This is a genomic window from Nostoc sp. CmiVER01 (assembly GCF_034531135.2).
Lineage (GTDB): Bacteria > Cyanobacteriota > Cyanobacteriia > Cyanobacteriales > Nostocaceae > Nostoc.
This window is the reverse complement of record NZ_JAVRBU020000022.1, coordinates 1-57,671: the sequence shown is the minus strand read 5'-3', so window position 1 is coordinate 57,671 and position 57,671 is coordinate 1. Positions and strand designations below refer to the sequence as shown.

Sequence of the window (57,671 nt, the reverse complement as noted above, 5' to 3'; positions counted from 1 at the left end):
AGGTTGTAAACCAGGTAGGAAGCGTTACACCAGAGCATTTTGCCCATGCTCAAGCGTTGTTATCGCAGTTACCAGAATGTCTGCGTTTGGGTGCGCGGGAACAAGAAAGTGCAATGGCGATCGCTTTTGCGCTAGCGTTAGATACTGAAAATATCGAGATCCAACAACGTCAAATTACTTGGTTACGCGAGGTGCAGCCTGCTGAGTTAGTAGATAAAACCCTGGAATTGACTAGCGAAATTAGCCAGTTAGATCCCAGAATTCGCTTGCCACTTGTAGATTTAGCAGTACCCGTATTGCGTCAAAATTCTGCTAAAGAATGCCAGAGGTTGTGCAAATGTCTTCACGGTTTAGTTGTAGCTACCGGAAGTTTATCACTGTGGCATTTTGTGTTGCAGTTAATTTTGTGGCATCGCCTCCAGCCTAGTATAAATCCTACATCTGCGACAACAGTCGAATTTACCTCTATAGAAGAGATTTGGCCAGATAGTTTATTAGTATTGTCTGTAATTGCCCGCATCGGATACTCCCAACCCGATACCTCCACCGAAGACATCGCCTATGCTTTTCGTTCTGGAGTTTTTCGACTTCCCAAAGCTGGAGAACAACAAAAACCAGACATGCCACTAAATTGTAATTTCACTGAGCTTAAGAAGAGTATTGATCGCCTCCGTCTTGCTAGTCCCAAACTGAAGCAGGCTATTGTTGATGCCTGTGCCCACACGGTACTTTTGGATAATAAAGTAACACAGTCAGAAGCAGATTTATTAAGAGCGATCGCAATGACGCTAGATTGTCCCATTCCCCCATTTTTAAACCCTCAGCGTGGTGTTTCCAAACAGAAACAATCTTCTCCACAGCGAAGTTAATATAACCTTACCCCACCCTAACCCTCCCCTTATAAAGGGGAGGGAACTAGATTCGTGTTTCCCCCCTTTATAAGGGGGATTAAGGGGGGTAATTCGATTTGTGTGTACACGGTAGTCGCCTGCGGGGAGGAGTTCTTTTATTGTCTAATGCCCCACTTATCTAGTTCGCAACAACTGCACAAAAGTATTACTCACCGTATTGTCTTTAGTATCCGCCGCGTATTGAATCAAATCTTCCCGCAGTTCTTTGGCTGCATCTAAAGGAAGCAAGGTTGCTAGCAAGAAATAAACACCACGAAAACGCGGATCGCCCATTCTATCAACTAATAGTCCTTCGGCGGCATCAGTTTCGCCGAGAAAGTTTTGCACTAAAAAGAAATCCATGATTTTATCGTGGCGGAAGTACCATTGTTTCTTGGCTTCGCCTTTTTCATCTTGCCACTGGCGGCTGACTACCATCTTGTATTTATCGTCTGACAAAGACATGGCTACTTGGTAAAATTCATCTGCGGGTATAGCTTGTTTGTCTTCGAGTCGCATTTCGTAGACGGCGGCTGAGAATTTTTTTAACGGAAATTCTTGATTCCATTCTTTCAGGTATTCTGCCGCCATTAAATTGTATTGCTGTTCTTGCAGGCGAAATAAGTTTGGCTGTTTACCTTGTGATAGCATCAGCGCTACTACTGTTAGATCCATTGGGTTGGAAAGAATTCGGCGGACAGCATCTAACTCTTCTTGGGCTTGTTGCTGTTTGAGGACTTCTGTTAAATAAATGGTGCAGGCTTTTTCGTAATCAGCACCTTGAATTTTGGCATCTTTGGGGAGTCGCGGCTGACGGGAGATCAAAAACTCTTGAATTTGTTGTTGTTCAAGGGGCTGCAAGTAGTATATTTTTGCTGTAGAGGGCGGTGTCCACTCTAGGGGCTGGGTAGTCATTATAATATTGCCCCGGAAATAGCTTTCGACAAACTGGCAGATTTTGGCGCGGGTTTCGGCGGTGACTTCGTTGAGTCCGTCGATGCAGATATCTATCGCGCCACTGTAAATCAGGTTTTTCAAGAAGCTGGCATCTTGGGCTTGGCCGTGTAGCTTGTCTTGGATAGCTTCAATTACGCCTTTATGACACTTTTGGGCGGGGAGATAAACGACTATGCGCTCTTGATTTTTCAACAGATGACGGAGAAACATCGACTTGCCTAAGCCGGAATCTCCTTCTAAGATAATTTGTCCTTGAATGCTGGGTAGGGCTGCGGTAATTGGCTGGATGTCTCCTGATGTGGGGACTTTGACTTTTGATTCTGGGAAGTATGATTGATCATAAAAATTATCTAAGCCGGCATCAGCTAATAGGGAAGGTTTGAAGGGTTCAAATAATTTGCGGCGGAAGGGGGGAAACCAGGTGAGGAGAAAGCCGACATAGCCCACGCCGAGAATCCGGCGTATCCAAGGGTTCCAGAAGAAGATGGCTTGGATTTGGGGAAATTTCGGGTAGGCAAAGATGAGGAGAAGCCAAAACGCAGCGTGAATCAAAATAGTAGTTTTGGCGTTAAAAAACCACTGCCAACCCTTGAGGTTAATTATGACTGATTGCAGTGAATCAGCTTCGTTGAGTCCTTTGAGGTTGTTGTAGTGCTTTTCTAAAATGACAATATCTCCTGGATGCCAAGAAACTTTTCTAGCGACTACAGCGATTTCCTTCGCTAAGTCTTCGTGTAATCGTGCTAAATCTCGGCTGAGTTCCCAGGCTTTAAGGAAGAGTTCTAGTGTTTTTACACCTTCATCGTGTGTCAGTTTATCAGGAATTGCTTGAGGTCTGCCTAGCCATGTCAGCAAGGTTTTGACATCCTCGTTACTGCCACCTAAGAAATAAGTCCAAAATCGCCAAAATTCAAAGTTATTATTCTCAAGAGAAAAAATAAAGAATTGTTGATTTGGTTCGTAGGCATAATTCAAAATTACGACAACCTCTTCTAACTTCAGTTGTCTGATTTTCCCTAATGCCTCTCCCGCACTGCCACGAACATACTTGTCAACCTTTTCATCCTTGAGGATATTGAGGATGTCAGGGATGTATTGAGCCGCCGCCTGCTTGAAGTTGCCCAATGCCTCTGCCGCTCTGCTACGAACATCTGAGTCAACCTTTTTATCCTTGAGGATATTGGCGATGTCAGGGATGTATTGAGCCGCCGCCTGCCCGAAGTTGCCCAATGCCACTGCTGCACTGCTACGAACATACGAGTCAACCTTTTCATCCTTGAGGATATTGGCGATGTCAGGGATGTATTGAGCCGCCGCCTGTCCGAACTTGCCCAATGCCTCTGCCGCTCTGCCACGAACATACTTGTCAACCTTTTCATCCTTGAGGATATTGAGGATGTCAGGGATGTATTGAGCTGCCGCCTGCTTGAAGTTGCCCAATGCCACTGCTGCACTGCTACGAAGATACAAGTCAACCTTTTCATCCTTGAGGATATTGGCGATGTCAGGGATGTATTGAGCCGCCGCCTGCCCCAAGTTGTCCAATGCCTCTGCGGCTCTGCTACGAACATACAAGTCAACCTTTTCATCCTTGAGGATATTGAGGATGTCAGGGATGTATTGAGCTGCCGCCTGCCCCAAGTTGCCCAATGCCTCTGCGGCTCTGCCACGAACATACGAGTCAACCTTTTCATCCTTGAGGATATTGAGGATGTCAGGGATGTATTGAGCCGCCGCCTGCCCCAAGTTGCCCAATGCCTCTGCGGCTCTGCCACGAACATACGAGTCAACCTTTTTATCCTTGAGGATATTGAGGATGTCAGGGATGTATTGAGCCGCCGCCTGCCCGAACTTGCCCAATGCCACTGCCGCACTGCCACGAACATTTGAGTCAACCTTTTCATCCTTGAGGATATTGGCGATGTCAGGGATGTATTGAGCCGCCGCCTGCCCGAACTTGCCCAATGCCACTGCTGCACTGCTACGAACATTTGAGTCAACCTTTTCATCCTTGAGGATATTGGCGATGTCAGGGATGTATTGAGCCGCCGCCTGCCCGAAGTTGCCCAATGCCACTGCCGCACTGCTACGAACAGATGAGTCAACCTTTTCATCCTTGAGGATATTAGTGGCTTTCCGGGCAATTTCCTCTGGTTTCTTAAACACGGTTTTGAAGTCTTTTAGCTCATATTCAGATAATTTGTCCAGAGCATATCCCTTAACTTTGTCGTATCTATCATCAAGAGCTGCTGATATACCGTTAATCTGCCAATCTTGGGGTTTGGGTTTGGGGGTTTCTTTGGCGTTTACCCAAGGTAGAGAGAGGAAGAAAGTCAGAAGTAGGGTGAAACAGAAAAGGAAAAAGAGGGAAAGCTTGCTGTTCTGGCAGGGTGTGATGAGCATAATTTGGGGCAAGGTGGCAGATTACACGCGGCTAAAAGTATAATAACAACCTTGCAATTCCTAGTTCCTGATTGAGAAAGTCAGATTTATTTGGGTTTTTAGGTTTGTATTTGTGGGAGCATTCCAAATTTGGAAGTTTACTATTATGCTGCGTTCAGCCAGGAATCAGAGAATGAAGAAACGAACCGCAAATGACGCGAAGAGCGCAAAGTAAAAGAGTTGTAAAGGGTTTTTGCTTGAGTCAGGCTGATAGTGAATTATTTATAAGTAATTAAAGCTATATGCTGCACCAGTACACATCCCGCCAATAAATAAATTTCACAGGCTTTTAGCACAAGTTCACTCAAGTAGACTATAAACCTTATTCAGTCTTCTTTAGAAGACTTTAGCTATTAGCCTCAGAATTCATTCTGAGGCGGTTGTTGGGACTGATGCAAGTTCTGAGTATACGGAATTAATGTTAATTTTTGCTCACGAGTATCAAAGACTCTCCCGCGAGTATCAAGGACTCGTCCACGAGTATTAAAGACTCGCTCACGAGTATCAAAGACTCGTCCACGAGTATCAAAGACTCTCCCGCGAGTATTAAAGACTCGCCGACGAGTATCAAAGACTCGCTCACGAGTATCAAAGACTCGTCCACGAGTATTAAACACTCTCCCGCGAGTATCAAAGACTCGCCCGCGAGTATCAAAGACTCATTCACCAGTTAAGAAAACAAAAAGGGGAAAAGAAAAGGATGTGCATCAACCTTTAACTTTTCCCCTTTTACTCTTCCTTTCTCTCTGGCAATGTTTACAGCCTATGAACCAGAAGCAGCTTTAGCAGGTTTACTTTTAATAGCTTTAAACCGTTCCCCTAACTGTTCAGCAAGAGTTTTTAACCCTGGAGTCTTCTTAGCAGCAGTCTTGACGTAATCATAAACAGTCAAACTGCTACCCATTGCTTCGCTACCGACTGCCATTAGGGTATCATCTACCTGTTCTGTCAGTTGTTGCAGTTTGATCAACAGTTCGGTAAGCGTTGCGGCTAATTGATAATCGCGCACAAACTCATCTACATCAAAGCTAGCTGGTAAAATGTCTCGGTTAGACTGGGCAGCAGTTAGGCTAGTGTTGACAAAAGCTAGGCTTTTATCGCCCATCTTAAATAACTTGCGTCGTTCTTCCACACTCAGAGTTACCAGAAAAGGCATCTTTGCTTGGATAGTCGCAAAGGCTGCTTTAATTTCTTGGATATCTGCTGGGGAAAGGGAGGCAGTAATGTTTTGGTAAGCCATTAAATATTTACTCAGGTGAATCTGTTTGTTATGATTCCCATTGGTAAATGCGATCGCACATCCCACATCCCATAGCATAAAGTGCGATCGCCGCATTTGGGAGCAATCGAAAAATCAGCCCAATCTGAGTACAATTTGATTAGATACAGGTAAGTCTGACTTTGTATGACTCCAGCAACCGATATTCGTAGAAGAGCAATCGAACTGATTGAGCAGTTGTCTCCAGAAAAGTTATCTGCCGTGGTACAGTTATTAGAGTTTCTGTCTGAACCCTCCCAGCCAGGTACATCCAATGATCAGGAAGTAGTTCTGCTGGAAGTAATCCAACGTCACCTTGCGTCTGACGAGCAGAAAAGATTACAGGATTTACGTGATCGCTGTGAATGGGGTGAACTCACTGCGATCGAACACGAAGAATTGATCCAGTATGAAGATCGGCTAGAACAGTGGAGAGTCGAACGTCTGCAAGCTCTCATTGAGTTAGCAAAGCTCAAGAAGATCGACTTGCTTACCTTGAATCGCCAATTTTTATCAGACTCTCAGTTATTCCATGCCGTCTGAGTTTGTTCGCAAAGCGTCGCCAGAAGAGAAACGAGTACCTGCTGCACTGAGACGAACGATAGCTAGCAGAGCTAAAAGTCTTTGTGAATATTGCCGATGCCCAGAAGAATTTTCTCCTGACAGCTTCACTGTAGAACACATCAAACCCCGTCAGGCAGGTGGAGAAACGATCTCAGAAAATTTAGCTTGGTCGTGTTTTGGCTGCAATGCTCGAAAGCATACCAAAATCAGCCATTCTGATCCAGAAACCAAACAAGAGATTGCGCTGTTTCATCCTCGTCAGCAGCTTTGGTCAGAGAATTTTACCTGGAACGATGATTTTACCAAGATTATCGGGAAAAATCCCTGTGGTCGAGCCACGGTGGAAGCTCTGCAATTAAATCGGGTTGGAGTTGTTAACTTGCGTCGTCTTCTGACTTCAGCCGAACTGCATCCACCGCAGTAAAAATGGTAAAAGTTCGTAGTTATGAACGCGATGGTTTCTTACCAAAGCCATAGCGCAATCTATCCATAATCAAACTCTGGAAATTGTCAATGTAGCTAAATATCACTGGCACTACCACCAATGTCAACAGAGTAGAAGTTGTAAAACCGCCCATAATGGCAATTCCCATTGGTTGGCGAACTTCAGAACCCGCGCCAATTCCTAATGCTAAAGGCAGAGTCCCGGCGATCGTTGCCAAAGAAGTCATTAAAATCGGACGCAGACGTGACACACCCGATTCAACAAGCGCCTGACGTTGGGTTTTCCCTTCCTGCATGTTGATGATTGTATAGTCAACTAACAGAATCGAGTTTTTGGTGACAATTCCTAACAGCAGGATGATCCCAATCAAAGCATATATTCCCAAAGGTTTCTGAGCAACCATTAACGCTACCAATGCGCCGCCTAAACAAAAGGGCAAAGCCGCCATAATCGATAATGGATGCAGAAAGTTGTTATACAACAGCACCAGAATTGCATAGATACACATTAATGCCAATCCTAATGCACCGCCAAAACGGCCGAAAATGTCTCGCATAATTTTGGCGCTACCGGATGGTTGCTGTACTACCCCTGACGGTAAGTTTTGCATCACAGGTAGTTTGTTGATTGTTTCTACTGCCTCTCCCAAAGAAATCCTTTGTAGATTGGCTTCTACGGCAACTTGACGGGCGCGATCATAGCGGTTGATGGTTGCAGGGCCACTGCCAAAGCGGATGTCTGCAACTGCGACAAGGGGAATTAATCTCCCATTTTGACTAGGGACTTGTAGATTTGTGATTGTGTTGATGTCAGCCCGCGCTGTCGGATCGATTTGCACCCGAATGGGGATTTGCCGATCGCTTAAATTAAATTTCGCCAAGTTGGCCTCATTATCGCCGATGGTAGCAAGAGAAGCAGTCCGAGCGATCGCTTGCACTGTCACCCCTAAATCTGCTGCCCGTTGTGGGTTGGGAATTACCAAAATCTCTGGTTTAACCAAACTCGCAGTAGAAGACACTTCCACCAATCCGGCTAGCGATCGCATCTGCTTTTCTAGGGCATCAGCAGCTTGATTCAACGCTTCAGGATTTTCACTTCTGAGGACAATTGATAAACCTTTCCGACTGTCGCCTGGTGACTGACTTTGGAAACTAATTCTAGCTCCTGGTATTTGTTCAAAGTCAGGACGTACTTGTTCTTCAAACTGTTTTTGGGAAATATTTCGTTCTTCTCTAGGTTTGAGATTAATGGCAAGGGTTGCAGAATTAATCTCTTCTGTCGCTAATACACGTTCAACTACTGGGTTTTGCCGAATGATGTTAGTAGCTTGTGTGACTACCTTATTAACGTCTTCTAATGTCGAACCAGGAGGTAATTCTATAGATACGTTGGAAATTCCAAAATCGCCATCATCCACAAAACCCTTGGGAATCAACGGAACCAGCGTTAGACTCGCAATAAAGAAAGCTAAAGCGATCGCCATTGTTGTCAATCTATGGCGTAACGCCCACTCAAGGAGCGATCTATAAGGTTGAAACCCCCGACGCTTTTTAGTTCTATGTTTTTTGCTGCCATACCCGCTACCTGGAAGTGCAAATTTAAAATTCAAAAATTTTATTACTCTCCCTGCCCCCTGCTCCCTACTCCCTACTCCCCACTCCCCACTCCCCTCTTCCTTCAAAAGATACGCCCCCATCATTGGCGTAACCATCCGCGCTACCAGAGTTGAGAAAATTGTGGAAACGGCAACGGTAACACCAAATGGTTGGAAAAACTGCCCCGGAATCCCACCCATAAAGGCAACGGGCATAAACACCGCAACAATCGTTGCTGAACTTGCTACTACCGCTAACCCTACTTCATCAGAAGAATCAAAAGCAGCTTCCCAAGCTGACTTGCCCATAGCCATGTGCCGTTCCATGTTTTCAATTTCCACAACGGCATCATCTACTAAGTTGCCCACCGCTAACGCTAATGCCAACAAAGTCATGTTGTTGAGGGTGTAACCAAGGGCTTGCTGCACCGCAAAGGTAGGAATTATTGATAGGGGTAAGGCAACAGCCGTAATTAATGTTGCTCGCCAGTCCCGCAAAAATACTAAAATAACGATGACTGCCAGCACTGAAGCTTGAATCAATTCATCAATGGTGCTTTGGTAAGATTGGCGAACAACATCAGCTCTAGTAAAAATTAAATCCAGCTTCACATCTGCGGGAAGGGTTTTTTCCAGCTCTTTAACTGCTGCTTTGACTCCTTGTTCCACAGTCACCAAAACGCTGCCAGTACTACGCAACACCTGAAAAGCTACCACAGGTTGATTATTTAAGCGCGCGGCTTGACGCACATCGCCAAATTTATCTTCTACAGTTCCCAAGGTGGATAAGGGTACAGAACCGCCTTGTGGTAAGAGGATTTCGTAGGTTTTCAACATATCCACACTGGCGGCGCTTCCTAAAGTGCGGATACTTTGTTCACTACCACCGACTTCGGCGCGTCCCCCAGGTAAGTTAATGTTCAAAGCGCGGATTTGGTCGTTTACCTGGGTGGCGGTGATACCTAAAGATTGTAAGCGGTTTGGATTCAGATTAATCCGAATTTCTCGGTCAACTCCACCGACGCGCTGAATTTGGGCTACACCACGGACTCCCAATAAGGCGCGGCTAATGGTTTGATCGACAAGGTTGCTTAATTCTTCTACGGAACGCCGATCTGATTTAACCGCGTAAGTAATCACCGGGCCGCCAGAAAATTCCAGACGTTCCACAATTGGATCGTTGATATCTTGGGGTAAATCTTGACGAATTTGAGCGATCGCATTGCGAACATCATTGGTGGCGCGATCGCTATCTGTACCCAAAACAAAATTGATTGTCGTCTTAGAATTCCCATCGCTGACAGTGGAAATCATATAATCAATATTGCCCAACCCTGCAACGGCATCTTCAATTTTCTTCGTCACTTGGGATTCTAGTTCGGCCGGGCCTGCACCCGGTTGCGTAACTTTTATCGAAACTGTTGGCACATCAATATTTGGGTTAGTATCAATCCCCAAGGATATGAAGGAGAACCAACCCACAACTGTCAAAATTAAAAATAAAACTATTGTAGGAACGGGTTTTTTAATCGACCAAGCTGAGATATTAAAAGACATTGGAAAATTTTAGATTTTAGATTTTGGATTAGTTATTTGTCATTAGTCATTGGTTATTTCCCATTCCCCATTCCCCATTCCTTTCAACTTGCAACTCGAACTTTCTCACCATCTTTGAGATATCCTGCACCATCAACTACAACGCGATCGCCTAATTGCAATCCACTTTTGATTTCCACTTTATCGTCATTGGCAGGATCTCCTAACTCTACTTTTTGGCTGCGGACTATATCTTCACTCGATAAGGTGAATACAATTACACTTGAGTCTGCTTGAGATTGCACTGCTTTTTGCGGCACTACTATTTTTATCCCTGAGTTAGTAGTAATTGCAGCATTAGCAAACATCCCTGGTTTAAGTAAAGTTGTTGGCGGTAAGTCAATTTTGACTGTAGCCTCCCGCCTTTGATCGTTTACCTGTGGCTGTATCTCCCTGACTCGTCCTTGCGATCGCACGCGCTGATCGACATCTGAAGTAATTTGCACAGATGCACCAATTTTCACCTGATTTAGTTGAATTTCTGGTACTTTTGCCTGAAGTTCTAACTTTTCATCTCGGATAATCGAAAATAGCTTTTGTGTGCCACCAATCACAGTTCCCACCTGGGTTTGTGGTGGTACACCAGTCACATCACCGACTCTGGCCAATTTCTCGGCTATTACTCCAGCGACAGGCGATCGCACCACAGTTTGTCCCAACTGAGTTTGTAGTTGTTGCACCTTAGCAGCACTACTGCGGACATCGGCTTTGGCTTTGTTGATGATAGCTTGGGCGCTACCGATATTGGCCTGGGCACTACGCACATTTTCTTGGGAAAGATTCACAACTTCTACGGCAGTTTTCACAGCGTAGGAACGAGTATCGAGTTCTTGCTTACTAATCGTCCCAGAATCAGCGAGTTGTTGATAGCGCTGATAATTCTTAGCTGCTTCTTCTAGCCTCGCCTTAGCTTGAGCTAAATCTGCTTGTTTTTGCTGGACTATGGCTTTATTTGATGCCAAATCTGCCTGTTTGGCTGCTAAATCTGCTTGTTTTGATTCTACGTCTGCTTTTGCTTGGCTAATTTGGCTTTGCAATATGGAACCATCCAACACTGCCAACACTTGACCTTTTTTGACAAAAGCCCCTTCTTTTACATCTTCGGAGATGCTTTTGATTTGTAAGCCGTTCGTCTGCGGTAAAACTGGAATTAAATCGTGTGCTGCTACAGTTCCAGTAGTTTTGAGGGTACGGAAAACACGGGCGGTTTCTACTGTGGCGATGGTAACTGTCATTGCTGGGTTAACTTTTTTATCAGCTACCACGCTTGGTTGACGAAGTGAAAGACGACTTAATACACCCATCCCACCAAAGGCGATCGCAATTCCTAAACCAGCACCTAAAAATAATGGTTTCAACCATGCCCTAGTTGATTTTTGATCCGATTTGCTCAAAAAGCTCCTATCTTTATAGGTTATAGCTTCTTCCACCTCGATTTCTGAAACACTGTCATCGCTCACAGTCCTACCTCCACTTTCTGTCTACGTATACCAATCTTGGTATTTTCTTAAGAAAACTTGAAGTTTATTTACTTCATATCAACTATGACGCATTTCATAGTAAATGTCTTTTATATACCGACGTATATAATTAAACAAGTTAATTAAGAGTAATTACTAGCAAAAAAATCTTAAAAAAACTTATGTAGATTATGATACAAAAATTATTTCATATCATCTAGTTACTCAAGGTCACACAATATATGTATTTAGATCACCGTCAACCAATGGTTAGATATGAAAAACTAGTGAGGCGAATCTAGATTTATCTAATTTAAAATCTGCCTTTTATGTATAAAGTTATATCAAGTAAATATTTTTGTCCGGCATCGATAATCCCTCTGAAGCCTTTGTGTCGCCAGGAAACCATTCCATACCATGCAATTTAAGCATAGGACAAGCTAGCGTCCACAGCTACACATGAGTTACAAATGAGCAAAATATATTGTCCTAAATTCATGTGAGTTCCACGAACCTCTCCAACCCAGCCTCTCTCTCAACGGGGGAGCAATGAAATAATCAGGTTTTTAACCCTCTGGCCTAGAAGGAAAAACGAATAAAAGTGAGGTTAAATTCCAAGCCTGATTATGGAATTTTGAAATCAAATCAATAAATAATTGGTATTTACCAGAGTAATCAGATATGTTCAATGCCACTGAAATTTTAATTGATGCCTTTGTAAATGAAATTCGAGAAGGTTACCGTCGCACCTACGGCTGCTTCAAAAATGATTATCAGGATATCATCGCCTGGGCTGGTAACATGGCTTTAGAAAATATTGCCAATAGCGATGCTCTTTATCATAATGTTGAACACACAGTACTTGTAACCCTTGTGGGGCAAGAAATCTTACGTGGCAAACACATTAGAGAAGGTGGTGTTTCCAGTGAAGATTGGCTGCATTGTATCATTTCTTTGGTGTCTCATGATATTGGCTACGTTAAGGGAGTTTGCCGACAAGACCGAGAGACAGCAAATTTATATTCCACAGGTAAAAATGGCAAAATGATTTCTGTAGCTCCTGGCGCTTCTGATGCCAGTCTGACGCCGTATCATGTTGATAGAGCCAAGCTTTTTATTGATGAGCGTTTTGGAGGTCACAAGTTAATCGATGCTGAAGCAATTAAGAGTAATATTGAATTGACTCGATTTCCTGTGCCTGCGGCAGAAGATCATCAAGATACAAGGTGTTTTGCCGGATTAGTCCGTGCTGCTGATTTGATTGGTCAACTAAGCGACCCGCGTTATCTGAAGAAAATTACTTCTTTATTTTACGAGTTTGAAGAAACTGGAGTAAATAAAGTTTTAGGTTATAAAACTCCTGCTGATTTACGTAATAACTACGCTAAGTTTTACTGGAATGGCGTCTATCCCTATATCCAAGAGGGGCTGCATTATCTATCACTGACACAACAGGGAAAACAAATTTTGGCTAATCTCTACTCAAACGTGTTTGTTGTAGAACATGAAAAACAACAGGAAGAACAGCAGCGCTATTTAGAGAAATTAGGAGTTGGGAATTAGTAGAGACGCGATTAATCGCCTCTGTACAGGAGTTATGAATTAAGATAAAAGTTTAATAACTCATAACTCCTAATTACTAACTCCTAACTATTATGGATTGGTGGCGACGACTGAAGAAAAATCCTTTGGCACGATTTGGGGCAATTTTGCTGTTAATTTTCTACATCGCAGTAATTGCAGCAGATTTCGTGGCTCCTTATGACCCTTATGCTTCACAGCCCAATGGTTCACTGCTGCCACCAACTAAGATACATTGGGTTTCTAAGTCAGGGCAGTTTGTTGGGCCTTATATTTACCCGACAACTCAGGGAGACACGAATTTAGAAACAGGCGATCGCGAACTCATTGTAGACTTGACGAAACCCTCACCCCTACGTCTATTTGTCTCTGGCCCAGAATACCGATTGTTGCAGATGAGTTTGCCATTACCCCCAAAGTGGGATGAGGTTACAATCTTTCCTGGTATTCCCTTAAATTGGCATTTATTTGGCACAACAACTGGGGCAAAATTCAACATCTTGGGCACTGATGACCAAAGCCGCGACCAATTCAGTCGCTTGCTGCATGGTGGTCGCATCAGTATGTTTATCGGGATTTTTGGCATTATTATTACTTACCCCCTCGGTTTAATCATCGGCGGAATTTCTGGCTATTTCGGCGGTGTGACTGATAGCGTCATTATGCGTTTGGCAGAAGTGCTAATGACTTTCCCTAGTATTTATCTTTTGGTGACTTTAGGAGCAGTCTTACCACCTGGTTTAAGCAGTACCCAGCGCTTTTTGCTGATTGTAGTAATTACTTCGGTTATTAGCTGGGCTGGTTTAGCACGGGTTATTCGGGGACAGGTACTATCAATTAAAGAGAGAGAATTTGTCCAAGCGTCACGCGCAATGGGCGCGAACCCAATTTATATTATCCTCCGCCACGTTTTGCCGCAAACGGCTAGTTATGTAGTTATCTCTGCTACTCTTGCAATTCCTAGCTTTATTGGTGCAGAAGCAATACTGAGTCTCATCGGTTTGGGAATACAACAACCAGATCCTTCTTGGGGAAATATGCTTTCTCTGGCTAGCAATGCTTCAATTTTGGTGTTGCAACCTTGGTTAATTTGGCCACCAGCTGTGCTGATTATCCTTACAGTGTTAGCATTCAACTTACTCGGGGATGGCTTAAGAGATGCACTTGATCCTCGTAGTTTGAGAAGATAAGCGTTTAGAAGCTGAAATTGATATTTGTGCAAAAATTGGGTGTGTATTCTCCAATTAGAAACTAAACGGAGTAGTAGTTCTATGGCCTACAGCGAGTTTAGTTTAGCTAAAGCAAAACAAGACTTTAGTTTAATTACATTAGAAAAACGTGATATTTTCGCCGAAGCTCCTGAATTAGCTGCAAGTAATTTACTTGTAGAAACACTCAATTATAACCTGGCGATCGCTTTAGGTAGTAATAGTGAAAAAGCTCGTTCTGAGTTAATTATTGCTCCAATTTTAGTTGATTTACGTCGACAATTACGAGAACAAATTGGTTTATTTTCTGGGGTAGATTTTACTGTCGATAATAGTAAAGGACTAAACGGCACTTGCGATTTTATTATTACTAAATCTCCAGAAATTCTAATTTTAACAGCACCAGTAATTACAGTTGTAGAAGCTAAAAAAGAAAATATTAATGCAGGTTTAGGTCAGTGTGCAGCAGAAATGGTAGCAGCCCAAATTTTTAATCAGCAAGCTGCAACTGAGATTAAAACAGTTTATGGAGCAGTCACAACGGGCAGTATTTGGCAATTCCTCAAACTAGAAGAACAAACATTGACAATTGATTTAAGCGAATATTATCTCAAAGATGTGAATAAAATTCTTGGTATTCTAGCCAGTGGTATTTATCAAGAAGGTTAACAAATATCAAACAGCTTAATATCGAATTCTGGGATCTACATAAGCATTTAAAATATCAATCAAAATACTTGCACTTACAACGATCGCACCAAAAAATACTAGCACTCCCTGGACTGTGGGATAATCGCGATCGGCGATCGCTTGATACAGTCGATTAGCTAACCCAGGCCAAGAAAATGTTACTTCTGTCAAAATCGCTCCACCTAACAGAGAAGCAAAAGTTAATCCCAAGACTGTAATTACTGGAATTAGTGCATTTTTTAAGGCATGAGAGGCTAAAATCTTGTTTTCACCAATACCTCTGGCTCTAGCGGCTTCTACATAATCTGCTTGCAAGGTTTGCTTTAAATTCACTCTTACAATTCGCTCAAAAATCCCACTGAGTAAAATTCCTAATGTGAGACTCGGTAGGGCAAGATGGTGCAAAGATGTGAAAAACTGAGTAAAATTTCCACTGAGTAAGCTATCAATTGTATACAATCCAGTGACAGTAGTCGGAGCCGGAAGATTGGGCGGAAAGCGGTTGGAATTGGGAAACCAACCTAGTTGGACTGAGAAAATCAACTGCAAAAGCATTCCCGCCCAAAACATGGGGAGTGCGTAAGTGATGATCCCAAATAAGCGCCCACCGACATCAAAATATGTCCCTGGACGAGAAGCTGAAAGAGTCCCAACCGCAATTCCAACGATGAGTGCAACCGCCATACTACATATTGCTAACTCCACTGTTGCTGGGAAATATTGTCCAATTATGTCCCAAACATTCTCTCCCCGACTCAACAAAGAACTTCCCAAATCAAAGCGTAACAAATTTCCCAAATAATTGAGATATTGTAGCCACAGAGGAAGGTTTAAACCCAGTTGCTTTCGCAATTCTTCTTTAGCAGCTTCTGGCGCACGTCCACCGAGAATTGCATCTGCTGGATCTCCTGGTGTTGCTCTTAGTAAGAGAAATACAATGGTGATAATTGTTAATAGCTGAAGTGGCGCGAGAAGCAATCGAGAAACAATGTAATATTGTAAAGCTTTAGAACGAGACATAAGCAATTCAAAATTATATAAATGCAGTTTTTGGAACTATCTCAGCTATTAACTAGATATATATTGAACATGAAACATTTTACTTAAGAATCAAAAGTCAATGGTCAACAGTTATTACTAATGACTAATGACTAATGACTAATGACTACTTTTTAATTGTCTGGTAAACCAGAATTTGGGTAGGGTTAAGTTGTACGCTGTTCACACCATTTCGGGCAAATACGTAGTCTTTGCTTTGCCATAAAGGAACATAAGGTACATCAGTAGCTACTTGCGTTTGAATTTCTGCAAAAATTTTCTGACGCGCTTCGGGATTTAGTTCTTTGCGTTGCTGATCAATCAGTTTATTCATGGCTTCGCTATAGTAAAACGAACCCTGAGTTTGACTGGCTCCATCTTCGCATCCTTTAGCAACTGAACCTTTATCACAAGTCAAAAATGGCTGGACGTAATTATCTGGATCTAAAAAGTCTGGATACCAATCAAGTAAAGCTCCTGGATATAAACCTTTGGAAATATCTTTAAAGAAGGCTGGCCCTTCCGCTTGGGTGACTTCAAATTGAAGTATTCCATCCATTTTGGCATCAACAAGAGATTTGAGCGTCTGTGCTGCCAAACTACGAGTAGGTGAACTAGAAGGATACCAAATTTGTATTTTTGCCGGATTCTCTTTAGAAAAACCAGCAGTAGCTAACAATTTTTTAGCTTGATCAAAGTTAGCATCACCGTATTTTTCTTTAAATAATGGCACAGAAACTTTCAATGTTGTCGGAATCATGCTATAAAGCGGATCTGCTTGACCAAGTAACGCCCGTTCATTTAACAGGGGACGGTCAATTATTGACGCGATCGCTTGTCTTACCTCTAATTTATCTAAAGGCTGCTGATTCCGGTTTAATACCAGATAACTTACTACACTACCCTCAGCTGCGATCGCTTGCCAATCACCTTTTTTACCACCTTCTGACAAACTACGATTTTGATCTGGCTGTAACGATAAATAAGCTACATCGATTGCGCCTGTACGGAAAGCATTAAACAAATTAACCGGACTAGTTTGAATTTGCAGGTTAACACCCTTGTTAACTGGTTTTTCTCCCCAATACTTATCAAACACATCAAATCGGATTGAATCAGTACCATACTGTCCTAATTTGTAGGGGCCAGTCCCCACAAAAATATTCGGCTTAAATTTACCAGCACCAAGTTCGTAAGCTTTTGGCGAAACTGCACACACCCCAGGAAATGCCAGCAATGAAGGAAAGGCTGCAAAGGGCTTTTTCAGCTTAAAGGTTAACTCATATTCGCCTGTAGTTTTTACCGAATCTACTACATCACCTAGTAAGAATGAAGGTTTCCCTTTATTTTGAATAAAGCGGTTGATGGTAAACGCCATTGCTTGGGCATTAAAGGGAGTCCCATCGTGAAAAACTACTCCTTTACGTAAGGGAATAGTATAAGTTAAGGCATCTTGGCTAACTTTCGGTAATGCTGTAGCTAGCTGGGGTTTAATTTCCGTGCTTCCTGGTTCGTAGGTGTAGAGGCGATCGCTCATATTAAACACCAAACCTAAGGATGCTAACTCATAAGCATCAGCCGGATCAAGGGTTCTCGGCTTTGCTGTTGTACCTATAGTAATACGACCATCACCTGTAGGGCTATTTACAGAACCCGATGGGGGTGTAGTAGTCTGTGGACGAGGAGCGCAGCTAACAACTAAAAATAAACATAGACAGAACAAAGATACGAATTGTGTAATCCTACCCCACCGTTTCACGGACAAAGAAAACCAGGTCATAGCGATAAAATACTTGATATCAGAGGTCAGCAATATTACTACATTTGTGACTATTGTGGTTGATTTTTACAATTAGTTACGTTAATGCGTGTGGCTAAATATATGCATATAGATAACTTCCGACCAGATATGAAAAAATTTACTCGATATTATGACTGAATTGGCAACCACCTCAAAAATTTGTGTCGGCTACTCAACTTATAGTTAAATTTATTGCTTGTGTACGATTGCACTATTTGTTACAAAAAACCATTAACCAAAAGATAAACTTGGCATTTGTTAAATAATGAAAGGTTTTTATTTAATTAAGATTTTAAACATTTACTAAATTTGTCGTAAATTCATAATTACTAGTGAATAGATTTGTTAAGCTTTGACGGTAGCTCAAGTAGTGTACATTAAAACTTTGCTTGTTGCTACTTGGATACAGACAACCGTGGCGTTGTTTTTCGTAGAGAACAGCTACATGGTTTTACTTAACAAATAAGAGTGTTTATACATCAGCGAATAAAGCGATCGCGATATTGTAAACAACAGATTGAAAGTCTAAATAGTGAGACTAAGAGCGTGAAATATTTCTTTCTATCTGAGGGATGGGCAGTTGCGAGAGTCTGGGCATCTGATGGACTCTGGCAAATAACTGCATGGCGCCGCCAACCAGATATTCAACGAATGAACATTTGTTTAGTAGAACAAAACGAATTGCTATGGCTTTATCGAGTTGAAGAAGCCGTTTTAACCGTCGAAGTGAAGCCAACAACACCAGAAATTGCCAGTCAGACCATAGGCCAAGTAGTACTCAAGCGATTAATGAGCGCTGAACAGGTAATTGAACGCCTGGGTACGGCTGAGGCGAAATGTCAACTACAAAACATCCACTTGGTGGTTCAGTAGATAGTAGGGCTTTGGGCATGGGGCATTGGTCATTGGGTATGGGAAAGAGGACTTGAGGACAAGGAGAATTGGGGACAAGGGGAAAGACTTGTTGGAAGCTCTAAACTTTTGTCACCTTGTCCCCTTGTCCCCTTGTCCCCTTGTCCCCTCTGCTCACCTGCTCCCCCTGCTTCCTCATCCCCCTCTTCCCCCCACTCCCTCTGCTCCCTATCCAGCTCTGCCCCGTCTTCCCCTCGTAAAGAAAAGATAAGAAAATTTAATCCCCGATAGCGATTAGTAGCGAAAAAACTTGGACATGCTACGCGATCGCATCAATTTACACGCTTGCAAACAATTCCATCAATAGTTACACTTTTTAAAACATTCTCATTTTTGCTTGCGGTGGCTACCCTACAAGGTAAACCTCCCGAAGCGAGTAAGCATTGCCAAAACAACCGCGCTGTCTAATTTATAAGACTAAGCTGTGGTAAGGTTTTGGCTGTGGCAATAACAAAAAACAAGAGAGAGTTTTCTGAGTGGCGAGTTTCGTTCCTGGCGAGTTTCGTTCCTTAGAATCTCAGTAAGAAAATTGCTTTGTAAACTAACTCATCGAGGAGGAGCGTAGTCGATGGGACTACCCTGGTACCGAGTACATACAGTCGTTCTGAATGATCCAGGGCGGCTGATTTCTGTACACTTAATGCACACAGCCTTAGTAGCAGGCTGGGCTGGTTCGATGGCACTCTACGAACTGGCTATTTTTGACCCTAGCGATCCGGTTCTCAATCCCATGTGGCGTCAAGGGATGTTCGTTCTACCCTTCATGTCACGTTTGGGCGTTACCCAATCTTGGGGTGGTTGGAACGTTACTGGTGGCCCAGCAACCGATCCTGGCTTTTGGTCATTTGAAGGTGTTGCTGCGGCTCACATCGTTCTTTCCGGTCTTTTGTTCCTAGCTGCCGTTTGGCACTGGGTTTACTGGGATTTGGAACTCTTTAGAGATCCCCGCACTGGTGAACCTGCCTTAGACTTGCCAAAAATGTTTGGCATTCACCTGTTCTTATCTGGTCTACTTTGTTTTGGATTTGGTGCTTTTCACCTCACCGGACTATTTGGCCCAGGCATGTGGGTTTCTGACCCCTACGGTATAACTGGAGCCGCGCAAGCAGTAGCACCAGAATGGGGCCCTGATGGTTTTAACCCATACAACCCTGGTGGGATTGTGGCTCACCACATTGCTGCTGGAGTTGTTGGTATTATTGCAGGCTTATTCCACCTCACAGTAAGACCGCCCGAACGGCTCTACAAAGCCCTACGGATGGGGAACATTGAAACAGTACTTTCTAGCAGTATTGCAGCAGTTTTCTTTGCTGCTTTCGTTGTTGCTGGTACTATGTGGTACGGCAACGCCGCTACTCCCATCGAATTGTTTGGCCCAACCCGCTATCAATGGGATCAAAGCTACTTCCGTCAAGAAATTCAGCAACGCGTCCAAACAAGTGTTGCCCAAGGTGCAACCCTTGAGCAAGCTTGGTCGCAGATTCCCGAAAAGCTGGCTTTCTATGATTACGTCGGTAATAGCCCCGCTAAAGGTGGTCTATTCCGTACAGGGCCGATGGTTAAGGGTGATGGCATTGCTCAGTCTTGGCAAGGTCACGCCGTATTCAAAGATTCTGAGGGACGGGAATTGACCGTGCGTCGTCTCCCCAACTTCTTTGAAACCTTCCCTGTTATTTTGACCGATGCAGATGGAATTGTCCGCGCTGACATTCCCTTCCGTCGGGCAGAATCTAAGTATAGCTTTGAGCAATCTGGCGTCACCGTCAGCTTCTATGGTGGCAATCTGAATGGTCAAACCTTTACAGAACCAGCTGATGTGAAGAAGTATGCCCGGAAAGCTCAAGGTGGTGAAATCTTTGAATTTGACCGAGAAACCTTGAACTCTGATGGTGTATTCCGCACCAGTCCTAGAGGTTGGTTTACCTTTGGACATGCAGTATTTGCTCTCTTGTTCTTCTTTGGTCACCTCTGGCATGGCGCTCGGACAATCTACCGAGACGTATTTGCTGGTGTTGATGCCGATCTAGAAGAGCAAGTTGAGTGGGGTCTATTCCAGAAAGTGGGTGACAAGTCAACCCGCCGGAAGGAAGCCCTTTAAAGGACAGGAAACTGGGGAATGGAGACTGGGAAAAGTTTTTCCAGTCCCTAATACCCAGCACCCAATCCTAATCCCTCATTACTAGCTGGATAGGCAGGAAATCGTAATATGGAAAGCGTTGCGTACATCTTGATTTTTACTCTGTGTATAGGTACTCTCTTTTTTGCGATCGCATTTCGCGAACCCCCTCGTTTTGAGAAACCAAAAGATAAGTAAATCCTATATACCAGACCTTTAAGCGGATTTAATCTTAGTATCCGTTGCTACGATCCTTAGTAGCAACGGATATTATTGTATCTGTCCTTTTTTAGTTCTAACTACTAAGTGAATAACCAATCATTTTTAGATTGTGATATAATTTCCAATCTTGGGAGTAGATATGTGTTAATACTAGCTTTTCTGCGCTAGGATGAAAATGGATGTTAATGTAAGCTGGCATAAAACTGTTTGCATAGCACATCGCGCTTGTCGCACAACCTTTACGGAGACTAGAACCAGGAACAAATCAGCATGGTCAATCAGAATTTAACCGCTACAGAAATTGGATTCACTCACGAAGATTTCGCTGCTCTACTTGACAAATACGATTATCATTTTAGCCCTGGTGATGTTGTCCCAGGAACAGTTTTCAGTATAGAGCCGCGCGGCGCTCTGATTGACATTGGTGCTAAAACCGCAGCATATATTCCTATACAAGAAATGTCTATTAACCGGGTAGATAGCCCGGAAGAAGTCTTACAGTCAAACGAAACGCGGGAATTTTTCATCCTTACCGATGAAAACGAAGATGGTCAATTAACCCTTTCCATTCGCCGTATTGAGTATATGCGGGCTTGGGAGCGCGTGCGACAGCTGCAAGCAGAAGATGCTACTGTCCGTTCTGGCGTATTTGCAACCAATCGCGGTGGAGCATTAGTACGGATTGAGGGATTACGTGGCTTTATCCCCGGCTCTCATATCAGTACCCGTAAACCTAAAGAAGAATTGGTTGGCGAAGATTTGCCATTGAAATTCCTAGAGGTGGACGAAGAACGCAACCGCTTAGTTCTATCTCATCGTCGGGCGCTGGTTGAACGTAAGATGAACCGCCTAGAAGTCGGCGAAGTAGTAATTGGTACAGTTCGTGGCATTAAGCCTTACGGTGCTTTCATCGACATTGGCGGCGTCAGTGGTCTACTGCACATTTCTGAGATTTCCCACGAACACATTGATACACCTCATAGCGTGTTCAATGTCAATGATGAAGTAAAAGTTATGATCATTGATTTGGATGCAGAAAGGGGTCGGATTTCCCTATCTACCAAGCAGCTAGAACCAGAACCAGGCGACATGATTAAAAACCGGGATTTGGTCTACGATAAAGCAGAAGAAATGGCTGCTAAATATCGTGAACAGTTGCTAGCCAAGCAACAAGGTGCTACTGCTGCTTCTACTGAAGTTGTAGCAGAAGAAGATATTCCACCAGCAACGGAACTTGACGAAGATATTCCACCAGCAGCTGAACTTGACGAAGATATTCCACCAGCAACGGAAACTGAAGAAGAAATTCCCGCAGCAACGGAAACTGAAGAAGGAATTCCAGCAGCTATTGAAGAATAATACATTTATAGTTTTACTTATTTGTAAGTAAGAGTATTAAATAATTCTATAAAGAGGGGAAAACCCTCTTTTTTTATGTGAAGAATTGGGAGCAATTAAGAGTTAAACATAAACACTAATAACTCTTCACTTTTAACTAAATAAATGGAATGAAATATTATGGCAACTATTAAATGTAGAAACATCACTTTTGATAATATCCAGGCAATTTTGTTTGACAAAAACGGTACTCTAGAAGATTCAGAAACGTATTTGCGATCGCTTGCACAAAGAGCAGCAAGGTTGATAGACGCACAATTTCCCGGTATTGGGGAACCGCTATTAATGGCATTTGGCGTTAATAGTAACACCCTCGACCCGGCGGGTATAGTATCCGTAGCAAGTCGCCGCGAAACTGAAATCGCCGCCGCAGCGTATATTGCTGAAACTGGAAAAGGTTGGTTTGAGTGTTTAAAAATTGCCCGTCAAGCTTTGGATGAAGCTGAAAAATATATCGATCAAACTCCTTCACCGCTTTTTGTGGGTAGTTTAGAGGTGTTGAAATACCTTCAAGAAGGGGGGCTGAAACTCGGCATCCTCTCTGCTGCGACAACTGATGAAGTACATAATTTTGTAGCTAATCATCAGTTAGGTGATTATATTCAGCTGGAAATGGGAGTAGATGACGGGCCGAGTAAACCAGATCCAGTGCTATTTTTGCAAGCTTGCCAAGCTTTGGGAGTCGAACCAGGCACTACATTGATGGTAGGTGATTCCGTTGGTGATATGCAAATGGCGCGTGATGCTAAAGCCGCAGGTTGTATTGGTATCACTTGGGTGGGTAAGTCGGATAATGTCCGAGGTGCAGATGTAGTGATTAATCAACTTGATGAAATCCAGATTTTAAAAGATTAGTTTATCTTTAACGACGCCAAATAGCTGTTGAAAGGATCTATAGGTAATAGCGATGTCTGACGACAAGCACTGATGCTCGTAAGGCTTGCGTTAGTTACGTAAGGGCGTCTCTACCTACCAAGTTCGCAATCGTCTGACGTCATTTGAGAGCAGTTGTTACAACGGGAGCAACCCCTAGAACCAACTACCTCTTCTACTTGGGGCCTCCCTAAGTAGAGCAAATAGCTACTGAGAGAAATACCAAGAGTGCTGTCTCACCGCTACATAACCCATCGGTGAGAGGTTAAGATAATCTTATTTTTGTCAATTAAAAATTATGCTGGAAATTTGGAACAAGCAGAGATATGAAATTAACTCTTGTACTAAAGCAATGGATCAAGAATAAAAGATGCGTATCGAAATTACACGTAGGCGTAGCCCGCCATAGGCATCGCCTGCTCAAAATTGTGTTTTTAACCCCAATTTTAGCCCGATTCTAGCAAGATTTTAAGTACTATTGCTGATTGACAAATAGTAGCTACCTTAACCTCTCACGAATGCTACATGCCTAAGTGCTTTCCCGTAATAGTTTGTTAAAATTTACTTTATCTATTCCTTTAGATAGATATAAAATATTTCTCAGATAACTTACTATTTTTTTGAGGCTTGTTAGAAGAACAATTCTCAATGGAAAAATTCAGAAATCAGAATTCAGGAGTCAAAATAAATTAGTGGGAAATTAAGATCCGCCTATTTGTCGTTGACCACTAAATCTTCTCCTTTGGAGACGCTACGCGAGCAATTTAGTCGCCGCCTTAAACCATTTATTCATCTGCTCGTAGGGTAGCTACCCCAGTTGTACAGAATTAAATTCTAGATTGCCAATTTTAACTCCTGGATTCTTGTCTGATAAGTGAAATACGCTGATAAATAATTAATTTCTGAGCTAGAAATTGATTGTTTTATCATGTTTCTGTTTGCCTTAACAGAGCGTATTGCACATACATATTTAATAACTGCTAAAAGCCCCAAACCTCAAACAGGATGCTGGGTAGAATTCCTTTGCGTAGAAGTATCTTAGGAATTTTAAGTTGCAGCTCATGTCCAGAAATTACACGTCTTTGCGGAGTCGAAAAATATGAAAATTCTAACTGGTCTGATTTCCAGCTTGACACTATTGAGTTTAAATGTTGTTGGTTTATCTCAGGTGCAGGCTCAAACACCACAGGGATTTACTTTTCAAAAAGTTCCAGTAACTCTTTTCGGAAATGGTTGCCCAAAGGGAACAGCAGAGGGAATTTTGAATGGAGATACTCTTTCAGTAACATTTTCTGAGTTTGAAGCTTTAGCTGCACCTCCTAAAGTTGTATCAGTATCCTGCAATTTACGGATCGGTCTTAATGTACCTTCTGGATTGAACGTCCAGCCGATTAACATTTTATATAATGGCTTTGCAGATGTGCCTAAAGGGGGTAATGCTAACCTGAACGTTAGAGTGCTATTTCAAGGTCAAATGGTTCCAACTAACAATAATCCAAACGCAACGTTTAACTCTGGCTTCTCAGATGTTTGGAGCAAAAATGTAGGTATTACATTAGGTACAATAAATGCATGTAAGAAGCCAGTGAGTTCGATTTTTGGTATCAATACAAATCTGACAGCAAGAGCTACAAATATACCTGTAAACCAAGAAACCCAAATCCGAATTGATACAATAGACACAACCATCGGCCCTGTATTGTTCCAAATCAAGTTTGCTTTTACGCCTTGTTAATTTTTTTAAATGCATAGTTAATTTTGCATTTAATTGTTTACTAAAGCTGATACATATAAGAGGATGTTTTAAAAGTTCCGGAATGTATAGTTTTACTATTCTGGCTCAGTTCAACTGCGACGAACAAATAAGATTTCAGCTATGTACTGAGACACTTGGGCGTGCTTTATCATGAGAGCAAAATACCCTTTTAAAACATTCTCTATAATTGCTTACCAAACTTATCCAAAGATTTCTTCAGAGCGATTGGAAGAAATCTCTGGCTCTTTGTTTGGAAAAACTGTATTGGCTACAAAATGGCAATTCTTAAATAAATGAAATACGCTGATCTTAAATAATTTCAAAATCAGAAATTAATTATTTTATGCGATTTCTGTCTGCTTTAACCAAAACGTATTGTAGACAATTAAGAACTGCTATAACTCCCCAAATACCAAAGAGATCGGTGGTTAAAATTATTTTGTGTAAAAGGAAGAGTCTTAGGGAATTTAAAGTTGCAGCTAATTTGTACAGAAAATTAAACGTTTTCGCGGAGTCTAACAACATGAAAATTTTAACTGGCATTATTTCCAGCTTGACCTTACTGAGTTTAAATCTAGTGGGTTTATCTCAGGTACAGGCTCAAACAGAAGGATTTCAGCTTCAAAATGTTCCAGTAAGTTTTTCGGGAAGTGGTTGCCCACCGGGAAAAATACAGGGAGTTTTGAATGGAGATACCCTTTCAATAACATTTTCTGCATTTGAAGCTAAAGCTCAACGTCCTCAAACTGTATCAGCATCCTGCAATCTGCGGATCGGTCTGAGTGTACCTTCTGGATTTAACGTTCAGCCGATTAACGTCCTATATAATGGCTTTGCAGATGTGCCTAAAGGAGGCAGTGCTGACCTAAATGTAAAAATACTCTTTCAAGGTCAAGAAGTTCCAACTAACGATAATCCAAACCAAAAGTTTAATGCTGGCTTCTCAGATAATTGGAGCAAAGATGTAGGTATTGTATTAAATACAATAAATGCATGTAAGAATCCAGCGAGTTCGGTTTTTGGTATCAATTCAACTGTGATAGCAAGAGCTACAAATGTACCAAGTAAACCTAAAGGTTTAGAAACCCAAGTCCGAATTGATACAATCGACACAACAATCGGCCCTGTATTGTTCCAAGTCAAGTTTGAGTTTAATCCTTGTTAGGTTTTTTAAATGCATAGTTAGTTATTGTATTTAATTTTTACCAAAAGCTTAAATCTCAAAAGCTGCTTTACCAACTTATCGAAAGATTTCTTCTAATCGCTTTGAAGAAATCTTGGACTCTATCTCTTGATAAATAACTAGGTCAAGTCAAATTAGCTGAGAAATATATCAAAATCACAATTTACCGAACATACATTGTTGGATAGGTAAAATATATTTATCTGTGATTTTGAATTTTTTCAAGGATTATTATGACTGCAATTCTGAATTGGATAAAAACTCAGAAGTAAGAATTCAGGAGTCAGAATCAATTTAGTGGGGGGTCAGACCTACCATTTCATTATTGAACAGTAAATCGAACGCGAGTGCGTCTACAAAAGAGAAAATTTGCTGAGGGTATTAAACCCATTTATTAATTTTGCTGGGAGACTACCTATTGCTTCGCTATCTGCTATTTATACAGAATTAAATTCTGAACTCTAAGTCATGACTCCTGAATTATTTTCTGAAAATTGAAATACGCTAATAAATAATTTACGAGCTAGAAAGTAATTATTTTATTCTATTTCTGTCTCTTTGAAGCCGAGCATATTGCAGACAATTAAGAACTGCTGAGAATCTTCCAACTTGGAAAATGCTACTAGGTAAAATTTGTATTTGTAAAAGTATATTAGGGGTTTGACATCGCAGCTAATACGTACAGGAGATTATATAATTTTCGTGGAGTTATTATATGAAAGTTTTAACTGGTATGATTTCCAGTTTGACGCTACTGAGTTTAAATGTTGTGAGTTTATTTCAGGTACAGGCTCAAACACCCACAGGATTTAAGTTTCAACAAGTTGGTGGAACTTTTTTCGGAAATGGTTGCCCAAGCGGAACAGCACAGCTAGTTTTGAATGGAGATACTGCTTCAGTAACATTTTCTCGGTTTGAAGCTAAAGCTTCACCTCCTAAAGTTGTATCAGCATCCTGCAATCTGCGGTTCGGTCTTGATATACCTTCTGGATTTAACGTTCAGCCGATTAGCATCAGGTATCTTGGCTTTGCAGATGTGCCTACAGGAGGCAGTGCTGATTTGAGGGTTGAAATATCATTTCAAGGTGCAAGTGTTGCAACTATCAATAATCCAAATCAAACGTTTCCGGCTGGCTTTTCAGATACTTGGAACAAAAATATAGATATTATAGCAAACACAATAAATGCATGTAGTAGACCAGTCAGTTCGATTTTTGGTATTAATTCAACTCTGACTGCAAGAGCTAGAGATATACCTGCAAATCAAGAAACCCAAATCCGAATTAATACAATTGACACAACAATTAAGGATGTATTGTTCCAAATAAAATTTGCTTTTAAGCGTTGTTAGGTTTTTTAAATGCATAGTCAGTTTTGCATTTAATATTTTACAAAAACTGCTGTTTGTAAAACTTTACCAACTTATGGAAAGACTTCTTCAATTACTCTGAATAAATCTTTGCCTCTCTATCTTGACAAATAGTTAGGTCACGCCAAAGTAGTTGACAAATCTAAATAAATCATAATTGGTAAAAAATATGTCTTTGGATATTAAAATAATATATTTTTGTTTGATAAGTTAATGGTATAATGTTTATAAAACTTCTTGTGAGGGCAATTCTTAATTAAAAAAGAATTCAGAAGTAAGAATTCAGGAGTCAGAATCAATTAGTGGGGGTTCAATACCGCCATTTTATTCTTGAAGGCTAAATCGAACGCGAGTGCGTCTCCAAAGGAGAAGATTTAGTTAGGGTCTTAAACTCAATTATTCATTTGCTGGTAGACTCGCTACCTCTACATGATTTTCTTTTTCGTGCAGAATTCAATTCTGAATTCTAAGCCCTGACTCCTGAATTATTTTCTGATAAGTGAAATACGCTGGTAAACAATTTTTAAGTCAGAAATTGATTGTTTTATTATATTTCTGTCTTTCTTAATCAGAGCGTACTCCATACATTTAATGAGCCTTATAAATCCCCAAATCCAAAAAGTCTGCCAGGTAAAGTTTTTTTGTTTAGAAGTCTATTAGGAGATTGACATTCCATGTAATATCCACACGAGATTACAGATTTTCGCGGAGTTACTAGATGACAGTTTTAACTTTAATCTTTGTTAGGTTTTTTTAATGCATAGTTAGTTTTGCATTTAATTTTTCCAAAACTTGATCTTTGTAAAGCTGTACCAACTCATCGAAAGATTTCTTCCAATAGCTCTGAAGAAATTTTTGACTCTGTGTCTTGAGACATAGTTATTGACAACAAACCTGAGAAGCTCTCCTTATTTGAGATGAAAGATATGAAAGTTTTAACTGCTCTTATTTCCAGCTTGACGCTACTGAGTTTAAATGTTGTGGGTTTATCTGAGGCGCAGGCTCAAACACCAGCATTTCAGTTTGAAAGTGTTCCAGTAACTGTTTTCGGAAATGGCTGCTCGTCTGGAAGTTTCCAGGGAACTTTGGTAGGAAACACTCTGTCTGTAACTTTCCCTCGATTTCAGGCTACAGCTGTATCTCCTAGAGTTGTATCACAATCTTGCAATCTTAGAATTGGACTTAATATCCCTAAGGGCTACAAAGTTCAGCCCATTAACTTGAGATATTCTGGTTTTGCAAATGTACCTCAGGGGGGTACTGCTGCTCTAAGGGTTACACCAGTGTTTCAAGGGAAAGTAATTCCATCTAAGAATGATCTAAACGCAAACTTCGCTTCTGGCTCTTCAGTTGGATGGCTGAAAGATGTAGCTATTACAGGAGATACAGTAGACGCATGTGCTAACCGAGTGAGTTCGGTTTTCGGCATCAACACAAATTTGATAGCGCGTGCTACAAATGTAGCTGCGGGGCAGCAAACTCAAATTGGATTCAATGGAATTTATAGAATTAGGTTTAATTTGACTCCTTGCTAGTAGGAACAGATATAGCGATGCCATGTAGAGAGTCGAATCTTAGAGGATTAAATTAGTCCTCACAAAAAATCGATAAAAAGCCAGCGCACCAGGCTTAGTATGATACTAGGCTGGTGCTTTTGTATATTTTTGTGCAGTCTACCCCTGACTACACTACTCTGGTGGATTTGGCAAATATTCTGGCAACGTTTTTCTACTGTGGCATAAAACAGCAAGCATAAATAAAATATTTCCACCCTGCTAACTAAATTGAATAAGACAGAGGGAAGGACTTGGCATCCTTTGGCTTCACATACACCCGTTGTTTCGGTTCTAATTCTAATTGGTTAAAGCGATCGCGTGTTAAATGCGCCATCAACACTTGCCCATCATCGAAAGTTAATTCTACCTGAATTTCCCAACCCAAATGTATCAAACGGCTGACTGTAGCAGCTGTAGTAGAACCGTTAGCAACCTTTTCTAATATCACATCTTGCGGACGCAAAAATACTTGTGGGTGTGGTGCATCAAATCCGCTACTTTCAAAAATCTTAGAGTTGCTGGGTAACACATTCACCGGGCCTATGAAGCTCATCACAAATGCGGTGGCAGGATTATCATAAATTTCTGCTGGTGTCCCCACCTGCTCGACACGCCCTTTATTCATCACCACAACTTCATCGGAGACTTCCATTGCTTCTTCTTGATCATGGGTGACAAAAACCGTGGTAACATGAACCTCATCATGGAGGCGGCGTAACCATGCCCTTAAGTCTTTGCGGACTTTAGCATCAAGTGCGCCAAAAGGTTCATCTAGCAGTAAGACTTCTGGTTCTACTGCCAGTGCCCTTGCCAATGCTACCCGTTGTCTTTGACCACCAGAAAGTTGTGATGGATAGCGATCGCCTAATCCACTCAATTGCACCAATTCGAGTAACTGTTCTACTCGCCCCTTAATTTTTTTTGGCTGTGCCTTACGAATTTCTAAACCAAAGGCAATATTTTGCTTGACAGTCAGATGCTTAAATAAAGCATAATGCTGAAACACAAAGCCAATATTGCGCTGTTGCACGCTTTGGTATGTAGCGTCCTTACCGGTAAGCAGAATTTTGCCACTATCTGGCATTTCTAAACCTGAAATTAACCGTAGTAGCGTAGATTTACCTGATCCTGATGGGCCGAGCAACGCAACTAGCGAACCACTCTTAATTTCCAGGCTAACCTGATCAACTGCCTTGAAACTCCCGAATTGTTTAGAGACATTCTCAACTACTATACCCACTGCGGCTGTACCTCTGCAACTAATCTACAGTTTCCTGCTAGGATTACTGTGTCTTACATATACCATATATCGTTAGTTAGAGATAAACAATATTTAGCCAAGATTTAGCTACTACAACTGCCGCAATCGAGGAAGCTACAGTCAGCACCACTGCAATCTAGGGAACCACAATCCGGGGAACTACAATGCGGAATTATGCTAACCATCTCGACACAATTGCAGCCCAAATCGGCACAATCAAAACAGTCAGTATTATTGGTGCTAATAAATGAGGATTTTTGAGTAACTTTACCAGATACTTTTTGTCGTTGCTGCGTGTCTGCTTCCTTTTCTGTTGAGTCTTCTGAGTTCTCGGTTTGCGTAGACGCGTAGCGACAAGCCGCTACGCGTCTACGCAAAATTTGGTTAGCTTGCTTGCAAGCTTGAAATCTTTCACGGGAATTAACAAAAGCTACTTTTAACCCTTCTTTAGCAACTACCCGCTTGAAGTAGCTAGAGCAAGATTCACCGCCATATAATAAGCGGTGAGCGCAAGCAAAGCCTTTGTATGGGGAAATATGCTTTTGATAACTATTAATTGCGGCAACGCTGATTTGTCTGCTAAGAGAATCAAATAAAGAATGCTGCATATTGGGGACTGGGGAGTAGGCAATATTCTTCATTTTTCCCAATCTCAATATCCAATCCACAATCCCTAATTCGTATCGAAACATTAAGGAATATTGCATTTGTGCAGGAACCTGGGGGAAAAGCGCCAAATCACTAGAAAGACCGTGGTAGTATGCTCTCGGTAAATGTGAAGATTGGGAGAAAGACCTTTGACACTACGGGTTGCTGTTATTGGGTCAGGCCCTGCTGGTTCATCTGCCGCAGAAACACTGGCAGCCTCTGGGATTGAAACCTACCTGTTTGAGCGGAAGCTAGACAATGCAAAGCCTTGTGGGGGTGCAATTCCTCTATGTATGGTGAGTGAATTTGACTTACCACCAGAGATTATCGATCGCCGGGTACGGAAGATGAAAATGATTTCGCCTTCTAATCGTGAGGTTGATATCAATCTGGTAAATGAAGAAGAATATATAGGAATGTGCCGTCGGGAAGTACTTGATGGCTTTTTGCGCGATCGCGCCGCAAAACTAGGCGCAAATTTAATTAATGCCACTGTTCATAAAATTGATATACCAGGAAACAATACCGATCCCTATACCATCCATTACGTTGACCATACAGAAGGAATATCACAGGGTATTGCCAAAACTCTGAAAGTGGATCTAATTATTGGGGCGGATGGGGCCAATTCTCGCGTTGCTAAAGAAATGGACGCTGGGGATTACAATTATGCGATCGCTTTCCAAGAGCGAATTCGCTTACCCGAAGACAAAATGGCCTACTATAACGACCTCGCCGAAATGTATGTCGGTGATGACGTTTCTACCGATTTCTACGCTTGGGTTTTCCCCAAATATGACCACGTAGCGGTTGGTACTGGTACAATGCACATTAATAAAGCCAGCATCAAACAGTTACAAGCTGGTATCCGCGCCCGTGCTTCCGAGAAGCTAGCAGGCGGTAAAATCATCAAAGTTGAAGCGCACCCCATTCCTGAACATCCCCGTCCCCGTCGTGTTGTTGGTCGCATCGCTTTAGTGGGAGATGCTGCTGGTTACGTTACCAAGTCCTCTGGTGAAGGTATTTATTTTGCTGCTAAATCTGGGCGGATGTGTGCCGAAACCATTGTAGAAGCATCTAACAGTGGTAGCCGGATTCCTACAGAAGGCGACCTGAAGGTTTACCTAAAGCGTTGGGATAAAAGATACGGACTTACTTACAAGGTGCTGGACATTCTGCAAACCGTATTCTATCGTTCCGACGCCACCCGCGAAGCCTTTGTGGAAATGTGTGATGACCTCGATGTACAACGGCTAACATTTGATAGCTATCTGTATAAGACCGTTGTCCCAGCTAATCCCATCACCCAACTAAAAATTACTGCCAAAACTATTGGTAGTCTAATTCGGGGTAATGCCCTTGCACCTTAATTGCGTGCAAAGGACCAGAACAAATAAATTACCCAATTTTGTGGGGTGGACATCCTGTACGCTTATTAATTAAGGCGGACGAGATGCCCACCCCACAACATATATCTGACTTTTCCCGTTAAGTCATGAAACAACGAAGCAGCAAGAGTTTCAGACTATAATTTATTCTCAATAACTTAATATTAGTGACAATAAATTACGAGAAAATAAGGCTTTGGGCTAGAGGTATAGTAGGCGATCGCTCAATCAAGGAGATAACGGCTTTAAAGCTCGCAGGAGATAGCAATGAAAATATTCCTTTCTCGATTTCCTCTATTGGCGGCGCTGGTACTTTACCTCTTCACCTTATCAAATTAATATTCGACTTTCAAACTTAGCTTAATTCTTAAAGTAGATGAGAAAAAGAATCATAAATGCATATACTGCAATTATCAAGCAATGAATAAACGAAGCTCCCAGTTTTAGACCAACTAGGAGCTTTTTTATTTATTATCCATTGGATTTAGTGGGTATATCACCAGAAGTAACAGCATTCATCCTCAAGGCTATTAATAATTGGTTCTGTTGGTAGATTGAATATCAATGTTTAGATTGCTATTGTGTATTTGTCAGTTAAAAAACGTTTATCAAATTAAAACAATGAATATTCTTGCTTGGATTGTTTTAGGTCTAATTGCTGGTGCTATTGCAAAGGCTATCTACCCTGGTCATCAAGGTGGCGGAATTCTCGGAACAATCTTATTAGGAATTATTGGTGCTTTTGTTGGTGGTAGTTTGGGTGTATTCTTCAGTACAGGAACCTTGACATTAGCCGCCCCGACACTGAGCATTCCCGGTATTGCAGTAGCGGTTCTTGGCGCAATTGTCGCTGTTTTCTTGTGGAACTTGCTAAATCGTCGCAGTGCTGTGTAATCAATTAAATTGGAATTAATTAATAGTAAAAATCAGGGAATTAAATTCACTATATTTTCTCCCTGAATTGAAATAAAACAATAGCGCTTACCTATATTTAGGTAGGCGCTATTATAATTTGCGGCAACGTTTACAAGTTGTCTTTGCTGCGTAGTTTACCGCATTTCGACCTGACTTTTCCCATTAAGTCATGAAACAACGAAGCAGCAAGAGTTTCAGACTATACTTTATTCTCAATAATTTTTGAAATCTTTTGGCAAGAATCTGTGCATCTTTATCTGGGTGTTCTTTTAATATTATTCTTAACTTAACGATAAATTGCTTTTTGAATAAATGCTCAATTTTATTTCCTATTTGTTTTTGGCTCAAGCATCGCCTTCTTTTGCACCTACACCACAAGAAATCTTCGTTCCCCAACAAACAAGACCTTTAACAGGACATCTTGACGAAGTACCAGTATTTAACAGTAATAACCCAGAAGTAGTTAAGAGTGAAGGAATTCTGCTGTCCACATTTCCTCCTCAAGGCAAAAAAGTGCCTAGCGCCCACCTGAACTTTCCATTTCAGGGACGGTTTGATTTATTTTCTCACCATATTGCTAGAGCAATTGAAACTCCAAATGATTTGCGGACTCTTTATTTGGGGGTGATTGTTTACAATCCCAGCGATCGCCCTGTAACTGTCAATATATTGCAAGCAGCTAGTTATCTTAGTCAACCTGATGCACCTTTTATCAAACTTCCCGCCATGCAATCAAATAATTCGGGAAATATTTTTGCAGGGCCAGGCGATCGCGTGATGAATGATATGCTGCGAGTCAGACGGCAGTCAGGATGGCCAGCCCAGTTGCTAATTCCACCAAAACAAAGCCGGATGTTAATGAATCATCCCATTCCAGTGCGTTCTTTGACCCCGCCATTGAATGGACGTTCTACTTTGTTACGTTTGTATAGCGATAGTCCGGTTTATCTGGCGAACCTAGCGATGTTTGCCAAACCCAATACCGATGGTAGTGAACGAGCGCCTACTTTAGAAGAATGGGAGAATTTGTTAGAAAATGGTGATTTTGCAGGGCCCCGTGAATCTGCTCCCAGTCCTCCCAATCACCTTGAAGGGGCAAAAGAAATTTACGGACGGGTAGCGGGGGTAGCTGTTGGCTCTCGTTGGCAAGTACAAGTTACCAACTCCAATAGTTCGTACCTGACAATTCCTGAATCAGGACAAGCTTTTTCTTACGGTTTAAGTACCCTTCTGGCAGGCAAAATGGGTACTGGACAAAACCAAACTGCTAAACTAGTGGCGCGTTATCCTGGTACAGCTTACGAAGCTCACGGCAACTACGGCATTGAATACAATATCTCTCTACCATTAATCAACAATACGGATAAGCCGCAAACTATAAAGGTGCTTTTCCAAACGCCTATCAAAGAAGATGAGTTAAGTAAACCAGGGCTTCGCTTTTTTTCACCACCTCAACCATCAGTATTTTTCCGAGGCACAGTTCGTATTCGCTACAATGACGATAATGGCTTACCCAGAACCCAATACTGGCATTTAGTTCAACAACGGGGACAGATGGGAGAACCGCTTGCTCAATTAAAAATATCCCCTGGCCAGCAGCGACTTGTACAAGTGGATTTTCTCTACCCACCTGATGCTACGCCCCCTCAAATGCTGACAATTCAAACTGTAGACCAAACTTAACCAAACAACCTGCGTCTTTGTTGCATCGCTCTGCATCTTTGTTGCATCGCTCTGCGTCTTTGTTGTATCGACCTGCGTCTTTGTTGCATCGACCTGCATCTTTGTTGCATCGACCTGCGTCTTTGTTGTATCGACCTGCGTCTTTGTTGCATCGACCTGCGTCTTTGTTGTATCGACTTGCAAAAATTAAGCTATCCTACATTACGCAGTAACTCTAAAAGACTTGTGTCTACGCCGTAGCCAATCGTGTTGACCAGAAATAAAAAGGCGTTACTGAATTGAATTATGAATCCTTGTAGAGACGTAGTATTGCTACCTCTCTACAAGGATTCTGGGATTATGCAAAATCATTTTCATACATGGAATCAGCAACGCCCGTTTCTAAGTTGCCTAAAATACAGGTTTTTGGTTTAGTGCAATTTCTGATAAAACAGATGTTGAACTGAATCTGCTGGGGCAAAATAGAAAACATGACGATTGAATCCAATTCCTCTAATCTACCAACCCCAGAACCAATCCCAGAAAACGACTCGCAACCGGATGACTTTGATGGGGGTGCAATTGAGAAGAACCTCAGTTCAGAAGTACTAGCTACACAACAAGCCCTAGCAGCGATCGCATCTTTGAAATCTCCACAATATACAACTGCTCTCCAACAAGCCCGTTCTGATTCTCAACAACCTACTACCAAGCAATTCGTAGTTAGGCCGAGGGCATTGTTAATTACTTTAATAGCGATTGCCATCACCTTCATTGGAGTTATCCTAAATAACTGGATCGTCGGCATTATCGGAACGCTGATAACTTTGCTGTTATCCCTAGCGATATTATTGCCTTGGTTGCAAAAAGCATTATACGAGTGGTTTTCAGCCCAAGAACGTACCTTGTTTGTTGCCATTTTGGGACTAATAGTAGCGATCATCGGCTTGATCAAGTTTACAGGTGTGGGCGATCGCTTGCTTGTTTGGGGACGGCAGATTAACTGGGACATTGCTGGAACCCTAGCAGATTGGTTTGGTGCTTTGGGGCAAATTCTGATCGCTGTCATCGCCGTTTACGTGGCGTGGCGACAATATGTTATTTCCAAAGACTTGACAATTCAGCAAAACCTGCTGACAGTTCAGCAAAACATCATCACCCAGCAACAGACAATTGATTCTTATTTCCAAGGCGTTTCAGACTTAGTATTAGATCAAGAAGGATTATTAGAAGATTGGCCTCAAGAAAGAGCGATCGCCGAAGGACGCACTGCGGCAATTTTAAGTAGTGTAGATGGTAGTGGTAAAGCGAAAATTCTCCGCTTTCTCTCACGTTCCAAGTTGCTCTCACCCTTACAACGCGATCGGCTATTAGGTCGAGCCATTCTCGACGGCAGTGGCGGATATGCAGAAGACCGCCTGGAAGGTGTGCGTGTCATCGATTTAGGCGTAACACTAGCCGCAGCAGACCTTTCTGGTACTGATTTGCGTTGGACTGACCTGAGCGAAGCTAATCTTGTCCGCGCCAACCTGAGCGGTTGTGATTTAGTAAAAGCCAACCTCTCCCGCACAATTTTATATAGTGCTAATCTCAGTGGTGCTGACATCAACGGGATTCGCCTATTCTACGGTGTAATAGATAAAGCATCACCCCGCAGTCGCACTGAACGACCAAATTATCAAACTGGCGAACACACTGGCGCTGTGGTGGAAAATGCTGATTTCACCAATGTGCAGCGCATGTCTGAGTCTACACGTAACTACTGTTGTGCTTGGGGTGGTGAAAAAACTAGAGGTACTATTCCTGGTGGTTGTGAAGGTATTCCCAATAAGTTGGGAAGATAGTTATTATGATGTACTTTTAATTTGCATAACCAAACCCGGCAAAGTTCCTACCTCCCGATAGTTTTACTTTGAGGTAATATGCAAGTGAAATTTCCAACAGCTTACAAATTTTGGATTATCTTAAACCGATTCACCGAGATTAAATATCAATACAGTTCAGTTAAGCATTTCTTTCTTCTCTCTGCGTCCTTGGCGTCCTTGGCGGTTCGTTAAAAAAATTGAGTTTGACAAAGAGTTTTTGACAAAGAGTTTTAGCCTTAACTGAACCCTATTGGGTTAAATATCAGTACGCTTGGGTTAAAGCTAAAAGTTTTAGAAAATTTAGTTACATTCTCTAACAAACTTAGACGGCTAACTATTAATAACCAACAGCTAATCATTATAAAAAAATTAGCAATTAGACATTAACAGTTAGCCGTCAACTCCCTTAAGGAGTATTTAAAATTCAAAACTTAATTTTGAATTGTAGTATGGATGCCTGTCAGAAATATTTCCGCAGGATAGTAACTCTCAAGCACGCTCATCAAATTTAGTGTATGCACTACCAGATTTTATCCAGTATTGTTTCAAAGTATGATGAGGCGTATGTAAACTAGCTTTTGCCTGATATAAAATGACTTGGCGATGATCCCCCATCCATATTTTATTAATGGGTTCAACGGATATTACTGTTCCTCCTAAAGAAGCGACACATTGAGAAAATCTTTCGATGGTGGTATATTCTAATGTCTCGAAGATAAAAAAGTTGCCCGAACAAATCAAGTGGCGACTGCGAATCCAGCAGCGCATTTTTTTTTCAGCTTGTGGAGGTAACATTTTAGATTTAATAGATTCAAGCTGAATCGACATAAAGCGCTCACCGCACATAAATCATCAGCAAAACTTTCCCGTTTTTCAAACCGCAAAGAGCCAGAGGTTGGCCCCCATATTTGCTTGTAGGTTTCAATATCCATACCTTTATCTAGATTTATCCAAACAGATTTTTACCACTGCCGACTTATCGACGGATAGAGCCTCAATGTCAGTGTTAGAAAGCACTTGCTCAAAGTGAGTGAATGCTAAATAATGATCGCTATGGTGCGATCGCCATCGTCCAATCGAAAGTTCAAAGAATTCAGTAATTTCCATGAGAAAAGTGGTTTGAAAAAGTAGCGTACAATCCAAAAGGTATCTTGGCTAAAAAATTATTCTCCCAGCCGAGATGTTACCCTTCTTGATCATAACTGTATTCAGATGTGCTAAGTACTGTTAGCGATCGCGGGGCTTTGAGCCAATGCTAAGTTAGGAGTACTGAGTTATTATTCTCATCGTTGTTTCCAGTCCCTTTCTCATCTATGCTTAGGCAAATCTAAGCAACAGCGATCCTGATGATTTTGCTGCCCGTCCTAATAGGGAGGTTTTCTAGATACTGTGAAAATTCAGGTATATAATTTGATGCAAAGTCCTTTGGAGACATCGCACCAAGTTTACTAGCATACAGCGACATTCTTAAGGATGGTCATCGGCCCTTGGGCTTTGAGAATTTCCATTTCTGCTGCATTTTTTACTAGTAAAGCTCCAGCAAATCCTAATGAATTCACAGAGATAGACTGAAAATGTTCCTGCGATCGCGGTACGATCAACATCCATTCTCGTGTTGCTAGAAGATTGTAAGCACCAGTTCCCACAGAATTTAGCAAAGTACGATAAAGTTCCAAAGTTGCTTGTCCCCCTGCAAATGGCGATTGTACCCAATGGGGATTTAATGGCGCGAAAGCGTGTACAAAAGGAAGTTTTGGTATTGCGTTGGTAAAGTCTAGGGTTGGCGTAACGGATGCACCAGAAGGTATCGATTCCTGAAATGGTGCTGCTGTTAGCAGAGGTTCAATAGGTATCTGCGGCCCCGAAGGTGCAAGTGGTAGTGGCACTAATTGCAAGTGCTTGTGTCGCTGACTAGCACCTGCGGTTTTGCCACTGTTGTAAAATGCTAAACCATCGAAATCAGCTAAACATGACCACATAGCCGTAAAATCTTCCAGAGTAAGTAAGCTTTCCTGTTCCTCGAAAGCACGGGTGATAATTAACAAGTGATAATCAACAACATTGAATTTATTTAAGATACATACATGAGTCTCGGAAATATCCGCCACAAATAAATCCTCTTCGTAGGGCAAAAAAGGATTAAACTCTTCACCAGAAGTAGCAGATTGTTTTTCCTGTTTCTCCTTAGCTGCTTTTTTGCGATTCAGGTTAGACAAAATTCGCACCAAAAAGCGCACTCCATCCTGTTCAACAAATTCAAATTCTGTCGGGATCGATAGTAGCGCCCCGCATTGCAAAGCATGTTCAGTCCGTTCTTTAACACTTGTCCATAAAGTGCCAGGTTTAAGTAAAATTTTTCCCTGTGCCATTTTTATCCCTTCAGGCATGGTACGGAACACGCAGCACAAAGCTGTGCCCCTTTAACAATGACTATATTCCAATACGGTTTAGTAAAATACCAAAGCTTTCATAACAACGCAATACCTCCGCAACAAAACTGTCACAAATCATATCTACATTAGTGATACATCTAAATATAAATATCTTTCCAGACAGCAATGCAAAACGAATCTCGCGACAGAGAACACCCATCAAATAGCATTTCACATAACACTGCTGATGCCAAATACCATAATCAAGCGCCCTGGAAAAAGGCTGCCGCCTCTCTATCGCTGGTGCTGCTGGGATCAGGTATGACATTAGCAGGCGGCTATATGGCTGGACATCCTCGGCAGGTGTCTGAAAGTGCATCTAATTTGGCAGTGAGTCGAGTAAATGCTGCTCCGCCATTACCAGCTACCACAGATCCTAACTTTGTTACCCAAGTGGTGCAAAAGGTCGGCCCGGCTGTAGTGCGGATTGATTCTTCACGAACCGTAAAAACCCAGATACCAGATGAATTTAGCAACGATCCATTCTTTCAACGCTTTTTTGGTTCTCAAATACCAGAACAACAGCAAAATCGGGTAGAACGGGGTACTGGTTCAGGTTTTATTATTAGTGCTGATGGTCGTATTCTCACTAACGCTCACGTAGTCGATGGTGCTGATACAGTAACAGTAACCGTTAAGGATGGGCGTACCTTTACAGGTAAAGTCTTAGGAAAAGATGAGTTGACCGATGTTGCTGTTGTCAAGATTCAGGCGGACAATCTACCGATAGTAGCTTTGGGTAACTCAGATCAACTGCAACCGGGAGAATGGGCGATCGCGATTGGGAACCCTCTTGGATTAGATAATACAGTAACTACCGGAATCATCAGTGCTACCGGACGCAATAGCAATCTAATCGGCGCTCCCGATAAGCGAGTAGAGTATATTCAAACTGACGCAGCAATTAATCCCGGTAACTCCGGCGGCCCTTTGTTAAATTCTCGTGGCGAGGTGATTGCCATGAATACAGCCATTATTCAAGGGGCACAAGGATTAGGCTTTGCTATTCCTATCAACACAGCTCAACGCATTTCCAGTCAACTAATAGCTACAGGCAAAGTAGAACATCCTTATCTGGGAATTCAGATGGTGGGATTAACGCCTCAGCTAAAACAAAATATCAACTCAGATCCCAATAGCGGTTTGAGTGTGAATGAAGATAAAGGTGTATTAGTTGTGAAAGTTGTCCCAAATTCACCAGCTGCTAAAGCAGGCATACGTGCTGGGGATGTGATCCAAAAGCTTGGTGGGCAAGCAGTCACAGATGCCAGCAGTGTTCAAAGAGCAGTAGAAAATAGCCAAGTTGGAGGCGATTTACGCATGGAATTACGTCGCAATGGGCAAAGTCTTAACATAGCTGTGCAACCTGGTGCTTTCCCCGCCCAAGTACAATAAAAAAAATTTTTCTTATCAATTGAATAAAAGTGAATTTTCTAGGATGGGTATTTTGCCCGTCCTTTTTTTTATAAGATATTTGACAAGCTTGGTGGTTACAAGTAGTAGCTAGACTGAGAAAACCTGTAAAAGCAACTAGGGATTAGGGATTAGGAACTGGGGATTAAGTCAGAAGCTGATAATTACAAACTTTTACTTGCCAGGAGTGCTTCTGCTGTCTCGTAGCTTAGGGGCTTAGAGAACAGATAACCTTGACCAAATTCGCATTCAAGTTGCTGTAACCATTGAAGTTGCTGTGGTGTTTCAATACCTTCTGCAACAACGGCTAGTTCAAGTTGATTGCTTAAGGCAATAATGGTACTAACGACCTGATAATTACGATTCCCTTCCTGCATCTGACTCACAAAGGAGCGATCAATTTTCAAATTATCAGCAGGTAAACGATGGAGATAATTGAGCGATGAATAACCACTACCAAAGTCATCAATGCTGATTTGAATATTTCTGGCCTTTAATTGGGTTAATAAATCAATTGTTTTATTGATATTCTGAATTAACATACTCTCGGTAATTTCTAGAGTGATGAAATCGCCTTTTAAACCTGTTTGGGCTAATATTTTATCTATGTCTTCAATTAAGCTGGATTGGCGAATATCTTTAGCAGACAGGTTAATACTAATCTTGAGCGGAAAGTTACTAGGAAACTTAGTTTTCCAGTCTGCCATTTGATGACAAGCACTGGAGAACATCCAGCGATCAATTTGCATAATTAGCCCCGTTTCTTCGGCGATAGGAATAAATTTATCCGGCAAAATAAAGCCGTGAGTTGGGTGTTGCCAGCGTACCAATGCCTCAAATCCAATCAGCCGATATTCTTGCAGCTGGTTTTGGCCACTGTAGGCATGGCTAAGTATGTCAACAATAGGCTGATAGTATATAACGAACTCTCCTCGTTCTAGAGCTTTACGAATATCGGTTTCTAAAGTTAGTCGCTTTACGGCTTGAGTGTGCATTTCTACATCAAAAATTTTGTATGAACTTCTTTCTTCAGCTTTAGCTCTATACATGGCAATATCAGCATCTCGAAGTAAATCGGAGGCTTGAGAATAGTCTTTTGTTCCTAAGACAATACCGATGCTCGTACTGATAACCACTTCGGAATCATTAAGTATTAATGGTGTTTGAAAATCTGTCAGGATACGTTCAGTAATTTGAATAGCCTTTTCAATACCAGAAATATTTTCCAGCAAAATTACGAATTCGTCACCACCGATTCGAGCGACTAAATCAACCCCCCGCAGATGAGTTTTTAGCTTCTGAGCAATGGTCTTTAATAGTTGATCTCCAGCTAAGTGTCCTAAGCTGTCATTGATCACTTTGAACCGATCTAGGTCGAGAAATAAGACGGCGTAACGATAGGTTTCTGCTCGTTTAGCTCGGTTAATGGCTAGTTCCAGCCGCTCTATTAAAAGTGTCCGATTCGGTAAATCCGTTAATGGATCGTGCAAAGCATTGTGAGTAACCAGTTCTTGTGCATGCTTGCGATCGCTCACATCTAATAAAATACCATGCCAGACAATATCTCCGTTTTCTTGAGACTCTGAACGCGCACTTGCCTGTACCCACTTAAGTTTGCCAGAGAGTGTAATTAATCGCCATTCATAAAAAAATGGTTTTAAAGTTTGAGCGCTTTCTTTGGCAGCTATATAACATCCAGCCCGGTCATCAACATGAATTTGTTCAAAGCAAAGAGAGGCATTTTCTAAAATTTGCTCTGGTGTTAACTCTAGAAGGTCTAGACAGCCTAAACTGATGTACTCAAAGCCAACAGAACCATCAAAATGATGCACAAAGCTGTAAATTATTCCTGGAATATTGGACGCTAATGTTTGTAGCAAATTTTGGGCTTGTTTACGCTCTACCCGCACCTGAGCATCCCGAAGTTCTCGACGCACCGCCACTGGCAATCGATTTAAGTTGTCTTTCATTACATAATCGTGAGCACCCGCTTTCATCATTTCTACAGCAGATACTTCGCCGATTGTGCCAGAAACCAGAATGAAAGGAATATCTTTTTGACTCTGCTGGGCTATTTCCAGAGCCATAGAAGCATTGAAGTCAGGCAATCGGTAATCTGAAATGATTACATCCCATGTACTGCTATTGAGGGCTGTGTGTAGCTCTTCGACTGTTTGGATACGTTGCCAGATTGGATTGAAACCACCGCAACGCAGTTCACGGATGATTAACATGGCATCGGTTTCTGAGTCTTCAACCATCAGGACATTCAAGGGTTCACTCATATCTCATACTCATACCTCATACCTCATACCTCAAGAGAGAAATGAGAAATAGTTTCTTTTTTTACAATACTCGCTTAATTAACTCGATACTTCCCTGAATACAGGTCAGCAGTAGTTTGCCTACCTTTAACCAGTTGCTCTGAGCAAGTTGTCTGGTTAATTGAGATGGTAACTGGATTTACGTCCTACTGTACTAATCTAAATAAATCAATTCATCAGGGGTTTGACTATTAGACATCTCAATAAAAGACGTAGAGACGTAGCATTGCTACCTCTCTACAAGGTTTTCGGGTGACGCATATTTAATTTCTGGAGATGTCTATTGTATAATCGGGTTTATGAGTCAACCCTGCTTTGCTCCTCAGTGTAACAATTGAAGGCGGTTGAACTATGCTAGAAATTCCGGAATATCAAATTTGGACAAAAATCCATGAAAGTGGTAATTCACGGGTCTATCGGGGAATTCGGGAACGGGATACTTTGCCTGTAATCTTCAAGATTTTGAAGAAAGACTACCCCACTCCAGAGGAAATCACACGGTATAAGCTTGAATACGAAATTACGCGCTGCTTATCATTAGAAGGTGTTATCCAGGCTTACGGCTTACAGCAATATCAAAGTACTTTTGTGATTATTCTGGAGGATTTCGGGGGGGAATCTTTAACAAAAATTATAGCTACAAGAGGGTTTTCCTTAATAGAATTTCTGAAGTTAGCCGTGCAGATCACTACAAGTTTAAGTGAAATTCATACTGCAAACATAATTCATAAAGACATAAATCCATCCAATATTGTTTTCAATCCAAAAACACAACAGCTTAAAATTATTGACTTTGGAATTTCAACTGCCCGATCGCGGGAGACATTAACTCTCAAAAATCCAACAGTATTAGAGGGAACATTAGCTTACATCTCTCCAGAGCAAACAGGTAGGATGAACCGTTCTCTGGACTACCGAACTGATTTTTACTCTCTAGGTGCTACCTTTTATCAATTGTTGACCCATCGACTGCCCTTTGAATCTAGTGATGCCCTAGAGTTGATTCACTGCCATCTGGCTCTGAAACCCGTTCCACCCCATGTTATCGATCCAGAAATTCCGGTGATAGTTTCAGAAATTGTCCTGAAACTATTAGCTAAAACAGCAGAAGAACGCTATCAAAGTGCGTGGGGAATTAAAACTGATTTAGAACAGTGTCTAATTCAGTTACAACATACGGGCAGAATTGAGCCCTTTTTGTTAGCACAACAGGATATTTCTGATAAGTTTCATATCCCGGAAAAACTCTATGGTAGAGAAAAGGAGATTGAGACATTATTAGGTGCGATCGCTAGAGTAGCAGCTAAGAAAGTTAATCGGGAAAACTCAATTTTCCTACATCCCCGTGGTGACTTGTTTTCTTCTCAAGTTGAAATGATGCTGATAGCAGGATACTCCGGGATTGGCAAGTCAGTATTGGTGCAGGAAATTTATAAACCCATTACCCAACAACGGGGGTACTTTATTGCGGGCAAATTTGACCAATATCAGCGCAATATCCCTTACTTTGCGATCGCTCAAGCCTTTGAGTCACTCATCAAACAATTACTGACTGAAGAAGATGTAAAACTGTGTCAGTGGCGAGACAACCTCTTAGCTGCCCTTGGCTCAAATAGTCGCGTTATTATCCAGGTAATTCCAACATTGGAATTAATTATCGGTAAGCAACTAGACGTACCAGTTTTACCGCCAACAGAATCCCAAAATCGCTTTAACCAAGTCTTCCAAAATTTCATTCGCGTTTTTACCGAGTCAGAACATTCACTCGTCATCTTTTTAGACGATCTCCAGTGGGCAGATAATGCATCGCTGAAGCTGATTCAACTGCTAGCTACCTCTACCGAGAAACAATCGTTGTTATTGATGGGGGCATACCGGGATAACGAGGTGAATACAGCTCATCCCCTGATCCAGATGGTGGAGGAAATTCGCCAAGCTGGAGGAGTAGTGAACCAACTTTCTCTCGCAGCATTAAGCCTACCTAATATCAATCAACTAATTGCCGATACATTGCACTGTCAACCAGAGAATTCCCTGCCCTTAGCGGAACTCGTGCAACAAAAAACTGGTGGGAATCCCTTTTTCATCAATGAATTTTTGAAATCTCTATACACTGAAGGGCTAGTAGAATTCGATCGCCAAACCAAGAAATGGCAATGGTCGATAGAACTAATTCGTAATCGGGGAATTACCGATAACATTGTGGAATTGATGGCAGGCAAGATTCAGAAGCTCAACGAAAAAACACAGCAAGTGTTGCAGCTATCTGCCTGCATTGGTAACTCTTTTGATCTGGAAACCCTGGCATTTGCGGCTGAACTATCTTAACGGGAAACCGCGCAAATTTTAGGAGTGGCGATCGCTCAAGGGTTGATTTTGCCCATGAGCAATGCTCACAAATCCGTTGTATTGGATGTGCCACTCCCTAGCAACCCTGCCATTGAATATAAATTTGCTCACGATCGTATTCAGCAAGCAGCTTATTCTCTGATCCCCGAATCAGAACGGCGAAATGTTCATCTGCAAATCGGCAAACGACTGCTCCAGAAAGCTTCTGCTCAACAGCGAGAGCAAAATATCTTTGACATCACCAATCAACTCAATTTAGGTAAAGAGTTAATTAAAATCCAGCCAGAGCGCGATGAACTGGCTCAACTAAATTTGATCGCAGGGGAAAAAGCGAAAGCTTCTACAGCATACAATTCTGCTTTAAAATACTTCCAAATTGGTTTAGATTTGTTGGCAGATAATTGCTGGCAAACTCAGTATGAATTGGCTCTAGCTCTGTATAGTTTGGCAGCAGAAACAGCTTACCTAAATGGCGAACTGGAGCTAATGGAGCAATTAGTAAGCTGCGTGCTAGAAAATACCAAATCGCTGGCAGCCAAAATTAAAGTTTATGAGGTAAAAATTCAAGCCTATGCCGGACAGATGCAATTTCTAGAAGCTCTGGCGATCGGTCTTCAGGCTCTAGAGGAATTAGGCCTACATCTGCCAGCTGCACCAACTCCAGAGGAAATTCAGCAAGCATTCTCCAATACTGCCCGCACCTTGCAGGGTAGGCGGGTGGAAGATTTGTTTGATCTACCAACCATGACGGATGCAGTTGCTCCCCTCAGCATCCGGTTATTAGCAAATTTGATGGCCCCAGCCTACCAAGCAGCCCCGGCGCTATTTCCGCTAATCATTCTGGAGATGGTGAATTTATCAATTAAGTACGGCAATCATGACCTTTCAGCCTTCGCCTACGCCGCCTACAGTAACATTCTGGGTAGCGTGCTTTTAGACATTGAAACGGCGTATCAGTTTGTGCTGTTGGCACTGAAGTTACTAGAACAATCCAGCAACTTACCGATCCGTTGTAAAACCCTATTCATGGCCAACACCTCTGTGCGGTTTCGGAATGTTCACCTCAAAGAAACAATTAAACCATTACAGGAGGCTTACCAAATCGGCATTGAGACGGGAGATTTGGAATTTGCCGCATACAGTATTTTGCACCACTGCGACCACTGTTTTTTTACAGATATGCCCCTGCCCGAACTGGAACAGAAACTAGAAAGCTACATCCAAGTACTCACCCAACTGAAAGAATCTACTAATGCCAATGCACTCAAAGTTTATCAACAGACAGTCTTGAACTTGATAACAACATCTGCAACTCCCGAAGTTTTGATCGGTGAAGCTTATGATGAGTCGCAAGAATTACCTTTGCTACAACAAGCTAATCATCATAAAGGGTTGTTTTATCTTTACTTCAATAAACTGTTTCTTTGCTATTACTTCGAGAATTTTCTCCAAGCCGTTGACAACGCCAATCAAGCAGAAAATTATCCGGATGGGGGCAGATCAAATGCTGTTTTCCCCATCTTCTATTTTTATGATTCCCTAGCGCGACTGATGCTTTATTCGCAGGTGAATCAGAAAGAGCAGGCAATGATTCTTCAACGGGTAGCCGACAGTCAACAGAAGATGCAACTTTGGGCACATCATGCCCCGATGAATTATTTACACAAGTGGTATTTGGTAGAAGCAGAAAGACATCGAGTATTGGGTGAGGTAGTAGCAGCAATGGATGGCTATGATCGCGCCATTACCCTGGCTAGAGAAAACGAATACCTCCAAGAAGAGGCTCTGGCAAACGAACTAGCAGCCAAGTTTCATCTGGCAAATCATCGGCTAACCATCGCCAAAGCTTATTTGCAAGAGGCAAGGTACGGTTATTTAAGGTGGAGGGCAACTACTAAAGTCCAAGATTTGGAAAGACGCTATCCCCAACTACTAGAACTGAGAACAGAAAGAACCGGAACACGTCAACTTGACACTACACAATCAACTTCCAGTAAGTTAGAAGCACTTGACCTAGAAACGGTGTTGAAAGCTTCCCAAGCGATCGCCAGTGAAATTCTCTTAGATAAACTCCTGGCAAAACTGATGACCATATTGATTGAGAATGCTGGGGCGCAGACGGGTTATCTAATTTTGTCAACACAGGACGAATGGCGGGTTGAGGCAATGGGGTCGATTGGCAATAAGACAGTAGCCGTTTTGCAATCAATTCCCCTGGAATCGATCTCAGCAGACAGCATTCCTTATTTGCCAACTGCCCTGATTAATTACGTGGTTCGCACCCAAGAAAGTATCGTCCTGGACAATGCTGCTCAATTCGGCAACTTTCAATCTGAACCCTGGATTGTGCAGCACCAATCGAAATCAATTCTTTGTGCCCCTCTTTTGAACCAGGGAAAACTGACTGGAATTGTCCTTTTAGAAAATAATCTCACCACCAGCGCCTTTACCCCAGATCGAATTGAAATCTTCCGTTTACTTTCTACTCAGGCAGCTATTTCCATTGACAATGCCCGTCTGTTGAAGCAGGAGGAAGAACTGAATCAATCTTTACGGGCCGAAATTGACGAACGCCGAAGAGCAGAGAAAGACCGCGATCGCCTGATCGCCATCCTAGAAGCATCCACCGATCATATTGGCATGTTTACTCCCCAAGGTAATGTTTTTTGGAATAACATTCAAGCCAGAAAATTGGCAGGCATACCACTGGATGCAGACATTACCACCATTACCATCCCCAACTATCATCCCCAGTGGGCATTAGAGATTATTCAGAATCAAGGCATTCCGGCAGCTATCCAAAATGGTAGCTGGGTTGGTGAAACCGCGTTGTTGGACGGTGATGGCAGAGAAATTCCGGTTTCTCAAATGATTATTGCTCACAAAGCCACAGATGGCAGTTTGGAATATTTTTCTACGATCATGCGCGATATCAGCGCCCTGAAAGCGGTAGAGGCAGAAGTTCGTCAACTGAATACTGAGTTGGAAGAACGGGTAATACAGCGAACTGCCCAATTGCAATCTGCCAACAAAGCGTTAGAGGCTTTTTCCTACTCTGTTTCTCATGATTTACGGGCCCCATTGCGGGCGATCGTTGGTTTTTCTAGAATGATGCAAGAAGATTACGGTGAGCAACTCGATGCGGAAGGCAATCGTTATCTGAAAATTGTGCGAGAGAATGCCAAACGCATGGGTGAGTTGATCGATGATCTGTTGAACCTATCCCGCCTAGATCGTAAGGAAATGTCTCGGCAGCCCGTCTTGCCAAATGAGATAATTCAACAGGTGCTGAGTGATTTAGCCTCAGATTTGGAGGGTCGTCAGATTGAGTTTGCGATCGCTGATTTACCTATATGTCAGGCTGACCCTTCACTGCTTAAACAAGTTTGGATAAATCTGTTATCGAATGCGATTAAGTACACTCGTTACAAATCCCCTGCATATATTCAAGTAGGTTATGAGGTTATGGATGGGGAAGAAGTGTATTTCATTAAAGATAATGGAGCAGGATTTAATATGCAATATGCCGATAATCTGTTTGGGGTATTCCAACGCCTGCACCGCGAACAAGATTTTGCAGGTACAGGGATCGGACTTGCGATCGTGCAACGCATTATTCAACGCCACGGCGGGCGCATTTGGGCCGAAGCAGTGGTCAATCAAGGTGCGACTTTTTATTTCACCCTTCAAGGGTAAACTAACCCATGACTGATCAACCCACTGACCCATCTTTGGAACAACCAATTTCCATTGTGTTAGTTGAAGATAATCCTACTGATGCAGAACTAACTATCCGAGCATTACGTCGCGCTAGAATTAGCAATCACATTCAACTGCTCGAAGATGGAGCCGAAGCCCTCGATTTTTTCTTTTGTCAGGGGGACTATGCCCACCGTAGCATGACGAATCAACCCAAAGTCATTTTGCTGGATTTGAAGCTGCCAAGAGTAAGTGGATTAGAAGTTTTACGGCAACTCAAGTCTGACCCACGCACACAAATGATTCCGATTGTGGTACTTACCTCTTCTGCTGAAGACCAGGATATGATTGAGAGTTACCAGCTTGGGGTGAATAGCTATATCGTCAAACCTGTTGATTTTGAACAATTTAACCAAGCAGTCCAACAGCTTGGTTTTTATTGGGTTTTATTTAACCGATCGCCAGTTTCTTAAATCAATAAATGCAGTTGCAACTTAATTCTAAGTCAGAGCTACTGCTGGTTGCTGCCAGCGTCCCACCGCTTTACCAATCACTGCTAATTCTTGCATCAAGCTATCGAAACGATCTGGTGTGAGAGATTGGGGCCCGTCCGATAAAGCTTTGGCAGGGTTGGGGTGAACCTCTATCATCAGGGAATCTGTACCAGCTGCGATCGCAGCCATCGCCATTGAAGGCACAAACTCAGACCAACCTACGCCGTGGCTGGGGTCAATCATAATTGGCAGGTGAGTCAGCTTTCGCAACACTGGCACTACTGATAAATCCAGCGTATTTCGCGTATACTGACGGTCAAAGGTGCGTATTCCCCTTTCACACAAAATCACATTGGCATTGCCAGATGCCAGAATATACTCGGCTGCCATCAACCAATCTTCAATAGTAGCCGCCATTCCCCGCTTCAACAGAACTGGTTTCGGCTGCGCTCCCACTTTTTTGAGCAAGGAGAAATTCTGCATATTCCTGGCCCCCACCTGAATTACATCAGCAATTTCGGCAATTTTATCTAGGTCAGCAGCATCCATCACTTCTGTAATAATACCTAGTCCGCTTACTTCCCGCGCCTTTGCCAACAAATCCAAAGCACTCTCGCCGTGTCCTTGGAAGGCGTAAGGTGAAGTCCGAGGTTTGTATGCGCCGCCGCGCAAAAATGTAGCTCCAGCTGCCTTGACGCGCCGTGCTGTTTCCACAATCATTTCTTCATTTTCTACGGAGCAAGGCCCGGCAACGACTACCAAAGGCTGATGTTCACCAAATACCACCGCTCCATTGGGAGTATTAACTACAACTTCCGAAGCTTCGCCGTGGCGGTACTGACGGCTGGCTCGTTTGTAAGGCTGCTCTACCCGCAACACTTGCTCAATCCAAGGGCTAAGTTCTTGAATTTGTAGTGGATCTAAGCTAGCAGTTTCACCTACTAGACCAATAACTACTTTGTGTTGACCAACAATTTTTTCTGGAGTTAGCCCCCAGCTAGTTAGTTCCTCATCAATGCGGTTTATTTCCGCCTCTGGGGAACCACTTTTCATTACTATAATCATGTGAAAGTTCCTGATTATTAATTGAGTAAAATTTTCTTAGGACTTACGCACACTCTACGAATTCTTCTCTACGAGACGCTGCACGAAGGCGTTCTTGGCGTCTTGGCGGTTCGATAAATTAAGCTTTTCGGCAATTTTTGCGTAAGTCCTGTTTCTGTAAACGGATTAGCTTTATTGTTGCTTATTAACCTAATTACGAATAGTTAAAAATAAAATTTATTTACAAGATATAGCGCTCAGTCAGCATATTTACTGCTCAATAACTAGATATAGAGTATAAAAAAGACTATATAATTTTGATTAGCAATGTTGAAGTTAAAATTTTATAACTTCAACATTCACTTCTTTATTTACCCAATACCTGAGTTATCTAATACCTGAGCGCCGTTAATTATGAGTCTTTCTGCCGAGTTTCGCGCCAAACTGCCACCATTCGTCCCCAATTGGTGTTGAACTCACCCAAACCCAGCAAACTTCCAACTCTTTCTTCATCCCAAGAGGCAGAAAGAACGCCATAAGTTATCCCTAATACCCCCAAACCAAATAATGCCATGTTCACTAATAACACGGCAATGGGAGGTAGTTGGATCTTGGAATAGATAGCAAGCAGATAGCTGACAACCAGGACGCTAATACCCAAAGCTGTTGGTACACCACAGAATCCAGCTACCCGGCGGATCATGCGCTGGCTGACTACTTGGGGAATAGCCATCTCTTGTTTGGTGTAAGACCGTTTTTTATCAGCCTGTTTGCCAGATTCTTGTGGCTGTGCTGCTGGTTTACTTTGAGTTTTTGCGGGCTTTTGGCGCTTTTTGTTTGGTTCAAAGGGCAAGCGACTGCGTTCAGATTCTTCAGCAGACATAAGCGATAATCCCTATCCACGAATACCGAGACGAGCAATCAAAGCTTGATACTTTTCCCGGCTTTCCTGCGATATATAGGCTAAAAGACGCTTGCGCTGACCAATTAGCTTCAACAGTCCCCGCCGGGATGAATGGTCTTTTTTATTTGCCTGGAGATGTTCGCTGAGGCGGTTAATGCGCTCAGTTAGCATGGCAACTTGGACATCGGCCGACCCAGTGTCGGTTTCGTGAACTTGGTAGTTGGAAATTATTTCTTGTTTCCGCAGTTGCGTCAGAGCCATGATCGATTCAATTTCTAGTTTTTCTAAATGTATGTAGCAGTCTCCCATAATATCACAGCCATCAAGGTGGATGTAGAATCATCTTTGCTACTGCACCTTACACTATAGGAGACTAAGTAGATCAAGAGCCATCCAGTATCCTCTGGTAGTAGATGCGCTACTAAATCAGATTAGACTTCAAAAGAGCGATCGCATTATTTGCAATTAACCTGTCTTCTGTTATTTTGAGAAAATAAAAATAATCATAGGTTTGTAGTTTGGGTTAAAGCGCAAACTATAACAGTCTCTAAATATCAATCATTTCTTCACAGACTACAACTGCTCAACAAATATCTTGGTTGTATAGCTTGGCAAGTTAGTGACTAAACCATCTTCTCCAACTTTCACCTCCGAATTCGCGATCCAATCTCGCCAGTATTGAGCGGATGGGAAGCCTAAAATTTTATATTCATTTAGATTCTGGTCAGAAAAATTTGCCACGACAACTACACGAGAATTCTGCTCATCCCAGCGAGTGTAAGCTAACACTTTATCATCGGTATTTTCGTAGAAAAACTCGATATTATCACTTTGCAAAGCTAGATTCTGCTTGCGTAGAGCAATGATTTTTTGATAATACTTAAATAAATTACGATTCTGGTCGCCTGATAACAAAGACCAATTAATCTTCTGTGGCTTAGTTACATCTTCGCTTTTTTGCTGATATTCGCCAAACTCTTCTCCCATCCACAGCATTGGTATACCCAACGCTGTCATTAAGAGAACGGCTGCTAACTTCGCTCGCTTAAATGCCTCTGCGTCAAAGATACCGCGATCGCCTAATTCTCGCAATAGACGTTCGCGATCGTGGGTTGCCAAATAATTTATCACATTGGTAGCAGTTGCATAACCCTGCTGTTTAGGATCTAAAATTTGCTTTAGTTGTTTTAACTCAAATGCTTCTCCACAAATATATGGAACTATAAAGTACCGAAAACTCTCATGCCAACAAGCATCTAATGGTCCATCTGGCTGGACTACAGCTTTTGTATCAGGAATATGTTCAGCAATATTGTAAAACTGCTTGGGTGCAGCATGGTTTTTTCCTTGCTTCGCCAGCCAGTCTAAAAATTCAAAGTTAGCCAATTGGCGCACCGCATCAAAGCGGATTCCATCAATGTGATACTCCTGAATCCAAAATTGCACTACATCCCCGACGTATTTCCATGCAGGTTTAACATCTAATTTTTCATCATAATTATCATAGTTAAACTCTGGCCCCCAGTAATTATCTGGATCTTCAGGATAATGCATGTGTTCGTAATACCAGTAATTCCGGTCAATCAGTATTAACGGGCATTCTTCATCTGTGTGGTTATAAATTCCATCCATAAAAACGCGAATGCCTCTAGCATGACACTCATCTATTAATCGCTTTAAATCTTCTGTTGAACCATAACTAGATTCTGTAGCAAAGAAGTGGCGCACTTTATAGCCCCAATTATAGTTACCAGGGTACTCATTAACTGGCATTAATTCAATTGCATTAACTCCCAATTCGACTAGATAATCTAACTTGGCAATTATTCCTAAATATTTGCCTCGTTTATCAAACCCAACTTCATCTCCAGAAAAATCTGCAACGTGCATTTCATATATGACTAATTCACGATTTTCAGGCAATGGTTTTTCGTCGTGTCGCCAAACATAAGTGTCAATAATGCGTTGCCCATTTTTAATCCGCACTATGCTGTACTTTTCTGTTTCATTAACATCTGTTGCTTGAGGATCAATAACGTCTACCCACTCATCAAGTGTAAAATTTGGGCTTTTACTTTGAATGCGAAACTTATATTGATAAATTCCATCTTCAAGTTTTACTTGAGCGCGAAAATAACCATCTTCACTTTTTACCATTGGGATTTCTTTCCAATCAGAAAAAGACCCAATTAAAGCTGTTTCTTTATTACGAGGAGCAAACAACGTAAATTCAATTAAACTTCTCATTTATTATATCTTCCTGTAGTAATATGTATCAATAAGTATAAAAATACAAAAACTAATTAAGTAGACAAGAACAAATCAAACTATATTACGTAACGTAAAAGTAACTAGATTTTTTCCTAGTAAGAGTTTCATTCATTACTACAAACCTTAAATTTTTCATAACCACTTACTTACCCCAAAGATAGGGTTAGCACCTGCTCAGTAAATAGACCTTTTTCAGACCTTTTGAGAGGTTACTTGCTTGCAAATGGCTATACATCTATCTTTAGTTAGTTTTGATTAAAATAAATATCATTTTTTTAACTTTGCTTAATTTTGAGTTTTTTATAAGACAGAAGACTTATTCTCTGTTACTTCAGTAAACGCCTCAAACCGACCATTAGGTGTCCATTGAATAGCCCCATCTCGCCCTGTAAAAAACAATTTCGTTTGACTTTGGTTCAATTCCGATAAGAATTTTGTATCAAAGTTAGCAGAAGAAGCGATCGCTACTTGTGGTTGCAGAGCAATAACTAAATCTTTTAATGACTGAGGGGCACACCATAACACTTGTGTACGAGGTAAACTGCCACTTTTAACTAGTTGCTGTACCTCTTTAGATTTGATATTACCTACTAATAACCAATTCTGATCTAGAATTTGCAATTGTAAAATAGGTAATTGTTCGTTGATTAATTGTACCACTATAGAACCCGTTTTCACAGCTTGACCAACTGTTAACGGCTGGTAATATCCCTGATATTTTTGTAACTCTTGTTGAATTGCCTGAGTTGTAATAGAATTTTCTGGTTTGGGTGAATATTCATAAAAATTCTTGATAGGTAAACGTTGCAGTAATTCCAACCAAGCATTACTTTCATTTCCTTGGAAGTCAGTTGCGATCGCCCAATTAATTTGATTTACACCTTGTTGTTGCAAAAACGGTAAAATTGTAAAACGTCCTGTCCCTTCATCACCACTATTAATTACAGTTACTGTCCCTCTATCTTGAATAACTATAATTGGTTCAGTACCAGATTCTAATACCGTTATCCTAAACAATGTATTTGTGGAATGCCAAAGAGGGATTAATACTAAACCAATGGCAATCACATTAGCAAACCACCACCGCTTCTGCCACCAAGGTACTAGCCAAACTAATAGAATCAGTGTATAAATCGCCAGAAGTTGCCAAATAGATATGCTGCCTATAGCAACAGAATTTCCCGGCAGCTTGCTAAAAAACTCTACTAATTTAATTAGCCAATCAGTAGGGTAATGTAATACCGCAGCTAAAAAACTTCCAGCCTGAGTCCAAATTAAACCCACTAACGCACTAATAATTCCACCTATACTAATTATCGAAATTAAGGGAGTACTAACCACATTCAGCAACAAACTATAAGATGGTATAACCCCAAAGACAAAAAGTTGCACAGGTAAAGTCCAAATAGTAGCAGCTAGGGGAACAGCAATCAAAGCAGCGATCGCAGGTGGTAGCCATGCTAGACGATTGACTAATGCGGGTACTGTTACGATTAATCCCAGTGTTGCTAAAAAACTCAATTGAAAGCCTAAATCCCAAATCCATAAAGGATTAAATACTAATAATAAAGTCGCTGCTAATAATAATGAGCCGAACTGTTTTACTTTTCTTTTTAATAGCAAACCAACTAATGCCGCAAAACCCATAATTACGGCTCTAAGAACCGCAGGTTGAAAACCTGTTAAACTCAGAAAAATGATTAAAGCTAAAAAACCAAGGGTAAATTGCGTTCCTTTACTTGCCCGCCTCGTTAGCTGTAAAATCACACTTAAAATCAAAGAAGTTTGGAACCCAGAAGCTGCTAAAGCGTGAGCTAATCCTGCTTGTACAAATAAGTCGCGGATATCATAGGGTAAATCAACTGCTTTGCTTCCCAACACCATAGCACTGACAAGAGGCCCTTCAGGGATACCCAACCAACGAACTTGCGATCGCACAATTCGTTCCTGAATTTGCCACCATCCCCATTTTCGTTCCTGTTCTAAAACATTTATTTGTCGCCCAATCAAACCAGCAAAGGTTCCTTCCTGCTTGAGAAACTTCTGAAAATCGAAACCACCAGGATTTGAAGCCGCCTTTGGTTTGTACAAAATCCCAGTCACAGCAATTTGTTGACTAGGGTATAACCCAGTAGCCTGAAGTATAGGCACTGTCACATACAATTTACCTGTAACCCCTTTTGGCACACCTGCTGAACCTTTGTCATTTTTGACTTCATCTAGCTGAGTCGTTTCCAGCCAAAATTGTCCACGTTGACTACGAGTCAAACGGGGATTACTCACCACTTCGCCACGAACAATTACAAGTTGTTCTTGATTATTGCTATTTCCAGGTGGAACGAACTGACTAATATCTTTTGCACCTGGTTGCGGCACTCGCCATTGAAAATATAGAGTTGCCAATAATCCTACCAAGCCAGCAGCTATCCATATTCGAGGATGGGGATTAGTTTGCCAAGTATTAGGTACTGCCTTATTTTTGCTTCCAGTATTTTCTGGTTTCTGAGCAAGTTGCCGTGAACTGGTGCGTCTTCTAAAAAGGATTGCTCCCACTATCCCCAGAACCAAAATCCATATACCACCCCAAGGAACTGCTGTAAACAGCAACCCAAAAATGTAGCCAAGACAAATAATGACACCACTGGTTTGAATCATAAAATTTTTTGTAAAAGCACCTAACAACCCAAATTTGCGGCTGACTTAAAAATAGCTAGGGCAACAATATAGAAAATCGGCATTGCTGAATTTGGCTATGAAATTCAAAAATAAAATATTCCAAATACTTATTATCTGCGCTTGAAGCGCCTATGCGTGAGTTTTTCATCTCTTTAATCAGCAACAGCGAACAAATCTTATCGTTGTAGTGAAATATAGTCCATCAAGTTTACACAAAAAAACCCGCACAGGCGGGCCTTATCTTGTAGCTTTAGTGTTCTAGATTCAACATTTAACCGTATTTTTGTCCTTTAGCAAAAGCCGCATCATAAAGATATACCTAGCTTAAACCTCAGCAGAGCATGGATAATTGGCAAAACTATACGTACTTACCATACGGAAAAGCAAAGCGCCTATGCGTTCATTTTGCGTTCTTCTGATTTTAAAACCTTACGTTTTTACGCAAAGCTGTACTTAGTTCGAGTAGCCGCACCCTTCATCATATTGGGCTTCCTGTTGAACTTACAGTATCTTTGAGCAAAGGAAAACCCAATTTCTCCCTTTGCTCAACATATAAATGAGCTACCTTTCTAGCTAAATGTCGAATCCTGGCAATATAGCGAGTTCTCTCCGTTACCGAAATCACACCTCTAGCATCTAGCAAATTAAACGTGTGCGAACACTTCATTACATAATCTAAGCTAGGTAAAACCAATCCTCGCTCCGTTAATTGGGTAGCTTCCTGCTCATATAAATTAAATAGTGTCAGTAGCAACTCAGGATTCGACGCTTCAAAGTTGTATGTACACTGCTCAATCTCACTTTGCAGGAAAACATCACCATAAGTAATGTTGTCTGTCCACTGGATTTTTGTAAATGCTTCTACTTGCTGGAGATACATTGTAAGCCGCTCTAACCCGTATGTAATCTCAATTGACACTGGACGACAATCAATTCCCCCACACTGTTGGAAATAGGTAAATTGAGTAACTTCCATCCCATCTAACCATACTTCCCACCCAGTGCCCCAAGCTCCCACCGTCGCATCTTCCCAGTTATCCTCTACAAACCGAATATCGTGGTCTTCAGGACGAATACCTAAAGCCCTTAATGAATCAAGATAAATCTCCTGAATATTATCTGGCGACGGCTTGATTAGAACTTGATACTGATAATAGTGTTGGAAACGATTGGGATTTTCGCCATATCGTCCATCTGTAGGGCGACGACAAGGTTCAACGTAAGCAACAGCCCACGGTTCCGGCCCCAATGCTCTTAAAAATGTCTGCGGATTCTTAGTACCAGCCCCCTTCTCTATATCGTAGGGCTGCGCTATGAGACAACCGCGATCGCCCCAAAACTGATGCAACAAAGCTATAACGGATTGAAAATTCACACTTCCCCCTTAATAATCGACACAGTGCATAAACCATTGTTG

Annotated in this window: 44 protein-coding genes (1 of these 44 running past the window's edge); 24 read left to right on the top strand and 20 right to left on the bottom strand. The window is 41.8% G+C overall.

From position 1 onward, the window contains the following. Nucleotides 1-869 carry the 3' portion of a M48 family metallopeptidase gene (locus RMZ43_RS30620; RefSeq protein ID WP_322654969.1) on the top strand. It extends 1,063 nt beyond the left edge of the window, so 869 of the gene's 1,932 nt are visible here — the last part of the coding sequence; its start codon lies beyond the left edge, outside the window; the stop codon is at nucleotides 867-869. 156 nt (nucleotides 870-1,025) lie between these two features. Here the strand turns inward: RMZ43_RS30620 and RMZ43_RS30615 are convergent, their stop codons facing one another. The 3 genes from RMZ43_RS30615 to RMZ43_RS30605 form a co-directional block, all read right to left on the bottom strand. After that, nucleotides 1,026-4,250: a HEAT repeat domain-containing protein gene (locus tag RMZ43_RS30615; RefSeq protein WP_322654968.1), complete on the bottom strand. Its 3,225-nt coding sequence runs from the start codon at nucleotides 4,248-4,250 to the stop codon at nucleotides 1,026-1,028. A gap of 398 nt (nucleotides 4,251-4,648) precedes the next feature. Then, nucleotides 4,649-4,906 carry a hypothetical protein gene (locus tag RMZ43_RS30610; RefSeq protein WP_322654967.1) on the bottom strand — a complete coding sequence of 86 codons (258 nt, stop codon included), beginning with the start codon at nucleotides 4,904-4,906 and terminating at the stop codon, nucleotides 4,649-4,651. Nucleotides 4,907-5,052: 146 nt separating this feature from the next. Beyond that, nucleotides 5,053-5,529, bottom strand: coding sequence for a hypothetical protein (locus RMZ43_RS30605; RefSeq protein ID WP_322655001.1), 477 nt, complete (start codon nucleotides 5,527-5,529; stop codon nucleotides 5,053-5,055). Between the two features lie 165 nt (nucleotides 5,530-5,694). Between RMZ43_RS30605 and RMZ43_RS30600 the strand changes: the two genes are divergently transcribed. Both RMZ43_RS30600 and RMZ43_RS30595 read left to right on the top strand, forming a co-directional pair. Next, complete coding sequence (locus tag RMZ43_RS30600; RefSeq protein ID WP_322654966.1) at nucleotides 5,695-6,090, top strand: hypothetical protein; 396 nt, start codon at nucleotides 5,695-5,697, stop codon at nucleotides 6,088-6,090. Next, on the top strand, nucleotides 6,080-6,535 hold the full coding sequence (locus RMZ43_RS30595; RefSeq protein WP_322654965.1) for an HNH endonuclease: 456 nt from the start codon (nucleotides 6,080-6,082) through the stop codon (nucleotides 6,533-6,535). Before RMZ43_RS30600 ends, RMZ43_RS30595 begins: the two co-directional genes overlap by 11 nt. A gap of 19 nt (nucleotides 6,536-6,554) precedes the next feature. Here the strand turns inward: RMZ43_RS30595 and RMZ43_RS30590 are convergent, their stop codons facing one another. Next, complete coding sequence (locus RMZ43_RS30590) at nucleotides 6,555-9,707, bottom strand: efflux RND transporter permease subunit (protein ID WP_322654964.1); 3,153 nt, start codon at nucleotides 9,705-9,707, stop codon at nucleotides 6,555-6,557. A gap of 83 nt (nucleotides 9,708-9,790) precedes the next feature. Further along, nucleotides 9,791-11,206: an efflux RND transporter periplasmic adaptor subunit gene (locus tag RMZ43_RS30585; protein WP_322654963.1), complete on the bottom strand. Its 1,416-nt coding sequence runs from the start codon at nucleotides 11,204-11,206 to the stop codon at nucleotides 9,791-9,793. A gap of 681 nt (nucleotides 11,207-11,887) precedes the next feature. Between RMZ43_RS30585 and RMZ43_RS30580 the strand changes: the two genes are divergently transcribed. The 3 genes from RMZ43_RS30580 (at nucleotide 11,888) to RMZ43_RS30570 (ending at nucleotide 14,664) form a co-directional block, all read left to right on the top strand. Further along, on the top strand, nucleotides 11,888-12,769 hold the full coding sequence (locus RMZ43_RS30580; protein ID WP_109009623.1) for an Npun_R2479 family HD domain-containing metalloprotein: 882 nt from the start codon (nucleotides 11,888-11,890) through the stop codon (nucleotides 12,767-12,769). A 92-nt stretch (nucleotides 12,770-12,861) separates the two neighbouring features. Further along, on the top strand, nucleotides 12,862-13,977 hold the full coding sequence (locus RMZ43_RS30575) for an ABC transporter permease (protein WP_322650544.1): 1,116 nt from the start codon (nucleotides 12,862-12,864) through the stop codon (nucleotides 13,975-13,977). Between the two features lie 81 nt (nucleotides 13,978-14,058). Next, the gene (locus RMZ43_RS30570) at nucleotides 14,059-14,664 is read left to right on the top strand and encodes a hypothetical protein (RefSeq protein ID WP_322650545.1); all 606 of its coding nucleotides are present in this window, start codon (nucleotides 14,059-14,061) and stop codon (nucleotides 14,662-14,664) included. 15 nt (nucleotides 14,665-14,679) lie between these two features. Here the strand turns inward: RMZ43_RS30570 and RMZ43_RS30565 are convergent, their stop codons facing one another. Both RMZ43_RS30565 and RMZ43_RS30560 read right to left on the bottom strand, forming a co-directional pair. After that, on the bottom strand, nucleotides 14,680-15,705 hold the full coding sequence (locus RMZ43_RS30565) for an ABC transporter permease (RefSeq protein ID WP_322654962.1): 1,026 nt from the start codon (nucleotides 15,703-15,705) through the stop codon (nucleotides 14,680-14,682). A gap of 145 nt (nucleotides 15,706-15,850) precedes the next feature. Beyond that, nucleotides 15,851-17,503 (bottom strand): ABC transporter substrate-binding protein, encoded by a 1,653-nt coding sequence (locus tag RMZ43_RS30560; RefSeq protein ID WP_322654961.1) that lies wholly within the window; start codon nucleotides 17,501-17,503, stop codon nucleotides 15,851-15,853. A gap of 567 nt (nucleotides 17,504-18,070) precedes the next feature. Between RMZ43_RS30560 and RMZ43_RS30555 the strand changes: the two genes are divergently transcribed. The 9 genes from RMZ43_RS30555 to RMZ43_RS30515 all read left to right on the top strand — a co-directional run bounded on the left by RMZ43_RS30555 (nucleotide 18,071) and on the right by RMZ43_RS30515 (nucleotide 28,888). Then, nucleotides 18,071-18,397, top strand: coding sequence for a hypothetical protein (locus tag RMZ43_RS30555; protein WP_322650548.1), 327 nt, complete (start codon nucleotides 18,071-18,073; stop codon nucleotides 18,395-18,397). A gap of 607 nt (nucleotides 18,398-19,004) precedes the next feature. Beyond that, nucleotides 19,005-20,534 (top strand): photosystem II chlorophyll-binding protein CP47, encoded by a 1,530-nt coding sequence (gene psbB / locus RMZ43_RS30550; RefSeq protein ID WP_322650549.1) that lies wholly within the window; start codon nucleotides 19,005-19,007, stop codon nucleotides 20,532-20,534. Nucleotides 20,535-20,642: 108 nt separating this feature from the next. Next, complete coding sequence (locus RMZ43_RS30545) at nucleotides 20,643-20,750, top strand: photosystem II reaction center protein T (RefSeq protein ID WP_084227385.1); 108 nt, start codon at nucleotides 20,643-20,645, stop codon at nucleotides 20,748-20,750. A gap of 294 nt (nucleotides 20,751-21,044) precedes the next feature. After that, a complete protein-coding gene (locus RMZ43_RS30540; protein ID WP_322654960.1) occupies nucleotides 21,045-22,133 on the top strand; it encodes a 30S ribosomal protein S1 in 1,089 nt (362 codons plus the stop codon). Nucleotides 22,134-22,292: 159 nt separating this feature from the next. After that, on the top strand, nucleotides 22,293-23,027 hold the full coding sequence (locus RMZ43_RS30535) for an HAD family hydrolase (protein WP_322654959.1): 735 nt from the start codon (nucleotides 22,293-22,295) through the stop codon (nucleotides 23,025-23,027). A gap of 1,117 nt (nucleotides 23,028-24,144) precedes the next feature. Further along, the gene (locus tag RMZ43_RS30530; RefSeq protein WP_322654958.1) at nucleotides 24,145-24,780 is read left to right on the top strand and encodes a DUF4360 domain-containing protein; all 636 of its coding nucleotides are present in this window, start codon (nucleotides 24,145-24,147) and stop codon (nucleotides 24,778-24,780) included. A gap of 544 nt (nucleotides 24,781-25,324) precedes the next feature. Next, nucleotides 25,325-25,966 carry a DUF4360 domain-containing protein gene (locus RMZ43_RS30525; protein ID WP_322650553.1) on the top strand — a complete coding sequence of 214 codons (642 nt, stop codon included), beginning with the start codon at nucleotides 25,325-25,327 and terminating at the stop codon, nucleotides 25,964-25,966. A 733-nt stretch (nucleotides 25,967-26,699) separates the two neighbouring features. Then, a complete protein-coding gene (locus RMZ43_RS30520) occupies nucleotides 26,700-27,335 on the top strand; it encodes a DUF4360 domain-containing protein (protein ID WP_322654957.1) in 636 nt (211 codons plus the stop codon). A gap of 944 nt (nucleotides 27,336-28,279) precedes the next feature. After that, nucleotides 28,280-28,888: a DUF4360 domain-containing protein gene (locus RMZ43_RS30515; protein WP_322654956.1), complete on the top strand. Its 609-nt coding sequence runs from the start codon at nucleotides 28,280-28,282 to the stop codon at nucleotides 28,886-28,888. Between the two features lie 244 nt (nucleotides 28,889-29,132). Here the strand turns inward: RMZ43_RS30515 and RMZ43_RS30510 are convergent, their stop codons facing one another. Together RMZ43_RS30510 and yidD are read right to left on the bottom strand one after the other, a co-directional pair. Continuing rightward, nucleotides 29,133-30,149, bottom strand: coding sequence for a sulfate/molybdate ABC transporter ATP-binding protein (locus RMZ43_RS30510; protein ID WP_322650556.1), 1,017 nt, complete (start codon nucleotides 30,147-30,149; stop codon nucleotides 29,133-29,135). Nucleotides 30,150-30,253: 104 nt separating this feature from the next. Continuing rightward, nucleotides 30,254-30,778: a membrane protein insertion efficiency factor YidD gene (gene yidD / locus RMZ43_RS30505; RefSeq protein WP_322655000.1), complete on the bottom strand. Its 525-nt coding sequence runs from the start codon at nucleotides 30,776-30,778 to the stop codon at nucleotides 30,254-30,256. Nucleotides 30,779-30,967: 189 nt separating this feature from the next. Between yidD and chlP the strand changes: the two genes are divergently transcribed. The 5 genes from chlP to RMZ43_RS30480 all read left to right on the top strand — a co-directional run bounded on the left by chlP (nucleotide 30,968) and on the right by RMZ43_RS30480 (nucleotide 36,627). After that, nucleotides 30,968-32,188, top strand: coding sequence for a geranylgeranyl reductase (chlP, locus tag RMZ43_RS30500; protein WP_322654955.1), 1,221 nt, complete (start codon nucleotides 30,968-30,970; stop codon nucleotides 32,186-32,188). Nucleotides 32,189-32,827: 639 nt separating this feature from the next. Beyond that, nucleotides 32,828-33,100 (top strand): GlsB/YeaQ/YmgE family stress response membrane protein, encoded by a 273-nt coding sequence (locus tag RMZ43_RS30495; protein WP_069068080.1) that lies wholly within the window; start codon nucleotides 32,828-32,830, stop codon nucleotides 33,098-33,100. 333 nt (nucleotides 33,101-33,433) lie between these two features. Continuing rightward, the gene (locus RMZ43_RS30490; RefSeq protein ID WP_322650560.1) at nucleotides 33,434-34,804 is read left to right on the top strand and encodes a DUF3370 domain-containing protein; all 1,371 of its coding nucleotides are present in this window, start codon (nucleotides 33,434-33,436) and stop codon (nucleotides 34,802-34,804) included. Between the two features lie 17 nt (nucleotides 34,805-34,821). Next, the gene (locus tag RMZ43_RS30485; RefSeq protein WP_322650561.1) at nucleotides 34,822-35,016 is read left to right on the top strand and encodes a hypothetical protein; all 195 of its coding nucleotides are present in this window, start codon (nucleotides 34,822-34,824) and stop codon (nucleotides 35,014-35,016) included. A gap of 258 nt (nucleotides 35,017-35,274) precedes the next feature. Then, entirely contained in the window at nucleotides 35,275-36,627 is a 1,353-nt protein-coding gene (locus RMZ43_RS30480) for a pentapeptide repeat-containing protein (RefSeq protein WP_322650562.1), read from the top strand. A 510-nt stretch (nucleotides 36,628-37,137) separates the two neighbouring features. Here the strand turns inward: RMZ43_RS30480 and RMZ43_RS30475 are convergent. From RMZ43_RS30475 to RMZ43_RS30460, 4 genes are all read right to left on the bottom strand, one after another. Then, nucleotides 37,138-37,476, bottom strand: coding sequence for a CpeR family transcriptional regulator (locus RMZ43_RS30475; protein WP_322650563.1), 339 nt, complete (start codon nucleotides 37,474-37,476; stop codon nucleotides 37,138-37,140). Beyond that, a complete protein-coding gene (locus RMZ43_RS30470) occupies nucleotides 37,386-37,580 on the bottom strand; it encodes a hypothetical protein (protein ID WP_322650564.1) in 195 nt (64 codons plus the stop codon). Before RMZ43_RS30470 ends, RMZ43_RS30475 begins: the two co-directional genes overlap by 91 nt. A gap of 4 nt (nucleotides 37,581-37,584) precedes the next feature. Continuing rightward, nucleotides 37,585-37,755 carry a phycobiliprotein lyase gene (locus RMZ43_RS30465; RefSeq protein WP_322650565.1) on the bottom strand — a complete coding sequence of 57 codons (171 nt, stop codon included), beginning with the start codon at nucleotides 37,753-37,755 and terminating at the stop codon, nucleotides 37,585-37,587. 341 nt (nucleotides 37,756-38,096) lie between these two features. Further along, complete coding sequence (locus tag RMZ43_RS30460; protein WP_322650566.1) at nucleotides 38,097-39,017, bottom strand: ATP adenylyltransferase family protein; 921 nt, start codon at nucleotides 39,015-39,017, stop codon at nucleotides 38,097-38,099. A gap of 189 nt (nucleotides 39,018-39,206) precedes the next feature. Between RMZ43_RS30460 and RMZ43_RS30455 the strand changes: the two genes are divergently transcribed. Continuing rightward, nucleotides 39,207-40,475, top strand: coding sequence for an HhoA/HhoB/HtrA family serine endopeptidase (locus RMZ43_RS30455; protein ID WP_322650567.1), 1,269 nt, complete (start codon nucleotides 39,207-39,209; stop codon nucleotides 40,473-40,475). Nucleotides 40,476-40,657: 182 nt separating this feature from the next. Here RMZ43_RS30455 and RMZ43_RS30450 read toward each other — a convergent pair whose 3' ends face one another. After that, entirely contained in the window at nucleotides 40,658-42,778 is a 2,121-nt protein-coding gene (locus tag RMZ43_RS30450; RefSeq protein WP_322654954.1) for an EAL domain-containing protein, read from the bottom strand. Nucleotides 42,779-43,168: 390 nt separating this feature from the next. Between RMZ43_RS30450 and RMZ43_RS30445 the strand changes: the two genes are divergently transcribed. The 3 genes from RMZ43_RS30445 to RMZ43_RS30435 are packed head-to-tail and all read left to right on the top strand — an operon-like array spanning nucleotide 43,169 to nucleotide 49,338. Further along, on the top strand, nucleotides 43,169-45,145 hold the full coding sequence (locus tag RMZ43_RS30445; RefSeq protein ID WP_322654953.1) for an ATP-binding protein: 1,977 nt from the start codon (nucleotides 43,169-43,171) through the stop codon (nucleotides 45,143-45,145). Between the two features lie 24 nt (nucleotides 45,146-45,169). Beyond that, nucleotides 45,170-48,862, top strand: coding sequence for an ATP-binding protein (locus tag RMZ43_RS30440; protein ID WP_322654952.1), 3,693 nt, complete (start codon nucleotides 45,170-45,172; stop codon nucleotides 48,860-48,862). An 8-nt stretch (nucleotides 48,863-48,870) separates the two neighbouring features. Beyond that, complete coding sequence (locus RMZ43_RS30435; RefSeq protein WP_322650570.1) at nucleotides 48,871-49,338, top strand: response regulator; 468 nt, start codon at nucleotides 48,871-48,873, stop codon at nucleotides 49,336-49,338. 27 nt (nucleotides 49,339-49,365) lie between these two features. Here the strand turns inward: RMZ43_RS30435 and aroF are convergent, their stop codons facing one another. From aroF to glyQ, 6 genes are all read right to left on the bottom strand, one after another. After that, the gene (gene aroF, locus RMZ43_RS30430) at nucleotides 49,366-50,424 is read right to left on the bottom strand and encodes a 3-deoxy-7-phosphoheptulonate synthase (RefSeq protein WP_322654951.1); all 1,059 of its coding nucleotides are present in this window, start codon (nucleotides 50,422-50,424) and stop codon (nucleotides 49,366-49,368) included. Nucleotides 50,425-50,815: 391 nt separating this feature from the next. Then, nucleotides 50,816-51,286 (bottom strand): PAM68 family protein, encoded by a 471-nt coding sequence (locus RMZ43_RS30425; protein ID WP_322654950.1) that lies wholly within the window; start codon nucleotides 51,284-51,286, stop codon nucleotides 50,816-50,818. Between the two features lie 12 nt (nucleotides 51,287-51,298). Then, nucleotides 51,299-51,568: a 30S ribosomal protein S15 gene (gene rpsO, locus RMZ43_RS30420; RefSeq protein WP_041565894.1), complete on the bottom strand. Its 270-nt coding sequence runs from the start codon at nucleotides 51,566-51,568 to the stop codon at nucleotides 51,299-51,301. 312 nt (nucleotides 51,569-51,880) lie between these two features. Then, a complete protein-coding gene (locus RMZ43_RS30415; RefSeq protein ID WP_322650573.1) occupies nucleotides 51,881-53,554 on the bottom strand; it encodes an alpha-amylase family glycosyl hydrolase in 1,674 nt (557 codons plus the stop codon). 324 nt (nucleotides 53,555-53,878) lie between these two features. Next, nucleotides 53,879-56,233 (bottom strand): ComEC/Rec2 family competence protein, encoded by a 2,355-nt coding sequence (locus RMZ43_RS30410; RefSeq protein WP_322650574.1) that lies wholly within the window; start codon nucleotides 56,231-56,233, stop codon nucleotides 53,879-53,881. Between the two features lie 499 nt (nucleotides 56,234-56,732). After that, a complete protein-coding gene (glyQ, locus tag RMZ43_RS30405; RefSeq protein ID WP_322650575.1) occupies nucleotides 56,733-57,629 on the bottom strand; it encodes a glycine--tRNA ligase subunit alpha in 897 nt (298 codons plus the stop codon). Between the last annotated feature and the right edge of the window lie 42 nt (nucleotides 57,630-57,671).

Bases quoted from the DNA above. Each gene is read 5' to 3' on its own strand.
- RMZ43_RS30615 (WP_322654968.1), bottom strand. From the start codon at position 4,250: ATGCTCATCACACCCTGCCAGAACAGCAAGCTTTCCCTCTTTTTCCTT.
- RMZ43_RS30605 (WP_322655001.1), bottom strand. From the start codon at position 5,529: ATGGCTTACCAAAACATTACTGCCTCCCTTTCCCCAGCAGATATCCAA.
- RMZ43_RS30600 (WP_322654966.1), top strand. From the start codon at position 5,695: ATGACTCCAGCAACCGATATTCGTAGAAGAGCAATCGAACTGATTGAG.
- RMZ43_RS30595 (WP_322654965.1), top strand. From the start codon at position 6,080: ATGCCGTCTGAGTTTGTTCGCAAAGCGTCGCCAGAAGAGAAACGAGTA.
- RMZ43_RS30590 (WP_322654964.1), bottom strand. From the start codon at position 9,707: ATGTCTTTTAATATCTCAGCTTGGTCGATTAAAAAACCCGTTCCTACA.
- RMZ43_RS30580 (WP_109009623.1), top strand. From the start codon at position 11,888: ATGTTCAATGCCACTGAAATTTTAATTGATGCCTTTGTAAATGAAATT.
- RMZ43_RS30575 (WP_322650544.1), top strand. From the start codon at position 12,862: ATGGATTGGTGGCGACGACTGAAGAAAAATCCTTTGGCACGATTTGGG.
- RMZ43_RS30570 (WP_322650545.1), top strand. From the start codon at position 14,059: ATGGCCTACAGCGAGTTTAGTTTAGCTAAAGCAAAACAAGACTTTAGT.
- RMZ43_RS30565 (WP_322654962.1), bottom strand. From the start codon at position 15,705: ATGTCTCGTTCTAAAGCTTTACAATATTACATTGTTTCTCGATTGCTT.
- RMZ43_RS30560 (WP_322654961.1), bottom strand. From the start codon at position 17,503: ATGACCTGGTTTTCTTTGTCCGTGAAACGGTGGGGTAGGATTACACAA.
- psbB (WP_322650549.1), top strand. From the start codon at position 19,005: ATGGGACTACCCTGGTACCGAGTACATACAGTCGTTCTGAATGATCCA.
- RMZ43_RS30545 (WP_084227385.1), top strand. From the start codon at position 20,643: ATGGAAAGCGTTGCGTACATCTTGATTTTTACTCTGTGTATAGGTACT.
- RMZ43_RS30540 (WP_322654960.1), top strand. From the start codon at position 21,045: ATGGTCAATCAGAATTTAACCGCTACAGAAATTGGATTCACTCACGAA.
- RMZ43_RS30535 (WP_322654959.1), top strand. From the start codon at position 22,293: ATGGCAACTATTAAATGTAGAAACATCACTTTTGATAATATCCAGGCA.
- RMZ43_RS30530 (WP_322654958.1), top strand. From the start codon at position 24,145: ATGAAAATTCTAACTGGTCTGATTTCCAGCTTGACACTATTGAGTTTA.
- RMZ43_RS30525 (WP_322650553.1), top strand. From the start codon at position 25,325: ATGAAAATTTTAACTGGCATTATTTCCAGCTTGACCTTACTGAGTTTA.
- RMZ43_RS30520 (WP_322654957.1), top strand. From the start codon at position 26,700: ATGAAAGTTTTAACTGGTATGATTTCCAGTTTGACGCTACTGAGTTTA.
- RMZ43_RS30515 (WP_322654956.1), top strand. From the start codon at position 28,280: ATGAAAGTTTTAACTGCTCTTATTTCCAGCTTGACGCTACTGAGTTTA.
- yidD (WP_322655000.1), bottom strand. From the start codon at position 30,778: ATGCAGCATTCTTTATTTGATTCTCTTAGCAGACAAATCAGCGTTGCC.
- RMZ43_RS30495 (WP_069068080.1), top strand. From the start codon at position 32,828: ATGAATATTCTTGCTTGGATTGTTTTAGGTCTAATTGCTGGTGCTATT.
- RMZ43_RS30490 (WP_322650560.1), top strand. From the start codon at position 33,434: ATGCTCAATTTTATTTCCTATTTGTTTTTGGCTCAAGCATCGCCTTCT.
- RMZ43_RS30480 (WP_322650562.1), top strand. From the start codon at position 35,275: ATGACGATTGAATCCAATTCCTCTAATCTACCAACCCCAGAACCAATC.
- RMZ43_RS30475 (WP_322650563.1), bottom strand. From the start codon at position 37,476: ATGTCGATTCAGCTTGAATCTATTAAATCTAAAATGTTACCTCCACAA.
- RMZ43_RS30470 (WP_322650564.1), bottom strand. From the start codon at position 37,580: ATGGATATTGAAACCTACAAGCAAATATGGGGGCCAACCTCTGGCTCT.
- RMZ43_RS30465 (WP_322650565.1), bottom strand. From the start codon at position 37,755: ATGGAAATTACTGAATTCTTTGAACTTTCGATTGGACGATGGCGATCG.
- RMZ43_RS30460 (WP_322650566.1), bottom strand. From the start codon at position 39,017: ATGGCACAGGGAAAAATTTTACTTAAACCTGGCACTTTATGGACAAGT.
- RMZ43_RS30455 (WP_322650567.1), top strand. From the start codon at position 39,207: ATGCAAAACGAATCTCGCGACAGAGAACACCCATCAAATAGCATTTCA.
- RMZ43_RS30450 (WP_322654954.1), bottom strand. From the start codon at position 42,778: ATGAGTGAACCCTTGAATGTCCTGATGGTTGAAGACTCAGAAACCGAT.
- RMZ43_RS30445 (WP_322654953.1), top strand. From the start codon at position 43,169: ATGCTAGAAATTCCGGAATATCAAATTTGGACAAAAATCCATGAAAGT.
- RMZ43_RS30435 (WP_322650570.1), top strand. From the start codon at position 48,871: ATGACTGATCAACCCACTGACCCATCTTTGGAACAACCAATTTCCATT.
- aroF (WP_322654951.1), bottom strand. From the start codon at position 50,424: ATGATTATAGTAATGAAAAGTGGTTCCCCAGAGGCGGAAATAAACCGC.
- RMZ43_RS30425 (WP_322654950.1), bottom strand. From the start codon at position 51,286: ATGTCTGCTGAAGAATCTGAACGCAGTCGCTTGCCCTTTGAACCAAAC.
- rpsO (WP_041565894.1), bottom strand. From the start codon at position 51,568: ATGGCTCTGACGCAACTGCGGAAACAAGAAATAATTTCCAACTACCAA.
- RMZ43_RS30415 (WP_322650573.1), bottom strand. From the start codon at position 53,554: ATGAGAAGTTTAATTGAATTTACGTTGTTTGCTCCTCGTAATAAAGAA.
- RMZ43_RS30410 (WP_322650574.1), bottom strand. From the start codon at position 56,233: ATGATTCAAACCAGTGGTGTCATTATTTGTCTTGGCTACATTTTTGGG.